Annotated in this window: 53 protein-coding genes (1 of these 53 cut by a window edge); 17 read left to right on the top strand and 36 right to left on the bottom strand. The window is 41.1% G+C overall.

Translation table 11 applies throughout. The annotated features are described in order from the left end of the window. The 8 genes from DFQ04_RS00765 to DFQ04_RS00730 form a co-directional block, all read right to left on the bottom strand. A protein-coding gene (locus DFQ04_RS00765) for a cellulose synthase family protein (RefSeq protein ID WP_133551728.1) crosses the window boundary here: on the bottom strand, positions 1-191 show its 5' end (the start). The gene continues 1,279 nt to the left of window position 1, outside the view; the window shows 191 of its 1,470 coding nt (coding positions 1-191); it begins with the start codon at positions 189-191; the stop codon falls past the left edge of the window. Beyond that, positions 192-1,736 (bottom strand): 4Fe-4S binding protein, encoded by a 1,545-nt coding sequence (locus DFQ04_RS00760; RefSeq protein ID WP_133551726.1) that lies wholly within the window; start codon positions 1,734-1,736, stop codon positions 192-194. It lies immediately after the preceding gene. Continuing rightward, a complete protein-coding gene (locus DFQ04_RS00755; RefSeq protein ID WP_133551724.1) occupies positions 1,733-3,085 on the bottom strand; it encodes an NAD(P)/FAD-dependent oxidoreductase in 1,353 nt (450 codons plus the stop codon). Before DFQ04_RS00755 ends, DFQ04_RS00760 begins: the two co-directional genes overlap by 4 nt. Positions 3,086-3,121: 36 nt before the next feature. Next, positions 3,122-3,886: a DUF547 domain-containing protein gene (locus DFQ04_RS00750; RefSeq protein WP_133551722.1), complete on the bottom strand. Its 765-nt coding sequence runs from the start codon at positions 3,884-3,886 to the stop codon at positions 3,122-3,124. A gap of 84 nt (positions 3,887-3,970) precedes the next feature. Beyond that, the gene (locus DFQ04_RS00745) at positions 3,971-4,486 is read right to left on the bottom strand and encodes a rhodanese-like domain-containing protein (RefSeq protein WP_243739605.1); all 516 of its coding nucleotides are present in this window, start codon (positions 4,484-4,486) and stop codon (positions 3,971-3,973) included. Between the two features lie 37 nt (positions 4,487-4,523). After that, a complete protein-coding gene (locus tag DFQ04_RS00740; RefSeq protein ID WP_133551718.1) occupies positions 4,524-5,237 on the bottom strand; it encodes a Crp/Fnr family transcriptional regulator in 714 nt (237 codons plus the stop codon). 72 nt (positions 5,238-5,309) lie between these two features. Next, on the bottom strand, positions 5,310-5,783 hold the full coding sequence (locus DFQ04_RS00735) for a type I restriction enzyme HsdR N-terminal domain-containing protein (RefSeq protein WP_133551716.1): 474 nt from the start codon (positions 5,781-5,783) through the stop codon (positions 5,310-5,312). A gap of 43 nt (positions 5,784-5,826) precedes the next feature. Beyond that, positions 5,827-6,507 (bottom strand): ComEA family DNA-binding protein, encoded by a 681-nt coding sequence (locus tag DFQ04_RS00730; protein WP_133551714.1) that lies wholly within the window; start codon positions 6,505-6,507, stop codon positions 5,827-5,829. Positions 6,508-6,690: 183 nt separating this feature from the next. Here DFQ04_RS00730 and hemA point away from each other — a divergent pair, with 183 nt between their 5' ends. Then, a complete protein-coding gene (hemA, locus tag DFQ04_RS00725) occupies positions 6,691-7,959 on the top strand; it encodes a glutamyl-tRNA reductase (protein ID WP_133551712.1) in 1,269 nt (422 codons plus the stop codon). Positions 7,960-8,048: 89 nt separating this feature from the next. Further along, the gene (locus DFQ04_RS00720; RefSeq protein WP_166637224.1) at positions 8,049-9,617 is read left to right on the top strand and encodes a WG repeat-containing protein; all 1,569 of its coding nucleotides are present in this window, start codon (positions 8,049-8,051) and stop codon (positions 9,615-9,617) included. A gap of 15 nt (positions 9,618-9,632) precedes the next feature. Here DFQ04_RS00720 and floA read toward each other — a convergent pair whose 3' ends face one another. The 3 genes from floA to proS form a co-directional block, all read right to left on the bottom strand. Next, positions 9,633-10,643 carry a flotillin-like protein FloA gene (gene floA, locus DFQ04_RS00715; protein ID WP_133551708.1) on the bottom strand — a complete coding sequence of 337 codons (1,011 nt, stop codon included), beginning with the start codon at positions 10,641-10,643 and terminating at the stop codon, positions 9,633-9,635. Beyond that, positions 10,630-11,103: an NfeD family protein gene (locus tag DFQ04_RS00710; protein ID WP_133551706.1), complete on the bottom strand. Its 474-nt coding sequence runs from the start codon at positions 11,101-11,103 to the stop codon at positions 10,630-10,632. Before DFQ04_RS00710 ends, floA begins: the two co-directional genes overlap by 14 nt. A gap of 91 nt (positions 11,104-11,194) precedes the next feature. After that, entirely contained in the window at positions 11,195-12,676 is a 1,482-nt protein-coding gene (gene proS / locus DFQ04_RS00705; RefSeq protein ID WP_133551704.1) for a proline--tRNA ligase, read from the bottom strand. 121 nt (positions 12,677-12,797) lie between these two features. On the opposite strand from proS, the gene DFQ04_RS00700 reads away from it, so the two are divergent. Next, positions 12,798-14,153, top strand: coding sequence for a hypothetical protein (locus tag DFQ04_RS00700; protein WP_243739604.1), 1,356 nt, complete (start codon positions 12,798-12,800; stop codon positions 14,151-14,153). Between the two features lie 78 nt (positions 14,154-14,231). After that, positions 14,232-15,746 carry an OmpP1/FadL family transporter gene (locus DFQ04_RS00695; protein ID WP_133551702.1) on the top strand — a complete coding sequence of 505 codons (1,515 nt, stop codon included), beginning with the start codon at positions 14,232-14,234 and terminating at the stop codon, positions 15,744-15,746. Here the strand turns inward: DFQ04_RS00695 and DFQ04_RS00690 are convergent. From DFQ04_RS00690 to DFQ04_RS00680, 3 genes are read right to left on the bottom strand one after another with little or no spacing between them, the layout of a single operon-like run. Continuing rightward, on the bottom strand, positions 15,736-16,266 hold the full coding sequence (locus tag DFQ04_RS00690; protein ID WP_133551700.1) for a shikimate kinase: 531 nt from the start codon (positions 16,264-16,266) through the stop codon (positions 15,736-15,738). The two genes, DFQ04_RS00695 and DFQ04_RS00690, sit on opposite strands and share 11 nt — an antisense overlap. After that, entirely contained in the window at positions 16,263-17,360 is a 1,098-nt protein-coding gene (locus tag DFQ04_RS00685) for a BT_3928 family protein (protein WP_133551698.1), read from the bottom strand. Before DFQ04_RS00685 ends, DFQ04_RS00690 begins: the two co-directional genes overlap by 4 nt. Further along, positions 17,353-17,898 carry a DUF1599 domain-containing protein gene (locus tag DFQ04_RS00680; protein WP_133551696.1) on the bottom strand — a complete coding sequence of 182 codons (546 nt, stop codon included), beginning with the start codon at positions 17,896-17,898 and terminating at the stop codon, positions 17,353-17,355. Before DFQ04_RS00680 ends, DFQ04_RS00685 begins: the two co-directional genes overlap by 8 nt. A 122-nt stretch (positions 17,899-18,020) precedes the next feature. Here DFQ04_RS00680 and folP point away from each other — a divergent pair, with 122 nt between their 5' ends. Both folP and cdaA read left to right on the top strand, forming a co-directional pair. After that, positions 18,021-18,797, top strand: a complete 777-nt coding sequence (gene folP, locus DFQ04_RS00675; protein ID WP_133551694.1) for a dihydropteroate synthase — start codon at positions 18,021-18,023, stop codon at positions 18,795-18,797. Further along, positions 18,794-19,666, top strand: a complete 873-nt coding sequence (gene cdaA, locus DFQ04_RS00670) for a diadenylate cyclase CdaA (protein ID WP_133551692.1) — start codon at positions 18,794-18,796, stop codon at positions 19,664-19,666. Before folP ends, cdaA begins: the two co-directional genes overlap by 4 nt. Positions 19,667-19,706: 40 nt before the next feature. On the opposite strand, the gene kbl is transcribed toward cdaA, so the two are convergent. Further along, on the bottom strand, positions 19,707-20,903 hold the full coding sequence (gene kbl / locus DFQ04_RS00665; protein ID WP_133551690.1) for a glycine C-acetyltransferase: 1,197 nt from the start codon (positions 20,901-20,903) through the stop codon (positions 19,707-19,709). 149 nt (positions 20,904-21,052) lie between these two features. Here kbl and DFQ04_RS00660 point away from each other — a divergent pair, with 149 nt between their 5' ends. From DFQ04_RS00660 to DFQ04_RS00645, 4 genes are all read left to right on the top strand, one after another. Then, positions 21,053-22,009, top strand: coding sequence for an NAD-dependent epimerase/dehydratase family protein (locus DFQ04_RS00660; RefSeq protein WP_133551688.1), 957 nt, complete (start codon positions 21,053-21,055; stop codon positions 22,007-22,009). A gap of 106 nt (positions 22,010-22,115) precedes the next feature. Beyond that, on the top strand, positions 22,116-24,839 hold the full coding sequence (locus tag DFQ04_RS00655) for a PSD1 and planctomycete cytochrome C domain-containing protein (protein ID WP_133551686.1): 2,724 nt from the start codon (positions 22,116-22,118) through the stop codon (positions 24,837-24,839). A 1-nt stretch (position 24,840) separates the two neighbouring features. Next, positions 24,841-26,349, top strand: a complete 1,509-nt coding sequence (locus tag DFQ04_RS00650) for a DUF1501 domain-containing protein (protein ID WP_133551684.1) — start codon at positions 24,841-24,843, stop codon at positions 26,347-26,349. Next, positions 26,350-27,729: a c-type cytochrome domain-containing protein gene (locus tag DFQ04_RS00645; protein WP_133551682.1), complete on the top strand. Its 1,380-nt coding sequence runs from the start codon at positions 26,350-26,352 to the stop codon at positions 27,727-27,729. Here DFQ04_RS00645 and DFQ04_RS00640 read toward each other — a convergent pair. The 12 genes from DFQ04_RS00640 to DFQ04_RS00585 all read right to left on the bottom strand — a co-directional run bounded on the left by DFQ04_RS00640 (position 27,726) and on the right by DFQ04_RS00585 (position 40,124). Beyond that, positions 27,726-28,076 carry a Spx/MgsR family RNA polymerase-binding regulatory protein gene (locus DFQ04_RS00640; RefSeq protein WP_133551680.1) on the bottom strand — a complete coding sequence of 117 codons (351 nt, stop codon included), beginning with the start codon at positions 28,074-28,076 and terminating at the stop codon, positions 27,726-27,728. The two genes, DFQ04_RS00645 and DFQ04_RS00640, sit on opposite strands and share 4 nt — an antisense overlap. Before the next feature lie 50 nt (positions 28,077-28,126). Next, complete coding sequence (locus tag DFQ04_RS00635) at positions 28,127-30,889, bottom strand: M14 family metallopeptidase (RefSeq protein ID WP_133551678.1); 2,763 nt, start codon at positions 30,887-30,889, stop codon at positions 28,127-28,129. A gap of 130 nt (positions 30,890-31,019) precedes the next feature. Next, complete coding sequence (gene hemL, locus DFQ04_RS00630) at positions 31,020-32,312, bottom strand: glutamate-1-semialdehyde 2,1-aminomutase (RefSeq protein ID WP_133551676.1); 1,293 nt, start codon at positions 32,310-32,312, stop codon at positions 31,020-31,022. A 3-nt stretch (positions 32,313-32,315) separates the two neighbouring features. Continuing rightward, positions 32,316-33,953: an ABC transporter substrate-binding protein gene (locus DFQ04_RS00625; RefSeq protein ID WP_166637222.1), complete on the bottom strand. Its 1,638-nt coding sequence runs from the start codon at positions 33,951-33,953 to the stop codon at positions 32,316-32,318. 155 nt (positions 33,954-34,108) lie between these two features. Next, positions 34,109-35,638 (bottom strand): glutamine-hydrolyzing GMP synthase, encoded by a 1,530-nt coding sequence (gene guaA, locus DFQ04_RS00620; RefSeq protein ID WP_133551672.1) that lies wholly within the window; start codon positions 35,636-35,638, stop codon positions 34,109-34,111. A gap of 110 nt (positions 35,639-35,748) precedes the next feature. Further along, a complete protein-coding gene (locus DFQ04_RS00615; protein ID WP_133551670.1) occupies positions 35,749-36,750 on the bottom strand; it encodes a phosphotriesterase family protein in 1,002 nt (333 codons plus the stop codon). A gap of 94 nt (positions 36,751-36,844) precedes the next feature. Further along, on the bottom strand, positions 36,845-37,471 hold the full coding sequence (locus tag DFQ04_RS00610; RefSeq protein ID WP_133551668.1) for a flavin reductase family protein: 627 nt from the start codon (positions 37,469-37,471) through the stop codon (positions 36,845-36,847). Beyond that, entirely contained in the window at positions 37,471-37,914 is a 444-nt protein-coding gene (locus DFQ04_RS00605; protein ID WP_133551666.1) for a hypothetical protein, read from the bottom strand. The genes DFQ04_RS00610 and DFQ04_RS00605 overlap by 1 nt, the downstream gene beginning before the upstream one ends. A 17-nt stretch (positions 37,915-37,931) precedes the next feature. Next, positions 37,932-38,195: a hypothetical protein gene (locus DFQ04_RS00600; protein WP_133551664.1), complete on the bottom strand. Its 264-nt coding sequence runs from the start codon at positions 38,193-38,195 to the stop codon at positions 37,932-37,934. 70 nt (positions 38,196-38,265) lie between these two features. Beyond that, on the bottom strand, positions 38,266-38,946 hold the full coding sequence (locus tag DFQ04_RS00595) for an SDR family NAD(P)-dependent oxidoreductase (RefSeq protein ID WP_133551662.1): 681 nt from the start codon (positions 38,944-38,946) through the stop codon (positions 38,266-38,268). Between the two features lie 103 nt (positions 38,947-39,049). Further along, positions 39,050-39,754, bottom strand: a complete 705-nt coding sequence (gene folE, locus DFQ04_RS00590; protein WP_133551660.1) for a GTP cyclohydrolase I FolE — start codon at positions 39,752-39,754, stop codon at positions 39,050-39,052. Continuing rightward, positions 39,714-40,124 (bottom strand): 6-pyruvoyl trahydropterin synthase family protein, encoded by a 411-nt coding sequence (locus DFQ04_RS00585; RefSeq protein WP_133551658.1) that lies wholly within the window; start codon positions 40,122-40,124, stop codon positions 39,714-39,716. Before DFQ04_RS00585 ends, folE begins: the two co-directional genes overlap by 41 nt. 309 nt (positions 40,125-40,433) lie before the next feature. Between DFQ04_RS00585 and DFQ04_RS00580 the strand changes: the two genes are divergently transcribed. Next, the gene (locus DFQ04_RS00580; protein WP_133551656.1) at positions 40,434-41,117 is read left to right on the top strand and encodes a murein L,D-transpeptidase catalytic domain family protein; all 684 of its coding nucleotides are present in this window, start codon (positions 40,434-40,436) and stop codon (positions 41,115-41,117) included. Position 41,118: 1 nt separating this feature from the next. Here the strand turns inward: DFQ04_RS00580 and DFQ04_RS00575 are convergent, their stop codons facing one another. The 4 genes from DFQ04_RS00575 to DFQ04_RS00560 are packed head-to-tail and all read right to left on the bottom strand — an operon-like array spanning position 41,119 to position 45,712. Next, positions 41,119-42,756, bottom strand: a complete 1,638-nt coding sequence (locus DFQ04_RS00575) for a L,D-transpeptidase family protein (RefSeq protein WP_133551654.1) — start codon at positions 42,754-42,756, stop codon at positions 41,119-41,121. Between the two features lie 13 nt (positions 42,757-42,769). Continuing rightward, positions 42,770-43,618, bottom strand: a complete 849-nt coding sequence (gene kdsA, locus DFQ04_RS00570; RefSeq protein ID WP_133551652.1) for a 3-deoxy-8-phosphooctulonate synthase — start codon at positions 43,616-43,618, stop codon at positions 42,770-42,772. Next, positions 43,605-44,189: a KdsC family phosphatase gene (locus tag DFQ04_RS00565; protein WP_133551650.1), complete on the bottom strand. Its 585-nt coding sequence runs from the start codon at positions 44,187-44,189 to the stop codon at positions 43,605-43,607. The genes kdsA and DFQ04_RS00565 overlap by 14 nt, the downstream gene beginning before the upstream one ends. Next, positions 44,171-45,712, bottom strand: coding sequence for a bifunctional GNAT family N-acetyltransferase/carbon-nitrogen hydrolase family protein (locus tag DFQ04_RS00560; RefSeq protein WP_133551648.1), 1,542 nt, complete (start codon positions 45,710-45,712; stop codon positions 44,171-44,173). Before DFQ04_RS00560 ends, DFQ04_RS00565 begins: the two co-directional genes overlap by 19 nt. 187 nt (positions 45,713-45,899) lie before the next feature. Here DFQ04_RS00560 and DFQ04_RS00555 point away from each other — a divergent pair, with 187 nt between their 5' ends. Both DFQ04_RS00555 and DFQ04_RS00550 read left to right on the top strand, forming a co-directional pair. Then, complete coding sequence (locus tag DFQ04_RS00555) at positions 45,900-46,775, top strand: mechanosensitive ion channel family protein (protein ID WP_133551646.1); 876 nt, start codon at positions 45,900-45,902, stop codon at positions 46,773-46,775. A gap of 50 nt (positions 46,776-46,825) precedes the next feature. Beyond that, entirely contained in the window at positions 46,826-47,749 is a 924-nt protein-coding gene (locus DFQ04_RS00550) for a DUF6089 family protein (protein WP_133551644.1), read from the top strand. Positions 47,750-47,808: 59 nt separating this feature from the next. Here DFQ04_RS00550 and DFQ04_RS00545 read toward each other — a convergent pair whose 3' ends face one another. Together DFQ04_RS00545 and DFQ04_RS00540 are read right to left on the bottom strand one after the other, a co-directional pair. Next, entirely contained in the window at positions 47,809-48,639 is an 831-nt protein-coding gene (locus tag DFQ04_RS00545) for a universal stress protein (protein ID WP_133551642.1), read from the bottom strand. 104 nt (positions 48,640-48,743) lie between these two features. Beyond that, a complete protein-coding gene (locus tag DFQ04_RS00540) occupies positions 48,744-49,205 on the bottom strand; it encodes a GNAT family N-acetyltransferase (RefSeq protein WP_133551640.1) in 462 nt (153 codons plus the stop codon). A gap of 69 nt (positions 49,206-49,274) precedes the next feature. Between DFQ04_RS00540 and DFQ04_RS00535 the strand changes: the two genes are divergently transcribed. Beyond that, positions 49,275-49,787: a RidA family protein gene (locus DFQ04_RS00535; protein WP_133551637.1), complete on the top strand. Its 513-nt coding sequence runs from the start codon at positions 49,275-49,277 to the stop codon at positions 49,785-49,787. A gap of 114 nt (positions 49,788-49,901) precedes the next feature. On the opposite strand, the gene DFQ04_RS00530 is transcribed toward DFQ04_RS00535, so the two are convergent. Both DFQ04_RS00530 and DFQ04_RS00525 read right to left on the bottom strand, forming a co-directional pair. Then, positions 49,902-50,597 (bottom strand): XRE family transcriptional regulator, encoded by a 696-nt coding sequence (locus DFQ04_RS00530; RefSeq protein WP_133551635.1) that lies wholly within the window; start codon positions 50,595-50,597, stop codon positions 49,902-49,904. A 57-nt stretch (positions 50,598-50,654) separates the two neighbouring features. Beyond that, positions 50,655-51,056, bottom strand: a complete 402-nt coding sequence (locus DFQ04_RS00525) for a four helix bundle protein (protein WP_133551633.1) — start codon at positions 51,054-51,056, stop codon at positions 50,655-50,657. Positions 51,057-51,305: 249 nt separating this feature from the next. Here DFQ04_RS00525 and dinB point away from each other — a divergent pair, with 249 nt between their 5' ends. Then, on the top strand, positions 51,306-52,496 hold the full coding sequence (gene dinB / locus DFQ04_RS00520; protein ID WP_133551631.1) for a DNA polymerase IV: 1,191 nt from the start codon (positions 51,306-51,308) through the stop codon (positions 52,494-52,496). A 33-nt stretch (positions 52,497-52,529) separates the two neighbouring features. On the opposite strand, the gene DFQ04_RS00515 is transcribed toward dinB, so the two are convergent. Then, positions 52,530-53,423, bottom strand: a complete 894-nt coding sequence (locus DFQ04_RS00515) for a LysR family transcriptional regulator (protein WP_133551629.1) — start codon at positions 53,421-53,423, stop codon at positions 52,530-52,532. A 122-nt stretch (positions 53,424-53,545) separates the two neighbouring features. Between DFQ04_RS00515 and DFQ04_RS00510 the strand changes: the two genes are divergently transcribed. Both DFQ04_RS00510 and DFQ04_RS00505 read left to right on the top strand, forming a co-directional pair. Next, entirely contained in the window at positions 53,546-55,195 is a 1,650-nt protein-coding gene (locus DFQ04_RS00510; RefSeq protein WP_133551627.1) for a proton-conducting transporter transmembrane domain-containing protein, read from the top strand. Between the two features lie 28 nt (positions 55,196-55,223). Next, on the top strand, positions 55,224-57,662 hold the full coding sequence (locus DFQ04_RS00505) for a YbcC family protein (RefSeq protein ID WP_243739603.1): 2,439 nt from the start codon (positions 55,224-55,226) through the stop codon (positions 57,660-57,662). The last annotated feature ends 9 nt before the right edge of the window (positions 57,663-57,671 follow it).

The raw sequence follows: 57,671 nt of genomic DNA, 5'->3' as shown, positions 1-57,671 counted from the left end.
TACAATTCATTAAAAACAGGAAGCTGGACAGTCACCTTTGGCCAATTCTCGGGTGTTTTTCGAGGTGTGGCATTCCATTCTTTTCTTGCTTTGAAAAAATGTAGGAGCAAGTGTCCCTGTGCTAAGCTATAGACCAGGATAAACAACATGCCCAGAAAATACAATCCACAAAGGATATAGAGGAAAATCATTTACGCATTGATCTTGATGGAATTATTCCCAATAATAATTGGCAATTCCTGAATTCGGTTTTCTTCAGGTCCATTTTCTAACTTTAATACTCCTCGAGGACAAACTGCTGAACATACACCACAACCCACACAAGAGGATCGAACGATATTTTGACCACGCTGGGCATATGCTCTCACATCAATCCCCATTTCGCAATACGTGGAGCAATTCCCGCAAGAAATGCACTGCCCCCCATTAGTAGTGATTCTAAAACGGGATTTAAATCGCTGCACAATCCCCAGATAGGCTGCTAAAGGACAGCCAAATCTACACCATACCCGGTTACCCATAAATGGATAAAAGCCTGTTCCCACTACCCCAGCAAAGGCTGAACCTATCGCAAAACCATAAAAGGAATGGAGTTGGTTCGTCACATTTCCAAGAAGTGAAAACCCGGAAAAGTAATTGGCAATGGTAAGTGCAGTCATAACAACTGCCAAAACTAACACACTATGGATAATCCATCGCTCGTATTTCCATGCTTTTAAGGACTTATCAGAAAGCTGTCGAAATGGATCCCCGACCGTCTCGGCCAGACCTCCACATCCACAAACCCAGGAGCAATACCATCTTTTTCCAAAGAAATAAGTGAAAACCGGAACTCCTACGATAATCAACAAAATCCCCCAGATGAGCATAAACATGCCTACTCCTCCACCGGAAAGAAAAGTATCGATCTGGTAATCGTAAAAGAAATCATAATCCAGCGGCCAAATATTCTTGAAATCGAAATAGGGCTGATTGAGCAAAACCAAAATTTCTGGAATCAAAAAGGCAAAGGCAGTTTGGAAAAACATCACCGAAGCAGTACGAAGTTGCTGATATTTATTCCCGCGATATTTTCTAAACATCCGGATTCCCATAACCAAAATGGCCATAGTATAGACCAAGCCATATAAAAACCATTGGCTTGCAGAACCTCCGGATAGCATTTTGGATATGGGTTCGACCATCCAAACCAGATTTACCAAATAGGCAGGAAACCAATACAGGAGAATATAAAACAAAATCAAAAACCCTCCTGTCACCATTCCAAGCCAACCCCGATTCTTCAATTTGGAATGGAAAATTCCATTGTTTTTGATTCCGGCTGGCTCTCCTTCATACTTTTTAAAGTTGTACAAAAAGCCACCTATAACAGCTAATCCAATGGATAGCCCGAGCCAAAGCCATGGATTTTCACGAACGGGAGTGGATGCTGCAGCTTTTGCTAAAGCAAATCCATAATCGTCCCAAATCACCTGATCCCAAAGTTGCTGGGATTTCAGCTGGTCGTTATAGCTATTGAAATTGCTTCTAAAATCTGAAAGGAAGGAAAAGTTGGAGGTATATTCTTTTCCATACATGGGGGACAGAATTTCTCCCATTTTTTCTTGGTGGATTTCCTTGGTATTAGATACCACCAAATCCCTATCCAAGGTATAAGAACCTAGAAATGGAATAGCGATAAAAACGCCCATTCCAAGCAAGAATAAAACCAAGCCAATTTTTTCAAGTAGTCTCATACCTTAGCTCCCAAAATTTTTTGAATCCATGATTTCTTTTCTGGTTGAAAGTCACCTCCGAATTTCTTTTTAAAGGCTTGCTGAATTTCAAGGTAATACGGAGCGAAAAACTCCGGATCAAAATTCGCCTTTTTCAACCCAGCAATTACTCTTTCTACGGTCCATTTTTCCTGAATAGCTTGATCAAAGAACTCATGTCTGAGCCTAAATCCGAAATTATTTACCCCTAGAATTTTTCCCTGAGCATCCATCAGCATCCGAAAAGAGACTTTTCCACCAGAATGCTCCCAATAGAAATTCTGAACCTTTTCCTCATCCCAAATCGGAGGGACAGTTCCATAAGTTTGATATTCTATATCCAGGAATTTTGCGGAGTTGAACCAAATCCCAGGATTGTAGGCAGTTTGCTTTCCGCAAAGAGTGTATGCCAAAGTTTCCCCATGCATTCTTCCGGTATACCAAACCTGCTCGATTGGTCTTCGATCAGGAGCAGGGGCTTTCTCAAATTCTGCACAATCTCCAATCGCAAAAACATCCGGAAGGTTGGTTTGGAAAAACTCATTCACTTTCACTCCTCTACCCACTGCTAATTCTGTCCCTCTAAGGAAATCGACATTTGGACTTACACCAGCAGTGAGCCCAACAAACTGACAGGAAATTTCCTCGTTTTTGGATGTGATTACTGCTTTTACCCGACCCTTTTCGTCAGAAATAATTTCTTTCAACTCGGTTTCCATCATCAAATGGATATGATGCTCCCGAATGTGTCGACCGACCAATTCGGATTCTTCTCTTGGCAATACATTGTCCCAGAAGCCTTTTTCTCTAACCAAAAAAGTTACCGGGATCTTTTTGTAGGCTAGCATCTCAGCCATTTCTATCCCAATCAATCCACCTCCAACGATAACTGCATGGGAAACATTGACAGAAGTATTCTCCTCAAAAAGCTCCAAATCCTGCTTGGAATAAAGTCCTTGTACCCCATTCAAATCCTGCCCAGGCCAGCCAAATTTATTGGGTTTGGAACCAGTGGCAATCACCAATTGATCATAGGGAAGTTTTTCTCCTGAGGAAAAAATCAAAGTTTTCTCTTTGAACTTTACCTCCTTAACCCATTGATGAATCAATTCAATTCGATTTTTCTCCCAAAACCAATTTTCATAGGGTTGGGTATGCTCAAATTTCATATGTCCCATGGACACATACATCAGGGCTGTTCTGGAAAAAAAATATTTAGACTCTCCAGAAATCACGGTGATTCGGACTTGGTCCTCCAATTTCCTCAATTGTCTTGCGCAAGTAATCCCAGAGATTCCATTTCCGAGAATCACAATGTGTCGAGTAGGCATGCTGCTAGATTTTTGGTCAAGTTACCGAAAACCGACTTATTCGTTTAGGTTCCAGTTGTAATCCAAATGAGAAACTTTGGCATTTGGACTAATTTTCACCTTAGAGTACCGATTTAAAAAATCGATTAGGGTTCCCTTTTTTGTAAAATCCCCATTAAACCAGGAGAAAATCTGAGAAACTTGAATAGCATCTTTGGATATCTTATTTCTGCTGGAATCATTGATGAAGGTGGTAGCGACTTTTTGTAGTTGTGCTTCTAATTTATCAGCAAGGAATGCTTCATTCAAAAGTGGTGGACAAGAAACAGAGGCACAATTGATGGCAAAATGAATTCTGGGCTCGTCAAACTCCTTTCTTAAAATCGAGTGCTCGATCTCATCCAAACTGGATTCGACTCCACCTATTTTGAAAAACTTGTAATGCCACACATCACTGACCATAGGGATTTTCAACTTTGGGCCTAAATCCCGGATGCTTTTTGTGGGATAATTATCCACGATCAATTTCACTGTAAAGGCATTGTAAGCATTGATCCAATACGCTAACTGCTCGTTTTTTGACCAAGTTTTTCGATCGGGAGCATTGTTAGAAAGTAAAGTCAAATATTGCTCAAGCTTTGCTTTGCTTTGAATAAAACCTTTGTAATTCACTCTTCCATCAGGGCTAACATTTGCCTTGACCAGTTCATCCCAAAGCTGATGACTTGGCGGCGTAGTAGCTTCCATGCCTAAAGTGGAACCTTGGCAAGCTGTGGAGAAAAGAACAAAAGAAACAATTGATAGGATGGAAATGATTTTCATTTGTGTGATTTTTACCCTGATCAACGGGAGCATGGAAGATGAAGATTTATGGAATAATGATTTGTCAGAGGACCGACAATGAATCTATTCATAGACTTTTTCTCCCTTTTCAAGCCAAATTCCCCAAGCCTGAGAATAGGTATGGACTTTCTGGGTGGGCAAACCCTTACATTCAACCTCCTGACCTTCATTTACCCAGTTGATAATACCACCGTACAAATTGTAAACTCTGGTGAAGCCGGCTTCCTTCAGTTTTTTGCCAATGGCTTCTGATCTTGCCCCTACGGTACAATACACCAACACAGGTTTGTTTTTATCCAGATTTTTGATTGATTCCAGGGAAAAAGTATCATAACCAACCCACTGTGAACCCGACAGGTGGCTTACTTCAAATTCAGGTTTTTCACGGGTATCCAAAATTTGGTAATTGCTCAAATCCTTAATTTGATTGGGTTTTACGACCGGAAAGGATTCGTCGTAAAGCGTGGAAAGCAAAGTTTTGTAGGCAGGCGATTGAGCCTGAGCTTGAGAAACAAAGAAACCTGTTTCTAATGCAATTAGGAAAATTACTAGAAGTTGTTTTTGAAGTAGATCTTTCACAAGGCCAAAACCAAATTTTCCGAGGCCTTGTTCCTCATTAGGCATAAAAATCGGACAAACGGGCAAGACCTCGCTTATCCTTAATGATGATTCTCTTGCCATCCAGGTCAATCAAATCGTCTTTCTTGAATTCCGAAAGTAGTCTGATAACAGATTCCGTTGCGGTTCCTACGATTCCCGCAATCTCCTCTCTACTTAAAATCAAATCTATTTTCATAGAATCACCCCCCTCTATTCCATAGGTGTCGGCTAACTGAAGAAGCACAAAAGCCAATCTTTCACGAATACTTTTTTGAGTGGCATCGGTCAGTTTAGCTTCCATTACTCCCAATTCATGACTGATGGCTTTGGTCACTCTTTTGAAAAATTCCGTGTTTTTGGTGAGTGTATTCAAGAATGCTTCACGAGGGATAAAGCAGATTTTAGCGTCTTCAATAATCATCGCGGAGCTGGTATAATTCTCCTCTCCTAACAAAGCTGAATACCCTAAAAAATCTCCCTTTTTAGCCAAATGGATGATTTGCTCTTTTCCGTTGGAAGCTGTTTTATAAACTTTTACTACTCCGGCATTTATGCAAAAAATCCCTAAAGGCTTCGTTCCTTCATAAAATAGTATTTGGCCTTTTCTGTGAGAAATCAAGTTTTTATACTCAGAAAGGTGACATAACTGAGATTCTGGCAAGTCAGATAATAAAGAATGCTTTCGGCTTGCGCAGAGCTCACAGGGAGTGTTATGTGCATGGACATTCATAGTGCAATTGGATAATTAATTCTTTCTTGAATTTAGAGAAAAGGTGACAAGAATCATAAATTTTTCTTGGAATTAAGGCGCCTCGGGAAAAGATTCTATTTGAAAAAAGCTCTTGTCCTCCTTAGATTGGCTAAAACAGAAATGCCTCATTCCATTAGACAAAACTATATTTTGGCAATTTAACTGCTTGTTGTATGCCATGGCTTGCGCCAAGGTTTTTTCATCAATCTTTACCTCCGGTGCTTTACATTCTACCAGCAAAAATGGTCTCGCATCTCGGTCAAAAATCACCAAGTCTGTCCTTTTAGCCAATTGATTGTATTTCATGCCCTTTTCTAAAGAAAATAAGCCTTTAGGATACCCTTTGTGGTGAATTAGAAAAGATACCCAATGCTGCCTAACCCATTCCTCGGGAGTCAGAACCAGATATTTTTTTCGGAGAGAGTCAAAAATCCAAGCTTTATCTTCCTCCCATTTCAGCTGAGGTTCAATTGCCGGCAAGGACAAAACGGGGAGCTGAAAATCTTTGGGAGAGGAGGTAATCATAGGTCAAATATGCCGCAAATAATTCAAATCACCGGACCTTAATTCAATCAAATTGTAGGTATGGGCTGATTTTGTCTACCCATTCTTTCTTGAATATTTTTATTTTCAGTAAATCCTCGGAAGTCTGAAAAGGACCGTGTTGGTTTCTGAAAGCAATTATCACTTTAGCTTCTGAATAAGAAATGTAAGGATGCTTGGCTAAGTCCTCTACCCCAACTTGATTTATTGGAATTTTAATAAAAACCTTGGGGTCAAAATCAAAGTAATCCCAAACTTTCAAAGCAGTTTCCTCCGTCAAACCATAGATTTCCAATAATTGGGATTGGGAATAAAAGCCGCCCATAGCTTCTCTAGTTTTAACAATCCTTCCTGCCAAGGTCGGCCCAATTCCAGGCACAATTTGTAAAACAATTGAATCAGCCTCTGAAAAAGGGATTTTTTGGATACGTTCGGAAACGGCATTTGGCTTGGAAACTTTGGCTGTGTCGGCTGGGTTAAAAGTTGGTAAAGGAGAAGAAACCAAGGTAAATCCAGCTTGGTCCAAACTATCCAAAACAGCTTGATATTCCTGATAGAGGACTTCTGCTTCCTGATTTTTAAGGTAACGGATAAAAGGTGGTGCGAGACTAAGGATAACCAAAAAGGGGATTAATAACAGGAAGCCACGGGACTCTTTCGAAGTGAATCCAAGGTAAGTTTTGAGGAAAAAATAAAACTTGCTCATGCCAAAAAGATTGAAAAAGACAATTCGCCAAAATTTAAAAATATTGGTCTATCTTTTCAACTGCCTGTACCTTTGTAAAAGCAGGAAATTTATTTAGAATAATTCCAAATTATTCATTGAGTTATCCATTTCAGTCGTTCGAGGAAAGTTCTCCGTTAAATTTGCACCGCAAGACTTGATACCATGCACTCTAAGTTCAGAGCAGTCAGTTTATCCCATAAAACAGCCCCGGTTCAGATTCGCGAATTGATCTCTTTAGATGAGGAGGAAGTTCGTCGAATACTCTTGAAATTCAAGGAGTTTTTTAGCCTGAGCGATGCTTTGATCATTTCTACCTGTAATAGAACTGAGGTTTATTATGGCCATGAACTTGACTTAAGTACAGAAATCATCAAGTTGATTGGACTTGAGAAAGGTCTCAATGATGTGGTGAACTACCTTAATTATTTTGAAATTTTTCAAGATGATCAGGAGGCAATTTCCCATTTATTTAAGGTAAGTATGGGACTTGAGGCTCAGGTAGTGGGAGATATTCAAATTTCCAATCAAGTAAAGCGAGCCTACCAAACAGCAGCTGACATGGAAATGGCTGGCCCATTCCTTCATCGGCTGATGCACACCATATTTTTCACCAATAAACGTGTGGTGCAAGAAACTGCTTTCAGAGATGGAGCAGCTTCTCTTTCGTATGCCACTATTGAGTTGATTGAAAGCCTTACTGTCAATTTGTTTGAACCGAGAGTTCTCCTTATCGGAGTAGGTGAAATCGGAGAAGATGTAGCGAAGAACATGATTCATCTTCCACAGGCTAAAGTAAAAATCACCAATAGAACGCTTTCAAAAGCTGAAGCTCTAGCAGCGGAATTGGGTTTTGAAGTGGTTCCTTTTGAAAATCATCTGGAAGCGATGAAAGAAGCGGACGTGATCGTTTGCTCAATCATGAAAAATGAGCCTTTTATCACCAAGAAGATGGTAAAGGAGTTTGAAATCCAGAGCTACAAATTGTTGGTTGATCTTTCTGTCCCAAGAAGTATAGAGACCACAGTAGAAGATGTACCTGGAGTGGTATTGTATAATGTAGACAATATCCGTAGCAAAACTTCGGAAGCATTAGAAAAGCGTCTCGCTGCAGTGCCGATGGTTGAAAAAATCATCGAAGAAAGCATCGAAGAATTTGCCAATTGGAAGAAGGAAATGATGGTATCTCCGACCATCAATAGATTGAAGCAGGCTTTGGAGCAAATCAGACAAGAAGAATTGAGCCGGTATTTAAAAAACGCCGATGAAAAGGAATATGTGCTGATTGACAAGATTACCAAAAGCATGATGCAAAAGATCCTGAAAGTACCTGTGGTACAGTTACGAGCAGCTTGTCAGCGGGATCAGGCAGAAGAAATGATTGAAATCATCCATGATCTTTTTGATCTGGAGAAAATCAAAGTCGAAAAATAATCTATCCATTAAAATCATATTTGGCCAAAGGACATCTCAAGTTCCTTTGGCCTTTTTATATTGTGCTCCATTTGAAAATGCAGTCTTTCATGAATCTAAATTTCACCAGAATTTTCACCCTTCTGCTTGGCATTTGCCTAATATCTTTGAAGGCTTATTCCCAAACCTGGGAATCCTATGATCTTCAGGGAAATCTAAAAGTAAGGGCCGTATACGATGAGATTAAGGTATTAGGAGAGACTGTATTGATCGGGAAAAAGGACTCCTCCCTTTCCTTACTTTCCAGAGATCTCAAACCTATTGTCAACCTTCAGGGAAATGAGATTTACCAATACCTATCGCCATGGATTTTGGTAAAGGGACCAAAAGGAATCGGGGCTTATCATGAGTATGGACAACAAGCTTTGGCTCCTGAATACGAGGAAATTCAAACTTACATCACAAGGCTTTTGGCAAAAAAGGGCAATTCTTATTGGATTTTTGAACGAGGAACTGGAAAGATCACTTCACTTGGAACATTAGAAAATGCCAAATTGACCAAATTGGGAATGGTTATAGCCCAAAAGCAAGGCAAATATTACCTCCCACTTTCCAAAGACCCTGGAAAACCTTATGATCTTTTGGAGGAAAATGATGGAAACTACCTATTAGCTAAGGAATCTTCCGGGTATGGGATTATCAACTTGGAAGGAGATTATGTACTGGATCCAAACATCACCCAACTCGAATATTCAAGAAATAATCATTTCTATGGATTCAATCAAAGCCAATATGTTTTGATCAAAGGTGATGAAATAAAAGCCGATGTGAGCTACAATTCCTATCATAAGATCACCAAAGAGGGCGACTTGATGCTGGAATATATCCACGGAAAATTGAGAAGGGTAATGAAGGAGGATGGAATCCTGTTGGATATAGTAGGAATGGAAGAAGTACAGCTGGTTGGGAAAGATCATTACTTCATTCGATTTAGAGAGCAGAAAACAGGATTGTTGGGAAAATCAGGCTGGTTAGTTAGGCCTGAATCTGATGCAGAATGGATAGGCCCAGGTTCGGAAGGGCTTTTCCCTGCGAGAAAAGCGGGTAAAAGTGGATTTCTTAATTCAGATGGCAGATGGGTGATTCAACCTACTTTTACAGAGGTCCAAAATTTCTCAGAACAAGTTGGAGAATTTAAATCGGGTTATTCCTGGGGACTTCTTAGTCCTTCTGGCCAAACCATTTCAAGTCCAAACTGGGAAGAGATTAAACCTTTTTCTTCAGGCAAAGGAATCGCCAAAAACTCAGGAGGCTTATTCTTGATTGGGAAATCAGGAGATCTAATTACTCAAGAGCCATTTGATCAGATTTGTAGAATTAAGGATGGATATTTTTTGGTAGAAAAATCAGGAAAACGCGGATTACTCAATCCAGAAGGGAAACAAATAATCGCTCCTGAATTTGATTTTATCCAATTCGAAAATCAAGATTTCATCCTTCTTGCTAATTCCGGAAAAGTAGGAGTAATCAAGGAAAATGGAGATATGGTCTTTCCGATGGATTATGAGGAGATTATTCCCGACTGGACAAATAATCAAATCCTGGTTAAAGAAATGTATACTCCTGTGGTGATTCCTGTAGAAGAACCAAGCAACGGAAAACGAAAAAAGGGAGCTTAATTGCTCCCTTTTCACTTATTTTTTATCTCCTTTTCCGCTTCCAGGTTCTTTCGAATCCTTATCGGAATTCGCTATCGAATCCCTCATCGAGGTGTCCGACTTGATATTTTCCATTTTATAGTAATCCATCACTCCAAGGTTTCCTGTTCTAAAAGCCTCTGCTAAAGCCTTTGGAACTTCAGCCTCAGCTTCAATTACTTTGGCTCTCATCTCAACGGTCTTGGCTCTGTTTTCTTGCTCCAAAGCAACGGCCATCGCTCTTCTTTCTTCAGCCTTTGCTTCTGCAACTTTTAAATCTGCAGATGCCTGATCGATTTGGAGTTTCGCGCCGATGTTGGTTCCTACGTCGATATCTGCAATATCAATGGAAAGAATTTCAAAAGCAGTTCCGGCATCCAAACCTCTCTGAAGCACCAACTTGGATATTTTATCCGGATTTTCTAAAACTGATTTGTGAGTTGAGGCCGAACCAATTGAAGTTACAATACCCTCACCTACTCTCGCCAAAATGGTTTCTTCACCGGCACCACCGACAAGTTGAGCAATATTCGCTCTAACCGTTACTCTTGCTTTTGCAATAAGCTGAATCCCATCAGCTGCTACTGCTGCCACACTTGGCGTATTGATTACTTTGGGATTTACGGAAATCTGCACTGCTTCGAATACATCTCGTCCTGCCAAGTCAATGGCAGTAGCCTGCTTGAAACTTAAATTGATGTTCGCCTTATCGGCTGAAATCAAAGCACGGATTACGGTAGGCACATTTCCTCCTGCCATATAGTGGGTTTCCAGATCATTAGTTGTCAACTGAAGACCAGCTTTGGTAGCTGTAATCAAGGAGTTTACTATAACACTTGGAGGAACTTTTCGGATTCGCATTCCCACTAACTCCAAAAGACCAACTCGCACATTTGCAAACTGAGCAGTAATCCAAAGATTAACAGGAACAAAGTATAAAAAGATGAATAATAGAATAATGCCTGCAAAAGCAGCCACCAAAACGAAAATTGAACTAGATGGATCCATGTTGTTTTACTAAAATTTTATTGTTTTCAATTTTTATTATTTCGACTACCTGACCTACTTCAATAAAGCCTTCTTCAGACTTTACTTCATAAATACTTTCATTCAACGATACTTTTCCAAAAGGTTTGATATCAGAAATCGCTTTCCCGGTCATTCCAACTTCTAATCCAGTTGTCCTTCCATCGAACGCCCCACCTTCCATAGAGGATTTCAAGGAGAATTTTGTCCAAACCCCAGAACTAAACCCATACCAAACAGCGGCCAAATTAATCACTGCAGCCAGACCTGTGATCCACATTGCTGTATTGGACTCAAAAGTCAAAAAGGCATAAACTACACCAGCAAGACTGACCAAAAACCCCATTATCCCAACGATTGTAGTTCCAGGGATAAAAAGCATCTCTATCATCAGCAGAATAAGTCCGATGATCAAAAGGCTAGAAAGAATAAGAATTTCCATGACAGATCAGGTGAGAGAACTAAAATTACGACAAGGAATGAAAAACTAAAGCTATCTAAAAACAAAACCCGGAAAAATCCGGGTTTAAGTTTTAATAAGCTTTTGCGAAATACACTCTACCTACAGAAGGATTTCCCGTCAGGATACATTTTCCTGCTTCTTCTTTTCTATCCAAAGGAATGCATCGGATTGTCGCTTTGGTCAGTTCTTTGATTTTCTCCTCGGTTTCGGAAGTTCCGTCCCAATGGGCAGATAAAAACCCTCCTTTTTCCTCCAATACTTTTTTAAACTCATCCCAAGAATTGACTTCAGTGGTCATTTCTGTTCTGAATTGGAAAGCTTTGCTGTAAATACTGTTTTGGATTTCTTCCAAAAGGGATGAGATTTTTTCACCAATGGACATTTCACTCAAGCTGAATGTTTCTTTGGTCAAGGTATCTCTTCTGGCAATTTCAATAGTACCATTTTCAAGATCTCTTGGCCCCATGGCAATTCGCACAGGAACCCCTTTAAGCTCATATTCGGCAAATTTCCAACCCGGCTTATGTGTATCGCGGTCATCAAATTTGACTGAGATTCCTTTCTTTCTCAATTCAGTCATAATTTCTTTGGCCTTAACTGAAATTGACTCAAGCTCCCCTTCACCTCGATAAATAGGAACAATCACCACTTGGGTAGGTGCCAATTTTGGAGGCAAGACCAATCCATTATCGTCTGAATGAGCCATAATCAAAGCTCCCATTAGTCTGGTACTAACTCCCCAAGAAGTCCCCCAAACAAAGTCCAGGCCTCCTTCTTTGGTCGCAAATTTCACATCAAATGCCTTTGCAAAGTTTTGTCCCAAGAAATGCGAAGTTCCTGCCTGAAGTGCTTTTCCGTCTTGCATCATTGCCTCGATGCAAAGCGTATCATCTGCACCTGCGAATCGTTCATTTGCGGTTTTTCTTCCCCTGACCACTGGCAAAGCCATGAATTCCTCAGCAAATTGAGCATAAACGTTCATCATTTGCATGGTTTCGTCCATTGCTTCCTTGGCAGTTGCATGTGCGGTATGACCTTCTTGCCATAGGAATTCCGCTGTCCGCAGAAATAGACGGGTTCTCATCTCCCAACGAACCACATTGGCCCACTGATTAACTAAAAGAGGTAAGTCTCGGTAAGATTGAATCCAGTTTTTATACGTGCTCCAAATAACAGTTTCTGAAGTAGGACGGACGATTAATTCCTCCTCCAACTTTGCCTCAGGATCGACAATCACTCCTGATCCATCTTCGGCATTTTTAAGGCGGTAATGCGTCACAACAGCACATTCCTTGGCAAATCCTTCAACGTGTGAAGCTTCTTTACTTAAGAAAGATTTTGGGATAAAAAGAGGAAAGTAGGCATTGGTATGGCCTGTTTCTTTAAACATCCGATCAAGTTCAGCCTGCATCTTTTCCCAAATGGAATAGCCGTAAGGTTTAATGACCATACAGCCACGAACAGCAGAGTTTTCTGCTAGATCGGCTCTTTTCACCAATTCGTTGTACCATTGAGAATAATCTTCGCTGCGCTTTGGTAGTCCTTTACTCATTAGGTTTTGAGGTATAGTATAATGTGGTTAATTTTGCTTAATTAGGGCTGGCAAATATAAGTCAAAAAGTATAACCTCAGGCTTATCAGTCCGTATAACAAAGTAACAATCAACTTCAATTATGAAGAATATCCCCCAATTATCTGTTTCTCTATTACTTGGTGCGGCATTGCTTTCATCTTGTAGCACCAATAAAATGGCTATGAGTGGAGCAAATGACAATCTTTACTTCAGAGCCTCTGATGTGCAAGTCGCTACGCAATACGCAGTAGAGAACAACAATCCTAAGACATTTGAATCCCTAAACCAGTCTCCAGCTTTGGTTCAGGAAAATTTCAGTTCTAGAAATGTAAACCCAGAATATATTTCCAGATATCAAGCCACCACAGCCGAGGCTGATAATGGAACCGTATATTTTGACGAAGGTCAAGCTGAAGAAACTTCAGCAAACATTAATGCATACGATAATTACAGATCCTATTCAAACGGCTCTAACTTCTCCTCTCCGAACATCAATTTCAACTTTGGTTTAGGCTTCGGATATGGTATGAGTCCTTGGGGATATGGAATGAGCCCATGGTCAATGGGATTTTATGATCCATTCTGGGGGCCAAGTTGGGGTTGGAGACCTGGCTTTAGCATGAGTATCGGATTTGGCTGGGGCTACCCTACATTAGGAATGGGGTTTGGTCCAAGCTGGGGATGGGGTCCAAGCTTCGGTTGGGGCTATCCAATGTATCCGACTTGGGGCTATCCTGTACATCCTATTTACCCTGGTTATCCTTACTATGGTCTACCCGGTGGAGAATATAATGGAAGAAGAGTAGTTAGTGGAGTAAGACCGACCAGAGGTTCTTCATTGGCTAACGCAGGTGTATCAAACAGACAGGCATCTGTAATGCCATCTACTGCAAGGGCTCAAAATAGAGCTACTGCTTCAGGTTCTAATCCTTCTGCGAGAAGAATTGCTGCATCTGAAAACTCCAGAGTTGCTAGTAGAGAATTTGGAAGCTCTCAAAATGATTATTATAATTCAAGCAGAAGCCGAGTAACAAGTTCTTCTACTCCTAGAAATATTAGCTCTCCGGCTACGGATCGTACAGTAAATACCAGATCTAGAACAAGTATTCCTTCAGCAAGACCATCCAGCGCGAATCCAGGAACTTATAATAGATCAACTGGAACCCCGACTAGAGGAAACAATACCTATAACAACTATAGATCAAACAGTCCTTCTTACAACAGATCTGTTAGTCCAACTTATAATAACAGATCTACCAGCCCATCTTATAACAACAGATCAACAACACCATCTTATAATAGATCAACAACACCTACCAGATCAAACGATACGGGTGGATTCAGTGCACCGAGCAGAAGCTCTTCAGGAAGCAGTGGTTTCAGTGCGCCAAGCAGAAGTTCAGGTGGGTCCAGTGGAGTTAGCTCTGGTGGATCCAGATCAGGAAGGGGGAATTAATTCCCCTTTTTTTTTTCAAAAATTATCCCCGATTCAATCATTCATTCGTTAGTGTTACTAAGCTTTAATACAACACAAATGAGGTTTTTATTATCTCTTATTCTAATCATTACTTCTTCAACTTCCCTAGTAAATGCTCAAAGCGGCTATTTTGAAGATGCATATAGATTTGGACGAACAGTGCCTACTGGTTCTGCCAGAATTATAGGAATAGGTGGAACCCAGTTCTCATTGGGAGGAGACGTATCCAACCTTACAGGGAACCCTGCTGGCCTTGGATTCTTTAGAACATCGGAAGTCAATGTCAGTTTGAGTTTCACAGATTGGGGAGTAGATACTGACTTCTTGGGCCAATCCCGCTCTTACAATACAACCAATTTCTCACTTCCAAACATCTCCTACATTGGTGCAAATCCAAAAGGAGTAATGGAAACTGGAGCTTTCAAAGGAGGAGCTTGGGGGATAAGTGTTCAAAGGATTGCCAACTTCAATACTGAATTCGGCTATTTCTCTGATATCCAAGGGGAAAGTTCAATCATTGATTTTTACTTGCAGGACTCATTTGGAATTCCAGAAAACCAAATTGAAAATTATGGTTTGACCGGTCTGGCCTATCAAACCTATCTAATCAATCCAATTACGGTCGATGAAAATGGGAATCCAATAACAAACCCGGACACCTACGACTCATTTGTACTTGGATTTCCTTTTCAGGATGAAAATATTCGAACTGAAGGAAGTGCAAGTCAAGTCACGTTTGGCTATGGAGCAAACTTTAATCACAAGCTATTCCTTGGAGGAAGCTTGGGGATAAGATCAATCAACTATTCGTCTTTCAAGGTATACAATGAGGAATTCTTCGAGGAGCCTTTAATTAATTCTTCCTTGCGAGAAAATTTGTTCATTAATGGAATTGGCGTCAATCTAAACCTTGGTGCGATCTTCAAACCAACAGATAACTTAAATCTTGGATTTGTCTTCCAAACCCCTACCTGGTTTACTATGAGTGAAGAATATGAAGCCTCTTCATTTGCAAATTATGACAATTACTATTTTGAACCAGAAGACATTACATTAGGCAATGAAGAAGCATTTTCAGACCTAGTCATCAGTAACTACGGACTAAATACTCCATTGAAAATAGGAGGAGGTGCCACATTTTTCTTTGGAAAAAATGGATTTATTTCCGCAGATGTAGATTGGGTAGATTATAGTCAGGCTCGACTCCGCTCAAATGACTTCAATGCTAGTCCAGACAATGATGTCATTCGTGATATTTATACTAGCACCATTAATTATCGAGTAGGTGGAGAAGCTTGGATCAATAAACTTAGAATTCGAGGGGGATATTCTTTCCTGGGGGACCCTTATAGTGATCCAGCCGGATTTGATCAAAGTTCCCAGATAATCAGTGGCGGTCTTGGATTAAAAATAAATTCCTTCACCATTGATTTGTCCATAGCTAATCAAACCTACAATTCCCTTTACAGAAGCTATCAGGTTTTGGATGAAGCAGGATTCAATTATGGACCTATTACCGAGGTGAAAAATAACATCACTTCAGGGGTTCTTTCCCTAGGGTTTAATTTTTAAACTGATTAATCAACTCATACAATAAAAGCTCAGCCGAGAAATCCTCTCCGCTGAGCTTTATTTTTGCCTGGTTGTAAAAGTATTCTCTCTGAGTAAGCAAGCTTTTTAATTTCAGGGTGATTTCACCCTGGTCCAATCCTGAAAACATAGGCCTATTCTGGACTTTGGATTGTCTAATCCGATCTGAAATGGACGTCAAGGGGACATCTAGGTAAACAGAAATGGATTTGGAATTGATGAGATCCATGTTATCGTTGAAGCAGGGAGCACCTCCACCTGTAGCCAAAACATAGGAATCTTCCTTCGAAAGTACATCATTCAATACCTGAGTTTCCAACTCACGGAATTTCCCCTCTCCATGGATTGCAAAAATCTCAGAAATCTTACTTTGAGCTTTAACCTCAATCAGGGTATCTAAATCCAAAAAAGGAAAACCCAAATGCTCCGCAAGCTGCCTTCCAAAGGTGCTTTTTCCAGAGCCTGGCAGCCCTACCAAAACAACCTTCAGATTCTTACTCATAGGAACAAGTCTAAAACATCAGTCGCTTCTGGGGTATTGTTGTGGTGAAACTTATCCAATACCACTCCATCCTTTAGAATCCAAACTCCCGGATTGGAGCGCATGATGGTTTTTACCACAGTTGCGTCAGCTTGCAAGCCTACGATACTCCAGTTTTGCTGATTCAGGAACGCATCAATTTCTTCCTGAGTCGCAGCAGCCATAAATACCACATCTACTGGAGCTCCCTCTAGAGACTTGACCAAATTGGACAATTTATCCAAGTTGGCAGTACTCATTTTTGATAGATTGCTACTTAGGATGATGACTTTATTTCCTGCGAAAAGGAATTCTGTTTGATCTCCTTCGGTATTCCATGTAGCGAAGTCCGAAATCTTGGGAAGTGCTTCAGGATTTTTCAAAACCATTTCTACAAATTCTAATCCCTCCTCACTTGGATATTGATCAAAGTTGACAATCTCCTCTCCTCTTTTCATGACATAGGTATAAAGTAAAGGCGAGGAGGGCTGCATATTCACCGGAATATTTACCCCAACTTTATAGGCTCTGAAATCAATAAAGGGAAGGTTTTGAATAGCATAATAGGCTAATCCAAAAGAAAGAATCATAGTGAGTACTGCGGTCACTGAAGCCCAGCGTGGGGTGTTTTCAGGTAAATCCTCTCTAAAATAAAAGAGGAAAGATATCATCACCAAAAGGATAATATCCTTGTAAAAAGACTCCCAAGGGGTAAGTTTGATCGCATCTCCAAAGCAACCGCAATCCGTCACCTTATTAAAATAGGCCGAATAAAAAGTCAAAAAGGTGAAAAACAAGATCATCAAACCCAAGGCCCAAACGGTTTGCTTAAGTTTTACTCCCAAAATCAACATCACCCCAAGGACAACTTCAGCAACTACAAGCACCACTCCTATGTAAAGAGCCAATGGTTTGAAATAGTAGAAGAACCCAGCAATGTCATTAGAGAACACATCGAAGTACTCTTCCAACTTAATCGCAGTACCAACCGGATCATTGACCTTGATCAGACCAGAGAAAATAAATAGCCCTCCCACCAAAATCCGGAGAAGCCAAAGTACACCTTGCTTATTCATGATACCCTAATTTGATTAGACAAAACACTGCATAATTGATCATATCCTGATAATTGGCTTCAATACCTTCTGAAACTATGGTCTTGCCTTGATTATCTTCTATTTGTTTTACTCTAAATAATTTCATCAAGATGATATCAGTCATGGAAGCCACTCGCATATCTCTCCAAGCTTCTCCGTAGTCGTGATTTTTATTTTCTAGGAGCCCTTTAGTCGCTGCTGTCCAATGATCATAAAGTGGCTCTAATTCCGAAAAAGGGATCTCTAGTCGTTCGTCTTCCTGAAGGGAAATTTGCATCAAGGCGATCAGACAATAATTGATGATCCCTACAAATTCATCCACAATAGGATCATTCACTTTTTGATTGCCTTTTTCCTGAATAGAACGAATTCGTTGAGCTTTGATAAAAATCTGATCCGTAATAGAAGGAAGTCTTAAAATTCTCCAGGCAGTCCCATAATCCAGGGTCTTCTTTCGAAAGAGTTCTTTACATCGGGCGATTACTTGCTTATATTCGTTACTGGTTTTTGTCTCCAAAATCTTTAAGGTTAATGCTTCACGGATCCTATCCGACTTCTTTGTCCGAAGATAAATTATTTCCCCAAAAATATACACTTCAAATCAAGGGAAGGCTTATTTGCTTGGATAAGCCCAAAATAATGGGAATAATTAACCTTACTCCTGATTCATTTTACGCCAAAAGCAGAGTTCAGATTTCAAAAGAGACTATTTTGACTCAGGCTGAAAAAATGATTGGTGAGGGAGCAGATTTTTTGGATTTGGGCGGATATAGCACCAGACCAGGAGCTGAGGAAATCACCATTGAGGAGGAAATTGAACGAGTCATTCCGGCTATTTCTTGGATTAAGGAAGCCTTCCCGGATGTTTTAATCTCTGTAGATACTTTCAGAAGTAAAGTAGCAAAAAATGCTATTTCTGTTGGAGCAGATTTGGTCAATGATGTATCGGCGGGGAATTTAGACCCTCAACTATTGGAAGTGGTTGCAAAAGCAGGTTTGCCATATATCGCCATGCATATGCGTGGAAATCCAAAAAATATGCAGCAATTGACTGATTATTCCAGTTTAATCGAGGATATTTTGTATTATTTCTCTGAAAAAGTAGAAATTTTCAAAAAACTTGGCATCAAAGATGTAATTATTGATCCCGGTTTTGGATTCGCGAAAAGTTTGGATCAAAATTTCGAATTGCTCAAAAACCTGAACTCTTTTCGGACTTTTGGACTTCCACTTTTAGCAGGACTTTCCAGAAAATCCATGATTTATAAGTTTCTTGGAAACTCTCCCCAAGAAGCCCTAAATGGAACTACCGCTCTCAATATGTTTGCCCTTACTCAGGGAGCAAACATCCTAAGAGTACATGACGTTAAGGAAGCAAAAGAAACAGTTAAACTATACGAACAATTATACCCTTGACCCTACTTTTTAAAATTGGATTTTTAGATATCTCCATCGTCAATATGATCGATATTGCGTTGGTTGCTGCACTATTGTACCAAATTTATAAGCTGCTAAAGGGAAGCGTCGCTATTAAAATCTTCTTGGGTTTCTTATCCATCTACCTGATCTACCTATTGGTAAGGGCCTTGAGAATGGAATTGCTTTCAGCTATTTTAGGCCAGTTTATGGGTGTGGGTGTGATCGCAGCGATCATCATTTTCGCACCAGAAATAAGGAAATTCCTCTTATTAATTGGTAGGTCTTCACTCCTTTCCAATGACAACTTGTGGAAAGACATTCTCTTCTTTTGGAGAAAAAGAGAAAATTCCGCGTTTAATATTTCCCCCATAATTGACGCTTCAAAAACTCTAGCAGGAACTAATACAGGCGCCTTGATGGTGATTTCCAGTAGCACAGAGTTGAAATTCTATGCTGAAAGTGGGGACCTTTTGGATGCAGAACTTTCCAAGCGACTGCTGATTTCTATTTTCAATAAGTACAGTCCTTTGCACGACGGTGCAGTGATCATTCACAATGGCCGAATCAAAGCAGCTAGATGTATCCTACCAGTGACTGAGCGAGAAGTTCCTGCTCAATTTGGACTAAGACATCGGGCAGGAATCGGTATGTCTGAAGCGACAGACGCATTGATTTTGGTGATCTCCGAAGAGACAGGTCAAGTTTCTATGATGAAAAATGGAAAGGTATTACACAACCTCTCCTTCCAAGAAGTTCGGGAAATCATCAATGATTACCTGAACAATGAAGATTTAGAAGATCGATTTGAAAATCTGTCTGAATACGAACTGGCAAAAAAGAATAAGCTGAATTTAACCACAAAGTAAAAGGGGCCAATTCCGTAAAGAATAAGCCCCTTTTTAATTTTTATTGGATCACACCCAATTCTTTTCCTACTTCTGTGAAGGCTTCAATTGCCTGATCCAAATGGTGTTTGTCATGTCCCGCTGAAATCTGAACTCTAATTCTAGCTTGTCCCTTTGGAACCACCGGATAATAGAAACCGATTACATAAATCCCCTTTTCCAAAAGCTTCTCTGCCATTCTCTGAGAAAGAACCGCATCGTACAACATAATCGGAACAATGGCATGCTCACCTGGCTTGATATCAAATCCTGCTGCGGTCATTTTCTCCCGGAAATATTTCGTATTCTCTTCCAGCTTATCTCTCAACTCAGTCGTCTCAGAAAGCAAATCAAATACAGCTATGGAAGCCCCAGTGATGGAAGGCGCCAAAGTATTTGAAAACAAGTAAGGTCTGGAACGCTGGCGAAGCAATTCAATGATTTCTTTTCTTCCGGAAGTAAACCCACCTGAAGCCCCACCCAAAGCTTTACCCAGAGTTCCGGTGATAATGTCAATTTTTCCCATCACACCGCGGAATTCGTGAACACCACGACCAGTTTTACCCATAAATCCGGTGGAATGACATTCGTCAGACATCACCAAAGCCTGATATTTTTCAGCTAACGCTACGATTTTATCCAATTGAGCAATGGTGCCATCCATTGAAAACACCCCATCGGTCACGATGATCTTTTGTTTGGCTCCAGCAGCATCTGCATCTTGAAGTTGCTTCTCGAGGTCTTCCATGTTGTTATGCTCATAGCGGTAGCGCATAGCCTTGCAAAGACGAACCCCATCAATGATGGAGGCATGATTTAATGCATCGGAAATAATGGCATCTTCAGGACCCAAAATTGGCTCGAAAACCCCTCCATTTGCATCAAAAGCAGCGGCATATAAAATAGTGTCCTCTGTTCCCAAAAACTCAGAAATTTTCTTCTCCAGCTCTTTGTGAATATCCTGTGTACCGCAAATGAATCGTACGGAAGACATCCCAAAACCATGGGAATCTATGGCAGCTTTTGCTGCTTCGATTACTTTAGGATGGGAAGAAAGTCCCAGATAATTATTGGCGCAAAAGTTAAGCACTTGCTTTCCCCCAGCTATTGTAATCTCTGCTGACTGAGGAGAAGTGATAATACGCTCTCTTTTGAAAAGTCCGGCTTCTTCAATCGATTTAAGTTCTTGCTCTAATTTGGGTTTAATCTGATCGTACATTCTTATAGAATTAAATTGTTTTAAAGTTTGATTACTCCACTGGTCAAAAAACAAGAGTGGAGAGGTGATTTTTACTACTTTTGCGCAAGCAAACCCAAATATAAACAAAAACCCTCAAGGCAAATTGGAGGTTTTTGACCCTTTATCTCATGGAAAAAATCTTAGTCATAGGTGCTGCCGGTCAGCTAGGCTCAGAACTCACCCGAGCACTCTCAGATCAATTTGGTGGAGACCAAGTCATTGCCACAGACTTGAGGGACTCTGCAAAAGCAGAATTCGACTATTGCCGATTCGAAGTATTGGATGTCCTCAATAAAGAAGGAGTTCGAGACTTAATAAAAGAAGAAAAAGTTACTCAGATTTATCATTTGGCTGCTGTTCTTTCGGCAACTGGAGAGAAAAACCCCCACTTCGCCTGGCATTTGAATATGGACAGCTTGCTTTCTGTTCTGGAATTAGCCAAGGAACTCAAGTTGGATAAAATATACTGGCCATCTTCCATTGCTGTTTTTGGCCCAAATACTCCTAAGGTCAACACCCCTCAATTTTGTGTAAAAGAACCAAACACAGTCTACGGTATCAGCAAGCAGGCAGGGGAAAGATGGTGTGAATATTATTTTGAAAAGTACGGAGTAGACGTCCGAAGCTTGAGATATCCAGGTTTGATCGGTTACAAATCTCTTCCTGGAGGCGGCACCACTGATTATGCAGTAGATATTTATCACAAGGCCTTGGCAGGAGAAAAATTCGAATGCTTCCTCAGCGAGGATACCTACCTGCCTATGATGTATATGCCGGATGCAATCAAGGCTACGCTTGACCTGATGAATGCTCCAAGAGAGTCTGTAAAAATCAGATCTAGCTATAATTTATCCGGAATGAGTTTTTCTCCGAAAGAGATTTACGAAAGCATCAAAAAGCACCTTCCTGATTTTGAAATCAGCTACAAACCTGATTTCAGACAGGCGATCGCAGATTCCTGGCCCGACAGCATCGATGATTCCAGAGCTCAGGTAGACTGGGGATGGAAGCCAGACTATGATTTGGATGCGATGACGGCAGATATTTTGAAAAACCTGCCGGATTACTTCCCAACTGGAAAATAAAATTACAAGGCCCGAGATCTTCGGGCTTTTTTCATTTTTACCCCTTTCACTTCAGGTTTCTAATTTCAATCAATTTGGCTATTTTGAGTGGAATTGATCGTTTTCCATGAATCGCCAGAGATTAGCCTTACTTTTTACTTTCTTCATTGGAGTTCTCCTACTTTTCTTCTTTTGGAATCAAGAGGATGAAGTGGATTTCAGTTCCCAAGTCAAACCCATTCTAAATACCCACTGTATCTCTTGTCATGGAGGGGTCAAGAAAAACGGAGACTTTTCCCTTCTTTTTGAAGAGGAGGCCTTCGCTCCTACCAAATCAGGACATCCCGCAATTATCCCAGGCGATCCGAATGGAAGTGAATTGATTCGAAGATTGACCGAATCAGATCCTGAACTCCGAATGCCCTATCAAGGCGAACCTCTAAGCGAGGATGAAATAGATATCCTCAAAAAATGGATCAAACAAGGGGCTAAATGGGGAAAACATTGGGCGTATGAACCTGTGAAAGAACCTGAAATTTCCAGAAAACCCAAAACTGCGGGGCTTAACTCAGGAGAGGAAAATTACTCTTCATCGATAGATTTTTTCATTCAGGAAAAACTAAAATCAGTTGGACTCACTCCTTCACCTGAAGAAAATTCTTCCAGATTAATCCGAAGGTTGGCGATGGATCTTACGGGTTTACCTCCTTCAGACTCCTTGGTTCGGGACTTTTCCTCTGGAAAAATCAGCTATGAGCAAGCCGTTGATCAGTTGCTAAGCGCTGATGCCTATGGGGAAAAATGGGCTACCTGGTGGCTGGATCTGGCTCGGTATGCCGATACCAAAGGATACGAGCGGGATGTTTCCCGGACCTTTTGGCCATACCGGGATTATGTCATTCGGTCCTTTAATGCCGACAAGCCCTTCGATCAATTCACCATCGAACAATTGGCCGGAGACCTTTTGCCTAACCCAACACAAGAGCAATTGACCGCGACGGCTTTCCACAGAAATACCATGAACAATGACGAGGGTGGAACCGAAGATGAGGAATTCAGGGTGGCCGCAGTATTAGATCGAATTAATACGACTTATGAAGTCTGGCAAAGTACCACCATGGCCTGTGTGCAATGCCACAGTCATCCCTATGACCCCATTCGTCATGAGGAGTATTATCAATCCATGGCGTTTTTCAATAATACCCGGGATGAAGACACCCATGATGAGGAACCCAAACTTCGGTTTTATGAAGAGGAAGACGAGAAAAAGATTTCTTCCATTGTTTACTGGGTAGAAAAACATGAAGGAAAACAGGCGGCTCAACATCGAGCTGATTTCCTCAAATTTCTTGAACCCAAATATGCCGCCCATTTGGCAACCAATTTTCAAAAAGCCGAATTGATAGACACCAAGTGGCTCGGTCTCCAATCAGGTGGTTCGGCAACCTATTTAAAAATAAACACGCTTGGCTCTGACCAATTGCTGCTCAATTACCGCTCAGGATTGGATGGCACGCAAATGAAAATCCGCAAAGATGGACCTGATGGAGAAATCATGGCACAATTTGTTTTGGGTAAAACCCAAGGTGATTTTGTCCTTTCCATCCCTTTCAAACCAATTCAGGAGTCGGTGGATCTTTATTTTGAAGCTAAAAATCCTAAAGCCTCCCCTCAACAAAACACCTCAGCAATTGTCTGGTTTGCATTTGTCCCAACCCTCAAGGGACAAGAATACCTTGGCTTTGCTACTATCAAAAAGAATTGGGAGGAACTGCTTCAATGGAAAGGAACCAAGCTTCCCATCCTGATAGAAAATCCAAGTTACATGCGCCGGACTTCCTATGTTTTCGAACGGGGAAACTGGATGATCCATGGAGAGGAGGCTCCACCTCAGACGCCCAAAGAGCTTGGGAATTGGCAGGAATCCTGGCCAAAAAATCGTCTTGGATTTGCCTATTGGCTCACTTCTCCTGAAAACCCTCTGACTGCCAGAACTTTGGTGAATCGAATTTGGGATCAACTTTTCGGAAGGGGATTGGTGAGTTCACTGGAAAATATGGGAACCCAAGCCGATCCTCCAAGCCATCCAGAACTTCTGGATTATTTGGCATGGAAAACCATGAACGACTATGGTTGGAGCATGAAAAGTCTAATCCGGGAAATTGTTAATTCATCAACCTACCGACAATCATCTGAAATTTCTCCAGAGGCCTATAAACTAGATCCTTCCAACCAATGGTACTCCAGAGGCCCAAGATTCAGACTCTCAGCAGAGCAAGTCAGAGATCAAGCCTTGGCCGTGAGTGGGCTTTTAAGCTCGAAAATGTATGGGAAGCCGGTCATGCCTCCACAACCCGAAGGAATTTGGCAAACCGTTTACAATGGGGAATTCTGGGTAGAAAGTGAAGGAGAAGATCGCTACAGAAGAGGTATTTATACCTTTTTGAAACGGACTAGCCCCTACCCTTCTTTTGTTTCCTTTGATGCGGGAAGCAGGGAAGTTTGTCTTGGCAAGCGATTGGTAACCAATACGCCACTTCAAGCCTTGGTCACTTTAAATGATCCGGTTTTTCTGGAAGCAGCCAAGAAATTGGCAGAAAAAGAAATGAAAAAGAGCGGGAATAACCCTGAAAAGACAATCGAAGGAATCTATCATTCGCTTTTGTTCCAAGCTATTTCCAATTCAAAAAAACAAGCCATGTTGGATCTTTTCAATTCTGCCAAATCCGAATTCGAAGCCAATCCTGAACAAAGGGAAGATTTCTTTCCTGATGCAAGTTCAGACTTAGCGGCAATGGCGGTAGTTGCGAATGCGATGATGAATTTAGACGAATTCCTAACCAAGCCTTAACATGAAGAATCTGGATAAATTACTCGGAGAACTGGCCAGCCAAAAGCTTCAAGCACAAACTAGAAGACACTTTTTGGTGGATTGTGTTAGCAAGTTGGGAGGTCTGGCAATGGCTCCCTTGCTTTTTGGATGTGATTTAGGAAAAAATGGCCAGGTCAAATCTGGCTTAAATCTTAGCGAGCGTGACCTTAATCCTTTGGCATCTATTCCTCCGCCCTTTTTAGCAAAAGCAAAATCGATCATTTACTTGCACATGGCTGGGGCACCTTCTCAGTTAGAGTTATTTGATTACAAGCCTGAGCTAGCAAAGCTCAACGATCAGGATTGCCCGGAAAGCCTTTTGGAAGGGAGAAAATTTGCCTTTATCCGAGGAGTTCCAAAAATGCTTGGCCCTCAGGCAAACTTCAAACAGCATGGAGAATCAGGGGCATGGGTTTCGGATTATCTACCCCATTTTTCACAAATGGTGGATGAAGTGGCCTTTTTAAAAGCCATGCATACAGACCAATTTAATCATGGGCCTGCGCAGTTATTTATGCAAACAGGATCACCCAGATTGGGAAGGCCAAGTTTGGGAAGTTGGGTTACTTATGGTTTGGGAACAGAGAATCAGAATTTGCCGGGTTTTGTGGTCTTGACTTCAGGAGGAAAAACTCCAGATGCTGGAAAAAGTGTGTGGGGCTCGGGATTTTTACCTTCAGTCTATCAGGGAGTACAATGCAGATCAAAAGGTGATCCAGTACTTTATCTCGAAGACCCCAAAGGAATGACTCGGGATTTGAAGAAAAATGTCATTTCAGCCATCAATCAAGCTAACCAGGAAGACTTTGAAAACTTCGGAGACCCGGAGATTTTAGCCCGGATCAATCAATTTGAAATGGCTTACCGAATGCAGATTGAGGTTCCTGAAGTGATGAACATCAACGATGAACCAGCATACATTCACGAATTATACGGGACAAAGCCGGGAGAAGAGTCCTTTGCCAACAATTGCCTTTTAGCCAGAAAATTGGTGGAAAAGGGCGTTCGGGTGGTTCAGCTTTACGACTGGGGATGGGATACCCATGGAACTGATCGGGATGGATCTATTGATTTGGGGCTTCGAAATAAATGCCGGGAAATTGATCGACCAATAACTGCTCTATTGATGGATTTGAAGCAAAGGGGACTATTGGAAGAAACCCTAGTCGTATGGGGAGGCGAATTTGGAAGAACCCCCATGCAGGAAAACCGGGAAGGGAAAGTTCAGGGATTCAAGGGGAGAGATCACCACGTGGACGCCTTTACCATGTGGGTAGCGGGAGGAGGAGTAAAAAAAGGTGCCAGCTATGGAATTACAGATGATTTTGGATTTTCTGGAATTGACGAAAGAACCTCTGTTCATGATCTCCACGCCACGATTCTCCATTTGATGGGATTTGATCATGAAAAATTCACCTACGAATTTCAAGGCAGACCTTTTAGGCTCACAGATGTGGAAGGGGAATTAATCCGAAAAATACTGGCCTAAATGTTTGACTTCATTTTCCAGCTTTTCGGCAGGTTCCACCCTCTTTTGGTTCATCTTCCCATTGGAATTCTACTCTTTGGGATCATTCTGGTTTTTCTTTCCAAAAGCGATAAAACCGCCTATTTCGACTCCATTCGCTTAGCTTTCCTTTTGGGTGGAATTTCTGCCTTGGCTTCTTCGGCTTCTGGTTTTTTACAATACCAAAATGAAGGTTTTGCCTGGGACTCAGTCCAATTCCACTTCTACTTTGGATTGGTCACTACGGTAACTTCTTTTTGGCTTTTCTTCGAATTGAAGAACAAGCAAGTACTCCCTTTTAATTTCAAACTCAAATCCTCAGGATTGACTGTTTTATTGCTAATCACCGGGCATTTGGGAGGAAATATCACACATGGGGAAGAATACCTCACCGAAGTCCTCCCTGAAGGAATTCAAAATTTACTGGGAGTAGAAGAACCTGACAAAGGTCTGAGTATTTCTCCGCAGAATTGGGAACAACTCAGATATTACGAAGGGGTGGTTCAGCCTATTCTCAATTCAAATTGCAAATCATGTCATAACCCAAGGAATAGCAAGGGTGATTTGGATTTGAGTTCTTATGAATCTCTTTTGGCTGGAGGAGAAAATGGACCTGCAATTCATTCTTCTGATTTTGAAAAAAGTGAACTCTATGCTCGTTTGAATTTGCCTTTGGATCATGAGGACCACATGCCTCCACAAGAAAAAAGGCAACCCAAAAAAGAAGAAGTAGAATTGATTCGCCTGTGGATTGTAAATGGAGCCTCAACAACACAAACCCTTGGAGAGGCCAAGGTGGAGCAAAAGCTTTTAGAACCTTTTTTCATTAAAGAAGAAAAGGCTTTTTATCCTGAGATTACCTTGAAAGAAGTTTCTCCTGACACCCTTCAAAATCTAAAAGCAATAGGGTTTTACAGTGAACCGGTTTTCCAAGGATCTCCATTTCTAAAAGTCACTTGTATCAATTTTAAGACATTTAGTGATGAAGATTTGAAAAGCTTAAATGGGGTAAAAGACAATCTGGCCTATCTGGATCTGAGTGGCACTCAAATCAGCGATGAAGTATTGAATGATCTTTCTTTATTCCCAAATCTCACGGTTTTGAAGCTAAATGAAACCAAAATCAGTGGGGAAAACTTGGCTAAGTTAAAGGCAAATACTTACCTGAAACACCTGTATCTAAATGGAACCCAAGTAAGTGCAATTCAATTGGAGGTTTTGAATGAATTGAAAAGTCTGGAAAAAGTCTATGCATTTAATACTCCAATTACAGAGGCCCAAGACCGGAAAAAATTCAAATTTTCACTCGAAATCGGAGGATATACCCTGCCTCCGATCCCAAGTGATACTATAGTTTATTAAAGCTTTTCAGCGATCTGATCGGGAACAAAACCCAAAGTCAAACTTCCGTCCGGATAGGTAATCACCGGTCTTTTGATCATGCTGGAGTTTTCTACCAAAATAGGAATAGCCGTATCTTTTTTCTCCAAGGCAACTTTCTGGGAATCATCCATCTTTCGGTAGGTTGTACCCTGCTTATTTACCAGAGATTCCAGAGTGGTTTTCTTCAGAAAACTTCCTAGTAAATCAGGACTTGGTTTTTGCTTTTTGTAATCGATAAACTCGTAAGACACTCCTTTTTCATCCAAGAAATCGAAGGCTTTTTTCATGGTATTGCAATTCTTGATACCATATACTTTCACTGACATAGTTTTTCTGTTTTTTCTTTATAAAAGACCGAGTAGAAGGAATTGTTTGCCTAATCTCCCAAATGATTCCAATTGATCAAGGCATTCCAAACCAAAGGAGCATCGTGATGATTCAAATACCTGTGCAAAGGATCGAAAGTAAATGCTACAACTCTTCCCTTGCCGACTGGAATATTGAAAATTCCACCTTGGCCAATGATCGTTTGCTCATTTCTAACCATGCCTGAGCGGACATAAGGAACTGGCTTGCCCTCTGAATCTTTTTTATCCAGCTTTTTATTCGGGTTTTCCATGCCCATGATCGGACCTGTGTAAGGCTCTTCATCTTTCAAGACTTTGGTTCCATACATGAGCACCATTTCATCTCGTTTGGCTAAATCAACTCGGTATAAAGGACCATTTCCTCGGAAAATAGAGAAAACCTCAGGATAGCCATAAAGCAAAGGGCTAGAAGAATCTTTAGCTTTCACCGTCACCACAGAACCAGGATGGAATAGGCCAGATGCGGTATAAGGTTCCAAATCCCGAGTAATTCCTGTTTCAGCAACCATTTTTGTGGAATTATCCAAAGTGATCACCAAGCCACCTGCTTCGATGAATTTCTTTAGGTTTTCAATCCCTGTGAAACCAGGGCCTCCCGTCATGTCAGGAGTAGAATCCGGAAATCCATGGTGTGGAAATTCGGCTGTTTTAGTGTAAGGCATTGGACCAAATCGGCTATCCACTCCATGAATAAAATCCGAGGCCTCACCCCTTGAGCGAGGAACAAGAATCACATCAAACCTGGAATTCAGATTACCTGCTTTTAGGTCATCCTTATCAATTGAGGTGTAAGGAATTCCTCTTTGATCGAAAGTGTAGCGGGACCAACCTTCATCTTGGGTATAAAACCAATTGTGATAAATTGCCACACGAGGCAAGGTAACAGGGTGAGTCTCCTCGTTCGATGGAGCTTTTCCACCTCTTAGCAAATCCAATTCAAACTTTTTGGTAAGCTCATCTGCTTGGGAGGAAGACAAATCTTTGATCCAAATTGAGCCAGCCTTTAGGGTATCCGAACCTGATACAAATTCATTTTCCAGAACCTGCATTTCTGCAGATTTATTCTGATCCTTAATCCAATACAAAGCAGGTAAAACCGTGTTTTGTGCACTGTATGAAATGAAATAATTCGAGCCGCTTCCATTTACTTTTCCTGCGTATTTGGCATCCTCAGCAATTAATGTCAATTGACTTCTGTCAAAATCAATTGAATCCTTAGCCTTCACATCCACTCCATATAAATAACTCAAAGTCCAGGCAATGTCATCGTAAGGAGGGAATTTGGCATCTTTTGGATAATTCTGTTCGGAAAGCAGAGAAACTGCCAAGTTGCGGTAAGGCTGATCCAACAAGACATAATAGTTCCCATCCTTGTCTCCGTGAACTTCAATAGCCTGTGCTCTTAATTGATTCACCAAATAAGCTGCCATGGCAGGATCCCTTTGGTCCGCGGGAATCATATAAGCTCTTGGACCTTCTGAGGTTCCCTTTCTGATGGAGTTTACCCCTTTTTGATAAAAATTACGGAGTAACTGTTCCCCATTCTGCGCAGCATAGGTCAAAGAAGCCAAGACACCTGCCTGCATATAGTTCACATTATTCCGGGCTGACCAATACACTTTTTCGGTTGGAGGATCGGGACGATACCATTCTCTTGTTGTTGCGGGATCACCAGCATAACGGGCATTGGACAAATCCCTCAAATAGGTATTGGCACCAGCATTCCCGAAAGTCTCATAAAACCGACCATTCGAGTTGTGATTATTCGCAACCCAAATCCCATAACCCGGCCACCAGCCATCATAAAAAGCCCATGTAAATGCCCCCGGCATACCTTGCGCTGCCAAGGTGGTAATGTCATGATTGGCCATGATCTGCCATTCACCGATGGTGACAGGATCTACCTGTTCATTATAAGGACCTGTTCCCGTAGAAATGTAAAGCAAAGGAACAGACTCGTGCAGATCGAGCATCACGGTAGGATGCCATTCGTAGAAGATGTTAAAAATGGCTTTGGTCAAGGCCTGTGAAACCTGAAGTCCGTCCCGGTTATTGTCATGGTAAACATACTTTCCCCAATAAGGCGCAGATCTCGGAAATCCGTCTTCCCATTCAGTTCGATGCTTAGAATACCTATGATACCAGTCTACCACTTTGTCACGACCATCTGGTTCAGAAACAGGATTAATCAAAATAATGACCTTATCTCTGATCTGTTTGATGGATTTTTCCTCGCTGGTAATCAAGCGATAAGCCAATTCCATAAGCATTTCAGGAGAACCCATTTCGGTCGAGTGCAGTCCCCCATTGAGGTAATAAACTGGCTTGGCTTGCTCAAAAATCTCTTCAGCTGCCTGAGAATCGGTTTTCCTAGGATCAGCTAAACGGTCCATATACCCTTTATACTTATCCAAATTGGAAATACTCTCCTCATTCCCAATAACAATCATGTAGATCGGCCTACCTTCTTCAGTGGTTTCTACTTGTTTGATTTGTAAATAAGGAGAAGCTTTGGCCAAAGTTTGGTAGTATCCATAAATATCCTGCGTATGATGCATGACTCCCGGGGCACCGATGATTTGTCCAAAATGCTTCGAAGGTGAAGGAATGCTTGGGTGATCTACCAGATTCAAAACAGAAGCTGGCAAAAATCTGGTATCTGTGGTGTATTCCTTGATTTTTTGATTGTAGGCCTCGTCAATCGTCTGAGCTTGGGCATATAAACCAAACCCCAAAAGAAAGGCTAAAGCCCCTATTCGTTTGAATTGCATAGAATTTTTGGTTGGTGGTTGAAATTCAATTTAGAAGTTAAGGCTAATCAGGAAAAAGCCATGAGAATTTTACACAAAACCCTTTTTACTTATTTTAAAAAAGAAAAGGCCGATTGAATCGGCCTTTCTGTCAAGAGTGGATTTCCACCATACTTTCTTTATGGGCTCCCAGGATTTTTTGAATCAAATCTTCGGTCAAAGCAGTAGAAAGGAAAAGACTTTCAAACTGGCTAGGAGCTAAATAAATTCCTCTTTTCAACATCGCTTGGAAGTATTTTCCAAATAAAACAGTGTTCGAAGTTTTAGCTGATTCAAAATCGATCACAGGATTGGAGGTGAAAAATAAAGAATACATACTTCCCAAATGATTGACAGTATAATTCAGATTGAGGTCATGGTTAATCTTTGCAATTCCCTCGGAAATCTTTCTACCGATCAAATTAAGTTCGGCATAGGTCTGAGGATTTTCATTCAAGAAACGTAGCATAGTCAACCCTGCAGCCATTGCAATTGGATTACCGGAAAGCGTTCCTGCCTGATAAACTGGCCCTGCTGGAGAAACAAATTCCATAATTTCTTTTTTACCGCCATACGCTCCTACAGGCATTCCTCCTCCAATGATTTTTCCTAAAGTGGTCATATCCGGAGTCACTCCAAATAATTCCTGCGCCCCACCCGGAGCCAAACGAAATCCTGTCATCACTTCATCAAAAATCAACACGATGCCCTCTCGGGTACAGATTTCTCTCAAACCTTCCAAATATCCAGGGTTTGGCAAGGCCAAGCCCATATTTCCCGGAACTGGCTCCAAGATTAATGCTGCAATTTCTCCCTTATTCGCCTCAACCAATTTCTCAATAGCCTCCAAAGAATTGTATGGAGCCAAAAGGGTATCCTTTGCTGTACCGACGGTTACCCCAGGAGAATCTGGATTTCCCATGGTAATTGCGCCTGAACCAGCGGAAATCAAAAAGGAATCTCCATGACCATGATAATGACCTTCCATTTTGATGAACTTGTCCCTGCCGGTGAATCCTCTAGCTACCCTGATCGCAGACATGGTGGCTTCCGTTCCGGAATTGACCATTCGGACTTTTTCTACTGAAGGAACCATTTTGGTAATCAGTTCGGCAATTTCAACCTCCTTAGCTGTAGGTGCTCCAAAAGAGGTTCCATTTTCCATCGCTTTGATGACAGCCTCTCGAATCATGGGATGATTATGTCCCAAAATCATCGGGCCCCAACTGTTAATCAATTCGATAAAGGCATTCCCATCTTCATCATAAAGAAAGGCCCCATCGGCTTTTTTGATGAATAATGGCTCGCCGCCTACTGCTCGAAAGGCACGAACTGGAGAGTTTACACCTCCGGGTATAAAATTCTTGGCATGGGCAAAAAGCCGCTTGCTTTCTGAAATTTGCATGGTTTAGTTTAAAGGAATCAATTCTCCATTTTCCAATTTTAGGATCGGGGAATAAAGGTTATTGTTTGAATTTCGGAAGTTAAACCCGAAGGTAAATCTTCCATTTTGAAAGGAGTTTTGGTCCAATGAGTTTCGGAAACTTAACCCATTTTTCAGGTCTGTATTGGAGCTAACCCAATAAACCAACTCAGAACCAAGGAGTGTATTCAAGCTAGGATAGGCTAAATATTTTTCGTAGAATCTATTCTTAAACTGCTTCATTTCCTCAGTTCCAAAATTGAGGGTGTTGTTTGAAATGAAATAGAAGTTAGGAAACTCCAACATTTCAAAATTTGCAAAATTGAAGGTGAGCCAAGAGTCCATCACCACGACCGGCACGGAAGCCGTAATACTTTCCATCAAGGCAAAGGTAGGCTGCGCAATGGCTGGATCATCTGTAAGGAGAATTACCTGATCGACCTTGGCACTTCCTCCACGGCTTATTCCCAGACCTTGCAAAAAAGAATTAACTGATCTTTGATCGATTCGTTCATTCTTGACTACGGTAAATCCTTCTTTTGCAAATTCTGCTGCAAGATCTTGAGCCATTTTTTCATCTCTGGATGTGCCAGAATACCCAATGGCTACTTCCCTGCCCCAGCCTTGCTTTTTGAGCGAAGAAACCGTGTTTTTGGTCAAGGTGACAGCTGAAGGTCTAAAAAGGTAGCTGTATTTGAGTTGCTCAAATCTTTCTCCCAAATTGGAAAGTGGGTGGATAAATGGAATTTTTTCAGCTTCTGCGAATTCACTGACCATAACCGACTCATCTGGATAAATCGGTCCAATAATCACATCAGCATTATTCACGGCTGGATCCTGAAGCAAGGAAGACAAGACCTTCAAATCTCTTTTGGAATCGAAGGATTGTAGGGTAACTTTCACTCCTTGTCTTTTCAAATCCTCTACCCCCATTTCAATCCCCTGATACAATTCAAACAGGAAATCATTGCTAGCCATACCTGAAACGGCACTAGATCCTGAGGTAAAAGGAAAAATCACCACGATATCCAAAATCTCATCCTTGGCGATTACAGGATTTTTACCGGATTCAGAAATCATTTTTAAAGCCTCTCTTTCTCCGGCCGTCATGATACTTTTGCTTTGAAGAACAAATGCCAAAGCTGCGGTATACCCCTCGTTGGTCTTAAACTCTTCGAGATTCGTCACCAAAAAGCTTGGAGAAGTCTTACTGGCAAATTCATAACTCGCATTATAAGCCTTTTCCAAAACCTCCTGATTTTTGATCTGCTGAACTATTCTCAGTGCATCGACAGTCTGTCCATTTTGGAAATAGCCTAAAGCCAAGAGGTATTTTAATTCATCTGATTTATTCCAATTTCGGCTATACGCAGGTCTTAAAACTTCAATAGCCTGCCCGGGTTGATTGACCAGCAAATAGGCCTCTGCAGTATGAAAAGCTGCATAGTTGGCAAGATTACCATATTTTTCAAAATCCAAAAAGGGCTTGAAGGAGTTGATCGCCGTCCAGTAATCCTTTGAAGAAAGCTCATTTTTAGCTTTTTGAAAATTCTCCGGAATGGACTGAGCAATGCTGCTATTCAGGATAAAAAATACAGAAAGGAAAAGAAGAATTCTTTGCATTGGACCTAAGGGTAAGTCGGTTGATTTCTTTGAATTCAAATTTAAGGCATTATTTCCAAACCCAAAGACTAAGCCGAAATGGGCTGGTAAAGGAAAAACCCGAAGAATAGGCTCCGGGTTTAACATATTTTCATCTTCGGAGTATGTCCAAAGGATTATTCCCACTCGATAGTTGCCGGTGGCTTGGACGAAATGTCATAAACCACGCGATTCACTCCCTTCACACGGTTAATGATTTCATTGGACATTTTACCCAAGAAATCATAAGGCAAATGAATCCAATCTGCTGTCATTCCATCCACTGAACCTACCGCACGGAGTGCAACCACCTTCTCATAAGTTCGCTCATCTCCCATTACTCCAACCGATTGAATCGGAAGTAAAATTGCACCAGCCTGCCAAACCTGATCATAAAGACCATGATTTTTTAAGCCCTGAATGAAAATATAATCTACCTCCTGAAGGGTTTTTACTTTTTCTGCGGTGATATCTCCCAAAATTCGAATAGCCAATCCAGGTCCTGGGAAAGGATGTCTTCCGATGATATTTTCAGGAATTCCCAAAGCTCTACCCACTTCCCGAACTTCGTCTTTGAATAAGGTATTCAAAGGCTCCACAACGGAAAGCTTCATGAAATCAGGCAACCCTCCCACATTATGGTGAGACTTGATGGTAGCAGATGGGCCTTTAACAGAAACTGACTCGATAACATCCGGATAAATTGTCCCCTGACCTAGCCATTTTACACCTTCAATTTTATGGGCTTCGTCGTCAAATACCTCAATGAATACTCTTCCGATTGCCTTTCTTTTTGCTTCTGGGTCGGTTAGACCTGCCAAAGCATCATAAAATCTTTGCTTTGAGTCTACTCCGATCACATTTAAACCCATGTGCTGGTAGGAATCCAAAACCTCCTCAAATTCATTTTTTCTCAGCAAGCCATTATCCACAAACACACAAGTCAATTGATCTCCAATTGCCCGATGAATCAAGGTAGCTGCCACAGAAGAGTCAACTCCTCCTGAAAGGCCCATAACCACTTTATCACTGCCAATTTTCGCTTTTAATTCAGCTACGGTGGCATCGATGAAGGTGTCAGAAGTCCAGTCCTGATTGCATTCGCAGATTCCCACTACGAAGTTTCTCAGCAAGTTTTTCCCTTCCAAAGAATGGGTAACTTCTGGGTGAAACTGGATCCCATAGGTTTTCTCCCCTTCCACTTTGAATGCTGCCACTCGAACGGAAGAAGTGCTAGCGATCACTTCAAAACCGGTTGGAAGTTCTTTGATTGTATCTCCATGAGACATCCAAACCTGAGATCCATGGGTCATTTCCTTAAGCAAATCATGGTGAAGATCGATATGATCCAAATTTGCACGGCCATATTCCCTGATGGTGGATGGCAAAACTTCACCTCCATATTTACTAGCTAAAAGTTGTGCCCCGTAACAAACCCCTAATACAGGTAATTTTCCACGGAAAGCATCAATGTCTACATCTGGCGCACCCTCGTCTCTAACTGAGCAAGGCGATCCGGAAAGGATGATTCCCTTGATATCAGAAGTGATTTCGGGAACTTTGTTGTAAGGGTGAATTTCACAGTAAACGTTCAGTTCTCGGACTCTTCGGGCGATGAGTTGGGTATACTGAGAACCAAAATCTAGGATAAGGATTTGTTCTGCCATGCGCAAAGGTAAGAAGCTCAAGCCGCTTGCAGAAATGCGGCAAAGAAAATTTGGAAAGAGATTTAGAGATTAGAATTTCTCTTTTCCAAAAGCCTTTGATTTACAGATAATTAATTCAATTCAAAGGCTTTTTTGGGATTTTCAATTAATAAGGTTTTCCAATCTTCTTCTGAAAAACCCCTTTCCTTAAGAATTGGAATAAGCTTTTCGAAGATATTGGTGAAAGGTTGAAAATCTCCTCCATTGGGTTTTTCGGGGTCATACCAGCCTGCATCGTGGGAGACCAGGATATTTCCCAGAATTCCTTTTTCCTTGGCAAAAACTAATCGTTCCACGTAGGGTTCAATTGCCCAGCCGATCCCATCCAGAGAAATCCAGACGCCTAAACCTGCTGCTTTTTCATAGTTTGAAAAGTCCTGTTCGGCCTGAGCATGAACCCAAACAAATTCTGAAGGCTCCACTCCCATTTTCTGAAGAATCCTGACTTCCTGAGCGGCAGTTTTCCATGTTCCGGTATGAGAGGCAATGGTCAGCCCGGTAGTTAGATGAGTAATGGCAGCGGCCTGAACTAGTTTTTGATCAATGGCTGATAAGGTATCTGCTTCATTGACGGAGATTTTGATAAAACTTGGTTTGATGGAGGTTCCCTCAATTCCATTTTCAAATTCAGCAATCCATCTTTTGGCTAATTCCTCAGCAGATTCCGTGAACGCATGAGGAGGAAGATATTTCCCACCCACAGCTCCGTAGTATCCTGTATTAGTTAAAAACCGAATCCCTGTCAAACGACTAAGTTCCAAAAGCAATTCTGGGTCTTTTCCCAAATAGGAAGGAGTGCAATCAAAAATTGTCTTTACCCCCATTTCTTTTACTTCAAGAAGATAGGGCAATACTTTTTGGATCACAGAATCTCGATTATATCGCTCCCTAGAAACAGAATCGGCACCAATAAAATCCACCAAAATATGTTCGTGAATCAAACTCAGTCCCAAAGAGTCCATTGGGAATTCGCCCGTGACAGCATTGAAATAGGATGGATTTTCGTTTGATTCTTTATCCTTGCAGGAGAATAAAAGTGCTGGAATCAAAAAAAGTAGCAATAATTTTTTCATCAAATCCTCAGGTTTTAGAAGAGTAATTTACCTGAAAAAAACTCGCTAAATCAGAGGATTTAGAAAATTCTAGGATCGAAGCTTTTGAAAATTATCAGATCAACTCTGGAAATTTATTCGGCTTGGGATAGGCAAGACGGGCCAGTCTTTTCCCGGTATGATAATCATCCAAACCAGAAACCGTCACAGTTTCCATTTCATTCAAGTCCAAAGAACCATCTTCAACCAATCCTTTTTCATGAACGAAAACATGCTCGATGCTTCCAACTAGAAAAACTGTCTGGTTGACCTGAAGGGTCTGGGATTCCACAAATTTACATCCCAATTGAACTGGGCTTCCTTTGACAAAGGGAGCAAAAAAATCCTTTTTGTATTCTTCTGTTAGACCTGTTGCCTCAAACTCTGATTGCTCCCAATTGGCAGCAGCCCAATGAGCTTCTTTGAAAAACTCAGGAGTAACATGATTTAGGGTGAAAAATCCTGTTTCCAGGATATTCTCGAGAGTATCTCTTTTTACAGTATGTGGTCGGAAAAGAATTCCAACGAAGGCCGGATAAGCTCCGAGGTGAATAATCTGGGAAAATGGGGCCAGGTTGGTTATGCCTGATTCACTTTTGGTTCCTACAAGATTCAAGCTCTTGTAGCCAGAAAGTGAATTAATCAGATTCCTTCTAAATCCAGAATCCAAAGCATTGATTTGTTCTGAACTGAAGTACTGCATTAGCTTACAATTGCCTCGTCAATGGTATCGCAATATTTGATGTCCAGTTTGGAAATCACATTTTCCGGATAATTCTGAAGAATTTGATCCTTCGCGATCTGCACCATTTTTTCAAACCATTTTTCTGCTGGTAGAATTTTGCGGTGTACGCTCAATCCGTAGTCCAGCATTTCCTTTTTCCAATAGATAAAGTACCATTCCATGGTGGGCTGGTGGAAGGCTCTTAGAGATCGCTTATCGAAGATGAATTTTTCAAAATTCCCTTCCTTGACCAATTCTCCGATCTTTTCGAAGGAAAGTTTAAAATCATCAATGGGTATATAATCTGCCATCAATTTACATATGATGATTTTTCGGTCTGGATTCACCAAAACCTGCATGTAGTGCTCCTCAAATGCAACTTCAAATTCTTGTATGAGGGATGGATTTAGGGTCGAATTCATAGTAGTAGAATTTGGAATTAGAAAAAGGATTTTTTGGAAAGTTCTTGGGCTTGCTTGATTTGGCCTTGGTACTCACAAAGCATTTTCTCCAAATTGGAAGCATAGTCCAATGTGGTTCTCATCATGTCCTGCTGGGATTGAATCTGCTCTTTCAGTCTGCTGAGTTCGCGATTGACTTCTTGCAGTTTCTCCTCATACTCCTGTTTGAGCTTCTCTTTTTCTAGCTGAGCCTTTTTTAATTCTTCCCTAAAAAGAAGATATGATTCAGGTAGTGTCTTCATATGCACAATTCTTTCATTCCGGGACCTTACCCAGGATAAAGACAAATAATACTACAAAATTGTTTTAGGATTATTTCAGAACAGACATTCCCCCATCGATATGAAGAATCTGTCCGGTCATCCAAGATGATTTTTGAGAAAGCAAAAACACCGTAGCCTCTGCCAAATCCTCCGGAGTTCCGATTCTTCCGAGAGGATGACGCTTATCTGAAGCTTCCTTTTTTTCGTCAGAGGATAAAAGTTTTGAAGCAAGCGGAGTGTCTGTCAATGAAGGCGCGATGGCATTTACTCGGATACCATTCGGTGCCCATTCAGCCGCCAAAGACCTTACCAAGCCTTCAATTGCTCCTTTTGCAGAAGCAATTCCAGCATGAAAACCCATTCCTGTTTGCACCGCTACAGTACTGTACATCACAACAGATGCTCCTGAGGATTTTTTCATTCCTTTTAGACAAGCTTGCAGCACTCTAACAGCGCCAAAAAAATTCACATCCATTTCCTGTTTGAATTCTTCCATAGAAATCCTGTGGAAAGGCTTGAGATTGATTGTTCCTGGGCAATACACCACTCCGTCGATTACTTCAGGTAATCCGGTTAAAGTTTCAAAATCTTGAGAAATATCCAGCGAAGTAGTTCCATCCCCACTTTTGGAGTAAAGAAAAATATTAGCTTCAGCTTCTCTGAGCAATTTTGCCGTTGCTTTTCCAATTCCTGAGTTACCTCCGATCAGGACGATATTCTTGTCTTTCATTAACTTTTGCTTTTACTCTAGAATCAAAAAAACAGGATTTTGTTTTCCAGAAAATAAAAAAACCCTGCTTTTGGCAGGGTTGGATTTAATTGGTTTCAAGAGCTTATTTCTTCAAGCTGATATATTTCAGAAACTCATTTCTACTCTGCTCATCTGATTCAAATTTCCCTGAATAAAATGAAGTAACTGTAGAACTATTCGTGTCATTTACTCCTCGGGAGCTCACACACATGTGGTAAGCGTCCATAATAACAGCAACATCTTCAGTTCCTAAAACCTCTTTGAGCTCGTTTCCAACTTGCATGGTCAAGCGCTCCTGCACTTGAGGTCTCTTGGCGTAATACTGAACAATTCTGTTGATTTTGGAAAGTCCAATCACATTGCCATTGGAAATGTAAGCTACGTGGGCTTTACCATAAATCGGAACGAAGTGATGCTCGCAATGCGAATGGAAAGTAATGTCCTTTTCTACCAACATTTCAGCATACTTATATTTATTTTCAAAAAGTTTAGCTGCTGGTTTGTTTTTAGGATTCAACCCGGCAAATACTTCTTTCACATACATTTTGGCAACACGATGAGGTGTGCCTTTTAGGCTATCGTCTGTAAGATCTAGCCCAAGGATATGCATGATTTCCCGAAAATGTTTTTCGATTAGCTCGACTTTCAGATTATCATCCATTACAAATGCGTCCTCTCGGAGAGGAGTCTCCAGGGAAGTGCCTACATGTTCTTCTCCGATTTCCTCAATCGAAGCTCTGACAAGATTAATTCCCATCGTATTCAACAAAGTTTCTTTCTGTTTCATAAAGTCGAACCGTTAATTCGAATTTCCGATCAATTTTTTCCCTCAAAATATTCCAAATAACCACTGCAATGTTTTCAGCAGATGGATTGAGATTTTTGAATTCATCGGTATCCAAGTTTAAGTTTTTGTGATCAAATTTATTTAGGACATGTGCTTTAATGAGGTCACTAAGCACCTTCATGTCATATACGTATCCAGTATCAGGATCTATTTCTCCTTTTAGCTGAACGATTAATTCGTAATTATGGCCGTGGAAATTGGGATTATTACATTTTCCAAAGACTGCTTCATTCTGCTCGTCTGACCAGCTCGCATTGTATAACCTGTGAGCTGCATTAAAATGTTCCTTGCGGTAGACAGATACTTTCATTGCCTTAGAAACAGGGTTTTTTCTTTTATTGTTTATTTTCAGGATTATTTCTCAAAAGGCAATTACTAATCAGCTACAAATCAGCTATTTATTTTTATTTATAAATGTAGGGAATAAATGAACCATTCCTACTTCCAAGGAATTACACATACAATGTCAGGCAAGAAATCAGTCATTCACTCAAGTATAGCTGACAATCTTGGAAAAATCTCTGACAAAAATCACCAAGTCCTTAACTGGCAAAGTTTTTGACAATCAGGGATTCAGCTTACCTTTGACTTATCACCGCAACCAACTATTATTCACCAAATGAACTTTGGACTATACCTTTCAATTCTTTGGGTCTTAAATGCAACTGACCCAAGCAGCACAACAAACACAAATTCCACCCAGCTTCCTGAAGACTCCTACGAAGAGTTGATTGAGAAATTGAGCACTTCAAACACCGAATTACCTTCGGAGCAAGCACTCAAGGCTGCATTGGACGGATATGAAAAATTAGATGAGGAATTAAAAAATCCTCTTTTGACTGTAATTGATTTTTCACTTCCCTCCACAGAAAAACGCCTTTGGGTAATTGATCCGGAAAAAGGAGAAATCCTCCTCAACTCGGTTGTAGCTCACGGAAGAAATTCAGGAGAACTAATGGCCGTCAAATTCTCCAATCGCCCAGAATCCTATCAGAGCAGTCTCGGTTTTTATAAAACTGCCGAAACTTATCAAGGGAAGCATGGATATTCACTCCGCTTGGATGGATTGGAAAAGGGATTTAACGACCAAGCCAGGGCAAGAGCTATTGTTATTCATGGAGCGGAATACGCCTCCGAAGCATTTGCAAAAATGACAGGAAGACTGGGAAGAAGTCTGGGTTGCCCAGCACTCCCAACTGACATTTCTGACGATGTGATTGACCTTATCAAGGATGGATCTTTGCTGTTTATCTTCGGGAATTATGAAGAATATCTGGCAAATTCGGAATTGGCAAAGCCTTAATTTACTTTTTTAACAAGGCCAAAACCTCAGCATCCCGATTGTAAATATCCTGTCTAAAATTTGCTTGACCTTTTGAATCAGCCCAAAAAGTCAGGTACAATAAGACTACTGGTATTTTTCTGGGGAGATTTACTATCATCTCGGAATCACGGTGCATAGCCTGATCTATCTTTTCTGGAGTCCAAGAGCCATCTCCGCTAAGTAGGATTTCAGCGAATTTCGCTGGGTTTTGAAGCCGAATGCAGCCATGGCTCAGTGCCCTATCCTCTTTTTCAAAAAGAGATCGAGCAGGTGTATCATGAATGTAAACGCTGTGGGAATTTGGAAACATAAACTTGACCAAGCCTAAGGAATTACTTCCTCCGGGTTTTTGCCTAATCAAATAAGGAAATGATTTAGAAGACCAATTTACTGAGGATGGGTCAACATATTTTCCTGAGGTGGTGATTACCTCCATGTTCTTTTGCTTCAGGTAATTTGGATTTTTTCGAATGGCGGGAATAATCTCTTTTCTGGTAATAGAGTTGGGTATATTCCAGTAAGGGCTGAAAACAATGTAACTCATAGGAGCTGTAAAAATTGGAGACTCATGATAGAGTTTTCCTACAATCACCTTAGAGGAAAACAAGGTATCCAGCTTGTTGATGTAGTCTAATTGGAAGTTGGCAATATTTACGACGATCAGCTCCAGATTTTGAACTGTATCAGGAAGCCATCTCAATCTCTCTAGATTTACCGCAGCTTTGTCAATTAGAATTGAAGGAGAGGCATTCAAGCCTGTAGCAGTATTTTTACCGATTACCCCATCTGGTTCCATTCCATTTTTTTTCTGGAAAGCCATCACTCCCTGATACATCGTAGAATCATAGAGTTTAGGGTCATTTACCTGATACTTACTCAGGTAATCCCAATATTGCAACCTTTCTCTCAAGGCTGGAATAGCGTTGTTACTATCTCCGACTTTGATGGACTTATCTACTCTAACAGCCTTCCAATCCAGGGTATCAGTTTTCAACCTTTCGTCTAAGGCCCTTAAAACTTCTCTTCCTCTTTTGTAAATCGTGAATTTGGGATAAAGACTTTCCAAATTTCTTCGGATATCTTTCTCAGAAATTGCTTTTTTAAAAAGTTCTGAATAGTTGGCGCGCTGAGGCTTCCGATCAATATCCCAATCCCCCTTGAGCTGACTTGGATCCACTTTTCCCCTTTCTAAATCCTCGGCCAACTCAAAAAAAGCATCTGTCAGAAGCAGTTCCAAATTGGCCAAATCTCCTGGTTCATTGGCTTTTTTAGCTTCCTTGTTTTTTTCAAAGGATTGAAAAAAAGCTTCAATTAAAGCCAGTCCATAATCTTCAGGATTTAAGCCATCAAAACGAGATTGTTTAATCTCAAATCTCATTTCATACGCAAATTCCAAAAGTATCCCGTCTTTGGACCAAACCTCCTGAAAATTTCTATCCGCATAAAACCTGTGGATATCTACTCCTGATTGGAGCTCTTTTCCCGCAACCAAAATGTTTTCTTGGGGATTTTCAGACTCCAATTTCAACCTTAATTGATCGGAAACAGAACTCCCCTGGAAGCCAAGGAGAACTGAACTAGAAAAAAGGTAAATCAATCCAAAAAGGAGGTTTTTCATACTAATTTAATGGCTATTCAACAGAGAAATCTTGATACTTTCTACCCAAAACCCAGGCTTCTTTTAGCATGGTTAAAAAATCCCCCATTCTATGGAGTGGAATTAAATTGGGACCATCACTCAAGGCTTTGGAAGGCTCTGGATGAGTTTCAATAAAAAACCCGTCGATTCCAGTGGCTGCCGCTGCCCTTGCCAAAATTGGCGCAAATTCCCGCTGTCCTCCACTACTTCCCCCATGGCCACCCGGCTGCTGCACAGAATGGGTAATGTCAAAAACGACCGGAGCAAATTGCCTCATGATCGGAAGTCCTCTCATGTCCACAACCAAATTATGATAACCCAAAGAAAAGCCTCTTTCGGTAAGGCATACATTTTCATTACCTGTGGACCTTACTTTTTTGACGGCATATTGCATGTCCTCAGGAGCCATGAATTGTCCTCTCTTGATTTTGACGGCTTTTCCCGTATTTCCAGCTGCCAATAACAAATCGGTTTGACGACACAAAAATGCTGGAATCTGAAGGACATCAACCACTTCCGCTACTTCTGCTGCTTGATAGCTTTCGTGAATATCCGTCACCAAAGGAATTTCCAATTCTTTTCCTACTCGCTGCAAGACCTCGAGAGACTTGTCCATTCCGATACTTCGGAAGGATCCTGAAGAGGTTCGGTTTGCTTTATCAAATGAAGCCTTAAAGACATAGGAAAATCCATTCTGACTTGCCCATTCTTTGACTTTTGTCCCGATTTCCATGCAGATATCAAAGCTTTCGACAGCACATGGCCCGGCAAAAAGCACTGGTTTTTCTGAACCTAAAACTACACCCTCACGGATGTGCATCGGCTGATTATTTCGTTTCATGATTTTTCTCGGATAAGTTTTGGATCAAAGGAATCAGATTGCCTCTGGAATGAAGTAAAATATCTCCCAGCTCTCGAAAGACACCTTTGCCCCCTGCAAAAGGAGAAACATAATGTACGGCAGATTTGACATAAGGAAGTGCATCCGAAGGGGAAACAGCTAAGCCTACCTGAACTAAAATGGGAAGATCAATTATATCATCTCCGATATACGCCACTTCTTCTAATCCAATTTCCATGGTCTCCAGAATTTCTTGAAGTTTTTTGGCCTTGTCCTTTATGCCATGGTAATGAAAATCGAACTTGAGTTCTTCGCATCGATTTTCTACCACTTTGGAATCTCTTCCCGTAATAGCTCCAACAAGAATTTTTGACTTTCTCAAATGCTGGACAATCAATCCATCTTTGACATTGTACTTTTTATATTCCGTCCCAAAGTCATCGTAAATAATCCCCCCGTCAGTCAAGACTCCATCGACGTCGGTAATTAAAACTTTGATCATTCTGGCTTTTTCCCAAACCAGCTCAGGAACATGAGCTAAATATGCCTGAATTACTTTTTCTGTTTCCATTGAATTGAATATAAATCCAAACGTCTCTGCTCTAGGTTTCGGACACTTCCTGCTTTTCTCTGCTTGGTTAAAAGGTCTAGGTCTACGTCCGCTACAATTGTTGTCTCTGCATTTTCTGAAGCCTGAGCTACAATCGCATCGTGAGGGAAAGAGAAGTCAGAAGGTGAGAAAATGGCAGACTGAGAGAATTGAATGTCCATGTTTTCCACCTTGGGAAGGTTTCCTACTGACCCAGTGATTGCCACATAGCATTCGTTTTCTATGGCCCTGGCTTTTGCACAGGTATTTACCCGAAGGAAGGCATTTTTGGTATCAGTCCAGAAAGGAACAAACAAAATATCCATCTCCTGCTCGGCAAGAATTCTTCCCAACTCAGGGAATTCCACATCATAGCAAATCAAAATCCCAATCCGACCTGCGTCTGTTTCGAAAACATTGATTCCATTTCCTCCTTGCAAACCCCAATAAGCCTGCTCGTCTGGAGTAATATGAAGCTTGTATTGTTTATCCTGGGTTCCGTCTCTTCGGCAGAGATAGCTTACGTTTCTTAACTTTTTCCCATCGTATTCTGGCATGGAGCCCGCGATAATGTTCACATTGTAAGAAACCGCCAACTCACTCATTCGGCTGATAATTTCATCCGTATAGTCTGCCAAATTCCGAATCGCTTCAGACGCATCCATGTCGTTAAATTCAGCAAGCATAGGAGCATTGAAAAATTCAGGAAGCAAGCAAAAATCAGATTTATATCCTGATACGGTATCTACGAAAAACTCCACCTGCTGCATCAAATCATCCACGTTGGAAAATCTTCTCATTTTCCACTGCACCAAACCCAAGCGCACAATGGACTTCTTGTTACCGATGAGTTTTTCATCTTTTTCATAATAGATATTGATCCATTCCAAAAGCGTTGCATAAGCTCTTGAATCAATATCTTCCGGTAAATATTTGGTAATTACCTTTCTGACGTGAAATTCATTTGCCAATTGGAAGGAAAGTACGGGATCAAAAATTTCTCTGTTCTTGACCAAATCAATGTACTTCCTTGGCGTCATTTCATCCGCATACTTGGAATAGCCAGGAATCCTTCCGCCTGCAATAATGGATCGGAGGTTCAGGTTTTCACAAAGTTCCTTTCGGGCGTCGTACAAACGTCTTCCCAATCGCATTCCTCTGTAATCCGAATGGACAAAAATGTCCGTTCCATAGAGTGTATCACCTTCCTGATCATGCGTATTGAATTTTCCGTAACCAGTGATTTCATGATAGGTATGGTTATCCCCAAACTTTGCATAATCCACGATAATACTCAAAGCTGCGGCGATAACTTTTCCATTGTCTTCGATACAAATCTGTCCTTCTGGAAAAGCCTTTAGCTGGTTTTTAAGTTCTTCTTTGGTCCAGGCTCCGCCTTCATTGCGGTAGATGGAAACCATGATTTCTCGAATATCCTCGTAATCTGAAAGCTTTATATTTCTGAGCCGAAGACGGTGCTCTAATTCATCTCTATACTTACTCATGGTTCAAAATTAAAGATATTCAGTCAATTATTTTAAAAACAAAAAATCTAAGCCGACAAATCGGAATAAAATTTTGAATAAGACGCTGTCTTCAATTAAAATCAATTAAATAGGCTGTAAAGAGGAAGATTTGCGAATAAATTCTCAAATTGAAAATTCTAATTAACCCAAATTCTGGCTTCAGAAAATGAACAAACAAAGCGATTTCTGGGAGTGGTTTGACAAATTGCTCAACCAAAATCTAGTTACACTTGGCGATTCGAAATTAACTGTTGGATTGATTCTGACTCTTGTTATTTCATTTACTCTACTCTTCGTGGTTTCCGAATGGATTAGGAAACTTCTGGTAAAGAAAATCCTTAACAAAAGTCAAATTGACGTTGGAACGAAGGAATCTATCGGTACCATAGTCAAATATCTTCTTATCCTAGGTGGGATATTTTCCATTCTGCAAACCAACGGAATTGACTTAAGTGCATTTGGAGTTTTAGCCGGTGCAATAGGTGTCGGTATAGGTTTTGGTTTACAGAACATAACCAACAATTTTATTTCAGGATTAATTATCCTTTTGGAACAGCCTATAAAAATAGGCGATAGAATCGAAGTTGGAGATGTAAACGGAGATGTAATCAAAATCTCGGGGCGGTCCACCACGATTTTGACCAATGATAATATCAGTATAATCGTACCAAACAGTCAATTCATAGATAGCCAGGTAATTAATTGGTCGCATAATGAACACCGGGTACGGTTCAACTTTCCTGTCGGAGTATCTTACAAAGAGAATCCTGAAAAGGTCCAGAAGATTTTACTTGAAGTGGCAGCAGACAACCCAGGGGTATTAAAAAAACCAGAAACCGATGTGCTCTTCGATAGCTATGGAGACAATAGTATAAACTTCAATTTACGGGTCTGGACAACGGAATATGTTAATAAACCAAAGGTGTTAAAAAGTCAACTTTACTACGAGATTTTTAAGCGATTCGGTGAGGAAAATATCGAAATCCCATTCCCACAAAGAGACCTCCATCTGAAATCAGGCTTCGAAAACTTGAAAAATTAGGCAAATTTCTATTAGTTTTGAGTATTCTGGTTAATTATACCAGACTGATAATGAAAAGATTACTACTTATTCTTTTTTTCTTTTGTGTTTGGGAAGTCAATGCCCAAAGCTTTTATAGATATAGATTTGAGGAACCCTGGTCTATCTCTGCAGGAATTGGGCCTACTCAATATTTTGGAGAATTGTATTCTTTTTGGAAATACAATGAAGGGATTCAACCAGATTGGCATGCTAATTTTTCCTTTAATTATATATTTGGAACCCACCTAAAAGCCAGGGGAGAGTTCACCTATTACAAGATGTCTGGTCAGGATTTACCCTCGGATCCTAGAGCCTATAGAACACCAAGAAATTTAACTTTCCGGGCCAAAAACATGGAAATTGCCGGTATCATTGAATATTACTGGCATCCAGTCAAGCTAAATAACATCACCAGACATCTCTGGAATCCTTATATCTTTTTTGGATTAGGAATGTCAACCAATAATCCCCAAACCCAATTGCGTGGGGAGTGGGTAGATCTTCGCCCCTTTCAACTTGAAAACAACCCGTACGAAAAATACATCATAGTATTTCCCATGGGACTTGGCTTCAAATACAAGTTGAATGTATATATGGATTTCAAGTTTGAGGGAAATTATAGGTATACCCTAACAGACTACATGGATGATATTTCTGCTTACAATGTCAGCGAGTTCTATTTGGACTTAGTGGAAGATTATGTAAGTGGAAATAACCCGGACCGATTGAGACTGGCGATCCGAAACCCAAATTTTGTCTTAGATAATGGAGAACCGGATGTGCAAAAAATACTGCAAAACAGAGGTAGAATCCGAAGAGGATCCGGTCTTACACATCGGTATGATGGATACCTAACTTTTAGTGCCGGGGTGGAAATTTACTTATCCCGAGACATCTTTGACAACTGGATTTTCCGAGACAGAATCTATGAGAAACGATTCAGATTCTGGTAAAAGCAAATAAAAAAGGGCTGTTGAACTTATTCAACAGCCCTTTTTTATTTTCGGCCCATTTAATCATGAACTCTCAAACTCAACACCCCAAAATCAGATTTAAATATCAAGGTTTCAGTAGTCCCGACCAGGTAAGATGAACTTGCAGACTTGACTCTGGAAACAAGGGAAACCAAATTGATTCCGTTGGCATGGCAAAACTCCAATATTCCATGATCCGGATCAGAATGATTGTAGACATGTCTGTGAATTACAAATTGCTCATGTCCCTTAGCAAACTCTGCCATCATAGCATCCGATTCTGAGGAATTGGTAAAGTGCTCAGGAGTATTGATGTAGAGCAAATGGATCGAAGTCTTAAATGCTTTTGCCAAAGGAAGAATTTTTTCGAAAGCCTTTTTCCCAGCTTGATCAAATACAGTTGCAAAAGCAAGTTTTCGAAATGAATTTCCATCCAATGCTTTCTTGACAGCCAAAACCGGACAAGTCGCATTTCTTAGAACTCTCTGGAGATTTGAACCTACAAATTTCCCCTCCTCATAACCCTTTCCATAAGCTCCAACAACTAGAAGATCTGCTTTATTATGTTCCGCTATACGAAGAATCTGTTCGTAAGGAACACCTATTTTGACCACGGGTTCAATGGGTGCCTTGGCAGGAGCTACCATGCGGATATAATTAGGTAAAATATCCATGGCCTCCTCTTTTTCCTCAATCAATTCAGGATGCTTTTGCTGAGCCTCCTCCGGTAATAAATCCCAATCAATCTCAGATGGGATAACGGTTACACAAATAATTCTGGCTCCTGTTTTGGAGCTTATTTTTTGGGCAGTCTTCAGTGCTTCCAATGAATACCCTGAAAAATCAAATGGGACGACAATAGTTTTCATGGCTTTCCGGGTTTAGTTTGAACCTAAAGTTGGCCATTCTTTCATCAAAAACCCTTGCCTAAAATCAGCCTAAAAAGTGACATAAATTAGGTTTTTGCACCAATTCAAAGGGCAAGTTCCATTTTGACATCACATCTTCCATAGGGATTACAACCTACCTCAATCTCCTGAAATCCTAACTTTTTATAAAGCCTAAGTGCTGAATCAAGTTTGGTACTGGAGTACAATTCCATTTTGGAAAAGCCTCTTTCCTTCGCCTTTAGAATAATAGCCTTACCCAGTGCCAGCCCAATTCCTTTTCCCTGTGCGGATGGCAAGACCCCCATTTTGATCATTTCACAAGTATTCTCACCTTCAGGAATCAGGGCTACTGTTCCCAAAATCTCATCTCCAACTTGAGCAAAAATGATTTCCCCACCTTTTTCGAGTATGGTTTGTTCAGGATTTTCCAGCTGAGCTAGATCAAAAGGCTCTAAGGAAAAATACTTCATTACCCATTGCTTATTGATGGATTCGAAATGGTTTTTTAATGAGGGATGAAAAGGTACTATGGCAATCGAGGACATAAATCAGAAATTTCTGGCTGAAAAATACACAGAATGAATTAGCTTGGATAGGTAAAACTTCACTTAGCTATGAAAAAACTCCTCTCTTTATTCTTTTGCGTAATGGTTTTTGCAGGCCTCAATCAGGCTTTTGCCCAAAGTCCTGAGGAGAAACTGAAGGAACTTGGCCTTGAACTACCTGAAGTGAGCCAGCCTATGGCCAATTATGTCAAATGGAAGCAGGTTGGCAATTTGCTGTTTTTAGCAGGGAATGGACCGGATGTGTTTGGAAAAGTCGGGGAAGACCTGACTCCGGAGCAGGGCTATGAAGCGGCAAGATTGACTGGACTGGAAATCATAGCCGTATTGAAAGCAGCTACCGGAGATCTCAGCAAAATCAAACAGTTTGTCAAAGTCTTAGGGATGGTTAACTCTGCCCCTGATTTTACCGGACATCCCCGTGTCATCAATGGATTTTCTGATTTGATGGTGGAAGTATTTGGAGAAAAAGGAAAGCATGCCCGATCTGCAGTCGGAGTTGCGGCCTTACCAAACAACATTGCTGTAGAGATTGAGGTGATCGTGGAGCTGGAGGATGAATAAAAGATAACTTAAGTAATATATGCCTTCGGCAAAATATGCTTCACTTCGTTCAGCTAAATAGGGTATTTGCCCGCAGGGCTATCTTAAAAATATCTGCGAAGCTATCTTAAACCATTAACTCATCGCCAACCGATATTTCCAAACTTCACGAATCTGACTTGCTTCTACTTCGAAAGGAGGATAGATAGGGTTGGCTGAGCAAAGCAGCAATTTCTGCTCGGTCTTGATTCTGTTATAGGCAATTTTAAAAGTCACCCCGTCTTGCTCCGTGACAATAACATAGCGTTCTCCATCCTTTATAGCAGTCCAATCCTCCACATATTCACAAACAATCCAAGCCCCGTCCAGAATAGGCAACATAGAATCCCCATCCACCTGAAAAACCCGATGCTTTTTATCCATAGGAAGGAACGGCAAGGAAAACTTGGGCAATTCAGAAATAAACTCTGGATCAGAAAATCCTGCCAAATAACTGGCTTTAGCTCGTTGTGATACCACTTCAATTAGTTCCCTACCCTGCTCATCTACAGTCGTAGCAAGAATTCGGAGCTTTCGGCCCCTCAAAAATTGATCTGTCTCTAAGAGTTCACGAAGCTTATATTCAGTATAGCTTCCCAGATTTTCCTTTATCAGGATATCCAAAGAAATGCTGAAATACTCAGCTATTCTTACCAATGTATCCAGCGGAGGAGTAATATTCAGCTCATATCCTGCGAGTTTGGAGCGGGAAATCCCCAGAGCCTCAGCCAAGGACTCCTGAGTTAAGCCTTTTTTCTTTCGGAGGAATTTGATATTAGAATTTAATGTCATAGAAACACAGTAGAAATATGATGGAAATAAGCCCCGCAGGCGGGGCGAAATACAGAGCTAATCATCACCTTTAGATTGATTTTTTGCAGAATATGTAGCCTTAATCATATTATTCAATTTGATTTGAACATCATTTCTGATTTTATGAAATAATTCGAATTCTGGGTCTGAGACGATTCCTCTTTCAAAGCCCAAATCAATCCAATGCTCAACACCTTCGGATAAAGAAGCTCTGGATATATAGTAAAATCGGATCTTTTCTAAATAATGAAAGCGCCCATATCCCTCTGCAACATTTGCCCCAACGGAATCAACGGCCTCTAGCATCTGATCGCCCCAAACTTTTCGCTGCTGAAAATTCAGCCTCTGATATATTTCCCAAGCCATGGATGATAGCTTCCTAGCCAAACGATAAACTTCTAAATCCTGAAGTGGATAAAACTTTCTTTTTGATTCCATAGGTCTATCATTAAAAATCATTTCGATATCAATTTTTCAACTCGCGTATCGAAGTATATTTTATTTCACAAGTGTATCTACCCCAATTCTCCAATCCCTATTTCACCGACCAAAGGGAGGTGTATTTCCACTTTATTTCAATCGTATTTCTTCTCCTGTCCTGACAACCTCCGCCACTTCAATATTCAAATTTAAGATTTTTGTCTAAATTATAAACATATAAATGTTAAAATAATTAACAAAAAGATTATGGAGGGGAGAAGGAATATTGCGCACATGGATCTTGATTCATTTTTTGTGTCGGTGGAGCGGCTTTTTGATAGTCGACTACTTGGCAAACCTATTCTTATCGGAGGATCAAGCGACCGGGGAGTTGTAGCTTCCTGTAGCTATGAGGCAAGGAAATTCGGCGTACACTCGGCTATGCCCATGCGGACCGCGCGACAACTTTGTCCGGAAGCCATCATCGTGAGAGGGGATTTTGAAAAGTACAGCCAAAAATCCCATGAAGTCACCGAGATCGTCAAAGAGTCAGTGCCTCTTTTCGAAAAGTCTTCTATCGATGAGTTTTATATGGATCTGACCGGAATGGATCGGTTTTTTGGCTGCTTCAAACTCGCACATGAACTCCGCCAACGCATCATTAAAGAGACTGGTCTACCCATTTCTCTGGGACTTTCTGAAAATAAAACCGTCTCCAAAGTCGCCACCGGAGAAGCTAAACCCAATAATGAAAAGCAGGTTCCTTTTGGTGAAGAAAAGCCTTTTCTCGCTCCCCTTTCTGTACGAAAAATCCCCATGATCGGAGAAAAGACTTCTCAGATGCTCTATAATATGGGAGTGAAAAAAGTCCAAACGCTACAGCAAATGCCCTCCCAACTTCTGGAAGCAACTTTTGGAAAAAACGGGAAGATGATCTGGGAAAAAGCTAACGGGATTGACAAGAATCCGGTTATCCCCTACTCCGAGGCAAAGTCTATTTCCTCCGAAAATACCTTCGAGCAAGACACCATAGACGTTCGTTTATTGGAAGCTACGCTGGTGGCGATGACTGAACAACTCGCATCCAAACTTCGCCAAAAAGGCCAACTTACCGCATGCGTAAGCGTGAAGATCCGCTATTCGGACTTTGAGACGCACACTATGCAGCAGCGCATTCCCTATACTTCTGCGGATCATACGCTGCTTCCCATTGTCAAGGAGCTTTTCAAAAAACTATATAGCCGCCGCTTACTGATTCGTCTGATTGGGGTTCGCTTTAGCAGCCTGGTCTATGGGAATTACCAGATCAAACTCTTCGAAGACACCCAAGAGCAGATCAATCTCTATCAGGCCCTAGATAAACTGAATGTGAAATACGGGGATAAAACCGTCTGCAGAGCCGTAGCAATGAGTGTAGGAAGGCGCAGGTTTAATCCCTTTAATGGGATGGAGATTTGAGAAAAAGCTGATTAGCAATCTTAAATCCCGATTTTAATAACTCAAATACCAATCAAAATACTTTTGGGTGAGACTTTGTTTCTCATTTCGGAGGTATTCCAAAAAAGCCTGACTCACAACAGATAGCTTTTTTCCTTTCAGCCAAACCAATCTCCAATCAGACTTGACCGGTAATCCTGGAGCTGGAATGATATGCAATTCATGATTAAGTAATTCATTTCTTACCCCTATCAAAGGCATAATAGAATCACCAATACCAGCAATTACTGCCTGTTTGACCGCCTCATTGGAGGTCAACTCTATTCTTTTTCTGTGGACTTTTTCCTGAGATTGAAGGTACTGCTCCATGGCGATTCGGGTAGCAGATCCCTCCTCACGAAAAATTAGAGGCTTTTTCTCATCCCGGACAGGACGATTTCCCATGAGATACAATTTATTCTCCAGCAATATTTCCTGCTCCACCTCGATTTTATCAGGCAAGACCGAAACCAGGGCAAAATCAATTTCATTTTTTTTCAAACTTTCAATAACCAAGCTCTTATTGGTCACATCCAGAATCAGATCAACACCTCTGTATTTTTCTAAAAATCCGGTCAAAAAATAGGGAATCACATATTTACCTGTAGAAGCAGCGGATATGCTAAGCTTCCCGGTTAAAAGTCCCTTAAAGGCCTGAGATTTATAGTTGATATTTTCCAGTTCCTCGATAACCCGATCTGCAATCAAGGCCACTTCCTTTCCAAATTCAGTAATATAAAGTTGCCTGCCCACCACTTCTGTTAAAGGCAAATCAAACTGATCCTGAAAATTTTTCAATTGAATAGAAACAGCTGGCTGAGTCATGAATAACTCCTCAGCAGCCCGGGTGACACTTTGAGTTTGAACCACCTTGAGAAATATCTTCAGTTGATGCAGGGTATAATTCATAAACTTTATTTATGCTTTAAATAGTAAATATAAATAAAAATTTATTATCCCAAACTCCCAAATTTGCAGCGTACTTATTTAGAAAAAAATTTAATCCTCTCTAACCACTCAAAATCCAATTAATGAATCTACCAAGCAATCCACTGGCATTTCTGATGCTCCTTGCCCCAGCCGGCTACGCGCTTACGGCAGTAATTTCATGGTTTTATCCAGGGATTAGACCCAAAGCAACACTCATGGCCAGCAAATTAAGCGCTGTCTGGGGGATATTAGTTTCACTGGGAATCGCTACGCTTTTAGCTACTACGGGAAGCATGGAATCTCCGCTCTGGGGATTTGAGGAACTGGGATTTAGTCTACGACTTGATGTGCTCAGTGTGATTATTTACAGCATGATTTCTCTGCTGGGGTATGTCATCCTGAACTTCAGCATCAACTATTTGGATGGAGACTCACGACAAGGCGTATTCCTTGGAAGATTGGCTGCAACTCTTGCTACTGTTCAGATTTTGGTCATCTCAGGAAACCTTGCCTTACTTGGATTCACCTGGATTTTGACGAGTATCTTTCTTCATCGCCTGCTAGTCTTTTATCCAGAAAGACCTCTTGCAAAAATCGCCGCCCGAAAGAAATTCATCGTGGCAAGATTGTCCGACCTAACGCTTCTGATTGCTTTTGGCATCTTATATTTTTTAACGGGCTCAGGAAACTTAGGAGCAATTTTTTCCTCAATCACTACTGAGTTTGCTCAAAACCCTTCAGGCTTAGTGGAGCTAGCAACTTGTCTTCTAGCACTTGCTGCGATCTTAAAGTCGGCTCAATTCCCAACTCACGGATGGCTGATAGAGGTGATGGAAACTCCCACTCCAGTTTCTGCCCTGCTTCATGCCGGATTATTGAATTCAGGCCCATTCCTAATCATACGAATGGCCCAGATCATGGAGGTTAGCACCTACGCTCCTTTGATTTTGCTGGGTATTGGAGGATTGACAGCCATCATCGCAACCATTGCTTACCTCACCCAAACTTCCATCAAAACAGCTTTGGGATATTCCAGTGTTGGTCACATGGGATTCAGTTTGATGATGAGTGGATTGGGACTTTACTCAGCAGCTTTGGTCCACTTGGTTTCTCATTCCTTTTACAAAGCCCATGCTTTCCTTTCTTCCGGAAGTGCGGTTCAGGGAATCCAAAAGGGGAAAATGCAATCCAAAAAGTATTCTCCAAATCCATGGCAACTTGCATTTGGATTTATCCTAAGTTTGGGGCTTTTGGGTGGAATTGGGTATGTTTTTGGAATAGATCCAAAGCAGGATTGGGGGCTGTTATTCCTTGGTGGAATCATGATCTTGGGAGTTTTCCAACTCCTTTCCTCAGGTTTGGCCAATTCCTCAATCTTCCCTATGGTTGCCCTGCTAAGTGCTGGTTTGGTCGGTGTCTTTTTTATATTGGAATCATTTACCCACCAACTTATAGCTTCTCAAATCCCAGCTTTTGCTGAGCCTACCACAGGGAGAATCATCCTAGCTTCTGGAATAATTTTGATCTCTGGACTCGTAGTCATTGCTCAGTTACTGACTCTTTCCAAGCCTAATTCTCCACTTCGTTTAGCTTGGGCCATACACTTTAGAAATGGACTTTATGCAAATGCATTTTTTGACCGAATGGTAGGAGGACTTAGAGTACCCAAATCTACCTACCTCCTGAAAAACGAGCCCAAATGGTCAGAAAACGAATCCAAAAAGAAGTCTTTCGAAGATACATTAGCCTAATCCTCCTCTCCTAGCTAAACAAAAAAACATGAATTCTAACTTCTCAAAAACATCGGATAGTTTATCGCCTCAGCTGGAAGAAATTCTTGCAAAGACTTGCAAAAAAATTGCGCCGCTTTGGCCTCTAAAGAATTTCGTTGCCGTGAATCCTTTTCTGGGACTTACCGAGATGAAATTTGAAACTGCCGCAAATTATTTGGCTCAAGTTGGAGGAATTAGCCTAACCTTGCCTAAGGATTTTTACTTGCAAAAAATCAAGGAAGGACAAATCGGAGTTGAAGACCTTCAACTGAATGGGTTTTCTGTCGACCCCACAAATAAGGAGAATACAAAACTGCCAGAATTACAAAATTTCAGCGATGTGGCATCCTTAAAAACTGGCCATGACTGGAATCATTACCTAATTACAAGAATCACGTCTTGGGCTTCGGCTTATTTTGATCAAGGTCAGGCCAACTGGGTTGCGGCAAATCAAAACACTGGAATTTTTCAAGCCTGGAAAACAGAAGCCTCTATAGATCTTAGCCCGGAGATCGCCGGCTTAAAAAATTTCAGAAAACAGGTAAAATCCTTTTCTGATAATCCCAATAAAGCCCTTCAGGAAGCCTTACAAATACTGGATATTCCTGAAAAAAGCCTTCCAACCTATCTCCACCGACTTTTACTGAAAGTTGGAGGTTGGTCAGGATACATTGCGCAGTTGGATTGGGAAAGTGAACTTTATGGGGAAAAAGGAGGAAAACTTTCCGAATTCTTGACCATTCTGGTGTGCTGGGAGGCAAGCATGAAACTTTCACTAAATACTCCTGCTCTTTCTCTACTTTGGGAAAAAGCGAAGCATCAGCATCAAAAATGCGAACCGGAGAAACTGGTTCCTCAGCAATTAACAGAAAGGCTAAAGCTTCAAGAGTCCTTTGATCGGGCTACTCAGCAAAAATTGATTTCCAAATTCAAATCTGCGCCACTTTTATCCCCAATTCCTGCCTCCAGGCCGAAAGCCCAAGCTGTTTTCTGTATCGATGTGAGATCAGAAGTCTATAGAAGAAACCTAGAAGCAGCAGACTCAGAAATAGAAACCTTCGGCTTCGCAGGCTTCTTTGGCTTCCCTATTCAATATATTCCTTTCGGCCACGAACATAGCGAGTCCTTGTGCCCGGTTCTTATTCCTGCAGGAATCCAAATTTCAGAAACTGCCTCTCAAGCTGAACAAGAGCAAAGCCTCTTAAATAGCAAAATCAGAAAATTCCAATTGGGCAAGCTTTGGAAAAGCTTCAAATCTGGAGCAGTTACCTGCTTTAGCTTTGTAAGTCCTTTAGGAATTTTCTACCTGTTCAGACTTTTTGCAGCCAGCCTCAGAATGTCAAAGTTCGGACTTCAGGTATCCAATTTGAAAGGGAAATCTGCAGCTATTGCGAGTACCAAAATCAGCCTAAACGAGGAAGTCAAAAACGGAATGGCTCTTGGAATTCCCTTGGAGCAACAGGTGAAAATGGCCCAAAGCGCCTTGAAAGCCATGTCTCTGCCTGATCAACTCGCAAAATTTGTCTTGATCGTGGGACATGGATCCCATTCGGTAAACAACCCGCATGCATCTGGGTTGGATTGTGGAGCCTGCGGTGGTCATTCTGGAGAAGTAAATTCCCAAGTTGCTGCTGCCGTTTTGAATAATCCTCAGGTTCGGGAAAACTTGAAATCATTAGGTATTCACATTCCTGAAGACACCGTTTTCTTAGCTGCACTTCACAATACGGTGACGGATGAGGTAAGCATTCTAAATTCGGAATTAGTTTCACCAAATCAGAAAGAGGAATTCCAATCTTTGCAAGCTTCATTGGAGCAGGCAGGGAAACTTACCAGATTGGAAAGAGGACTTCGATTGAATTCAGACAAAAATTCAGACCAAGGTTTAATTTCCAGAAGTGTGGACTGGTCGCAGGTAAGACCAGAATGGGGATTGGCTGGATGTTCTGCCTTCGTTATTGCTCCAAGAGAAAAAACCAAATCTCTGAACCTTGAAGGGAAATCCTTCCTACATTCTTACACTTGGGAAAAAGATCCAGGCTTCCAGATTTTGGAAGTGATCATGACCGCTCCGATGGTGGTTACCAGCTGGATTAATTTGCAATATTTCGCCTCAACGGTAGACAATACACATCTCGGCGCAGGAAACAAAACCCTTCACAATGTCACCGGAGGAATTGGAGTCTTGGAAGGATTCTCAGGAGATTTGAGAGTTGGATTACCCATGCAGTCCATCCACGATGGGGAAAAATTCCAGCACGAACCTGCCAGATTAAATGTAGTCATTAATGCTCCTCTTGAAGCCATCAACGGAATTCTTGCCAAGCATCAAAACATCAGAAATCTCTTTGACAATAAATGGATTTTCCTTCTGGCACTGGATGAAACCGGAAAGGTTTCCCACAAGTACTCCGGAAATTTGGAATGGATCGAAGTGGAGAATTAAAAGTCTTAC

Source organism: Algoriphagus boseongensis (assembly GCF_004362805.1).
GTDB classification, from domain to species: Bacteria; Bacteroidota; Bacteroidia; order Cytophagales; family Cyclobacteriaceae; genus Algoriphagus; species Algoriphagus boseongensis.
The sequence above is the reverse complement of the archived record's forward strand: the minus strand, read 5'-3'. Positions and strand labels throughout refer to the sequence as shown.

Excerpts from the sequence above, each read along its gene's own strand:
- DFQ04_RS00760 (WP_133551726.1), bottom strand. The coding sequence starts at position 1,736 with ATGAGACTACTTGAAAAAATTGGCTTGGTTTTATTCTTGCTTGGAATG.
- DFQ04_RS00755 (WP_133551724.1), bottom strand. The coding sequence starts at position 3,085 with ATGCCTACTCGACACATTGTGATTCTCGGAAATGGAATCTCTGGGATT.
- DFQ04_RS00750 (WP_133551722.1), bottom strand. The coding sequence starts at position 3,886 with ATGAAAATCATTTCCATCCTATCAATTGTTTCTTTTGTTCTTTTCTCC.
- DFQ04_RS00740 (WP_133551718.1), bottom strand. The coding sequence starts at position 5,237 with ATGAATGTCCATGCACATAACACTCCCTGTGAGCTCTGCGCAAGCCGA.
- DFQ04_RS00735 (WP_133551716.1), bottom strand. The coding sequence starts at position 5,783 with ATGATTACCTCCTCTCCCAAAGATTTTCAGCTCCCCGTTTTGTCCTTG.
- DFQ04_RS00730 (WP_133551714.1), bottom strand. The coding sequence starts at position 6,507 with ATGAGCAAGTTTTATTTTTTCCTCAAAACTTACCTTGGATTCACTTCG.
- hemA (WP_133551712.1), top strand. The coding sequence starts at position 6,691 with ATGCACTCTAAGTTCAGAGCAGTCAGTTTATCCCATAAAACAGCCCCG.
- DFQ04_RS00720 (WP_166637224.1), top strand. The coding sequence starts at position 8,049 with ATGAATCTAAATTTCACCAGAATTTTCACCCTTCTGCTTGGCATTTGC.
- floA (WP_133551708.1), bottom strand. The coding sequence starts at position 10,643 with ATGGATCCATCTAGTTCAATTTTCGTTTTGGTGGCTGCTTTTGCAGGC.
- DFQ04_RS00710 (WP_133551706.1), bottom strand. The coding sequence starts at position 11,103 with ATGGAAATTCTTATTCTTTCTAGCCTTTTGATCATCGGACTTATTCTG.
- proS (WP_133551704.1), bottom strand. The coding sequence starts at position 12,676 with ATGAGTAAAGGACTACCAAAGCGCAGCGAAGATTATTCTCAATGGTAC.
- DFQ04_RS00700 (WP_243739604.1), top strand. The coding sequence starts at position 12,798 with ATGAAGAATATCCCCCAATTATCTGTTTCTCTATTACTTGGTGCGGCA.
- DFQ04_RS00695 (WP_133551702.1), top strand. The coding sequence starts at position 14,232 with ATGAGGTTTTTATTATCTCTTATTCTAATCATTACTTCTTCAACTTCC.
- DFQ04_RS00690 (WP_133551700.1), bottom strand. The coding sequence starts at position 16,266 with ATGAGTAAGAATCTGAAGGTTGTTTTGGTAGGGCTGCCAGGCTCTGGA.
- DFQ04_RS00685 (WP_133551698.1), bottom strand. The coding sequence starts at position 17,360 with ATGAATAAGCAAGGTGTACTTTGGCTTCTCCGGATTTTGGTGGGAGGG.
- folP (WP_133551694.1), top strand. The coding sequence starts at position 18,021 with ATGGGAATAATTAACCTTACTCCTGATTCATTTTACGCCAAAAGCAGA.
- kbl (WP_133551690.1), bottom strand. The coding sequence starts at position 20,903 with ATGTACGATCAGATTAAACCCAAATTAGAGCAAGAACTTAAATCGATT.
- DFQ04_RS00660 (WP_133551688.1), top strand. The coding sequence starts at position 21,053 with ATGGAAAAAATCTTAGTCATAGGTGCTGCCGGTCAGCTAGGCTCAGAA.
- DFQ04_RS00655 (WP_133551686.1), top strand. The coding sequence starts at position 22,116 with ATGAATCGCCAGAGATTAGCCTTACTTTTTACTTTCTTCATTGGAGTT.
- DFQ04_RS00650 (WP_133551684.1), top strand. The coding sequence starts at position 24,841 with ATGAAGAATCTGGATAAATTACTCGGAGAACTGGCCAGCCAAAAGCTT.
- DFQ04_RS00645 (WP_133551682.1), top strand. The coding sequence starts at position 26,350 with ATGTTTGACTTCATTTTCCAGCTTTTCGGCAGGTTCCACCCTCTTTTG.
- DFQ04_RS00640 (WP_133551680.1), bottom strand. The coding sequence starts at position 28,076 with ATGTCAGTGAAAGTATATGGTATCAAGAATTGCAATACCATGAAAAAA.
- DFQ04_RS00635 (WP_133551678.1), bottom strand. The coding sequence starts at position 30,889 with ATGCAATTCAAACGAATAGGGGCTTTAGCCTTTCTTTTGGGGTTTGGT.
- hemL (WP_133551676.1), bottom strand. The coding sequence starts at position 32,312 with ATGCAAATTTCAGAAAGCAAGCGGCTTTTTGCCCATGCCAAGAATTTT.
- DFQ04_RS00625 (WP_166637222.1), bottom strand. The coding sequence starts at position 33,953 with ATGCAAAGAATTCTTCTTTTCCTTTCTGTATTTTTTATCCTGAATAGC.
- guaA (WP_133551672.1), bottom strand. The coding sequence starts at position 35,638 with ATGGCAGAACAAATCCTTATCCTAGATTTTGGTTCTCAGTATACCCAA.
- DFQ04_RS00615 (WP_133551670.1), bottom strand. The coding sequence starts at position 36,750 with ATGAAAAAATTATTGCTACTTTTTTTGATTCCAGCACTTTTATTCTCC.
- DFQ04_RS00610 (WP_133551668.1), bottom strand. The coding sequence starts at position 37,471 with ATGCAGTACTTCAGTTCAGAACAAATCAATGCTTTGGATTCTGGATTT.
- DFQ04_RS00605 (WP_133551666.1), bottom strand. The coding sequence starts at position 37,914 with ATGAATTCGACCCTAAATCCATCCCTCATACAAGAATTTGAAGTTGCA.
- DFQ04_RS00600 (WP_133551664.1), bottom strand. The coding sequence starts at position 38,195 with ATGAAGACACTACCTGAATCATATCTTCTTTTTAGGGAAGAATTAAAA.
- DFQ04_RS00595 (WP_133551662.1), bottom strand. The coding sequence starts at position 38,946 with ATGAAAGACAAGAATATCGTCCTGATCGGAGGTAACTCAGGAATTGGA.
- folE (WP_133551660.1), bottom strand. The coding sequence starts at position 39,754 with ATGAAACAGAAAGAAACTTTGTTGAATACGATGGGAATTAATCTTGTC.
- DFQ04_RS00585 (WP_133551658.1), bottom strand. The coding sequence starts at position 40,124 with ATGAAAGTATCTGTCTACCGCAAGGAACATTTTAATGCAGCTCACAGG.
- DFQ04_RS00580 (WP_133551656.1), top strand. The coding sequence starts at position 40,434 with ATGAACTTTGGACTATACCTTTCAATTCTTTGGGTCTTAAATGCAACT.
- DFQ04_RS00575 (WP_133551654.1), bottom strand. The coding sequence starts at position 42,756 with ATGAAAAACCTCCTTTTTGGATTGATTTACCTTTTTTCTAGTTCAGTT.
- kdsA (WP_133551652.1), bottom strand. The coding sequence starts at position 43,618 with ATGAAACGAAATAATCAGCCGATGCACATCCGTGAGGGTGTAGTTTTA.
- DFQ04_RS00565 (WP_133551650.1), bottom strand. The coding sequence starts at position 44,189 with ATGGAAACAGAAAAAGTAATTCAGGCATATTTAGCTCATGTTCCTGAG.
- DFQ04_RS00560 (WP_133551648.1), bottom strand. The coding sequence starts at position 45,712 with ATGAGTAAGTATAGAGATGAATTAGAGCACCGTCTTCGGCTCAGAAAT.
- DFQ04_RS00555 (WP_133551646.1), top strand. The coding sequence starts at position 45,900 with ATGAACAAACAAAGCGATTTCTGGGAGTGGTTTGACAAATTGCTCAAC.
- DFQ04_RS00550 (WP_133551644.1), top strand. The coding sequence starts at position 46,826 with ATGAAAAGATTACTACTTATTCTTTTTTTCTTTTGTGTTTGGGAAGTC.
- DFQ04_RS00545 (WP_133551642.1), bottom strand. The coding sequence starts at position 48,639 with ATGAAAACTATTGTCGTCCCATTTGATTTTTCAGGGTATTCATTGGAA.
- DFQ04_RS00540 (WP_133551640.1), bottom strand. The coding sequence starts at position 49,205 with ATGTCCTCGATTGCCATAGTACCTTTTCATCCCTCATTAAAAAACCAT.
- DFQ04_RS00535 (WP_133551637.1), top strand. The coding sequence starts at position 49,275 with ATGAAAAAACTCCTCTCTTTATTCTTTTGCGTAATGGTTTTTGCAGGC.
- DFQ04_RS00530 (WP_133551635.1), bottom strand. The coding sequence starts at position 50,597 with ATGACATTAAATTCTAATATCAAATTCCTCCGAAAGAAAAAAGGCTTA.
- DFQ04_RS00525 (WP_133551633.1), bottom strand. The coding sequence starts at position 51,056 with ATGGAATCAAAAAGAAAGTTTTATCCACTTCAGGATTTAGAAGTTTAT.
- dinB (WP_133551631.1), top strand. The coding sequence starts at position 51,306 with ATGGAGGGGAGAAGGAATATTGCGCACATGGATCTTGATTCATTTTTT.
- DFQ04_RS00515 (WP_133551629.1), bottom strand. The coding sequence starts at position 53,423 with ATGAATTATACCCTGCATCAACTGAAGATATTTCTCAAGGTGGTTCAA.
- DFQ04_RS00510 (WP_133551627.1), top strand. The coding sequence starts at position 53,546 with ATGAATCTACCAAGCAATCCACTGGCATTTCTGATGCTCCTTGCCCCA.
- DFQ04_RS00505 (WP_243739603.1), top strand. The coding sequence starts at position 55,224 with ATGAATTCTAACTTCTCAAAAACATCGGATAGTTTATCGCCTCAGCTG.